43 protein-coding genes, 2 tRNA genes and 1 riboswitch are annotated in these 53,807 nt (G+C 41.7%); of the genes, 12 read left to right on the top strand and 33 right to left on the bottom strand.

Annotated features, from left to right (window positions below; genetic code table 11):
* The first annotated feature begins 229 nt into the window (after positions 1 to 229).
* The 3 genes from I4V44_RS18320 to I4V44_RS13015 all read left to right on the top strand — a co-directional run bounded on the left by I4V44_RS18320 (position 230) and on the right by I4V44_RS13015 (position 956).
* Positions 230 to 475: a type II toxin-antitoxin system RelE family toxin gene (locus I4V44_RS18320; protein WP_008705686.1), complete on the top strand. Its 246-nt coding sequence runs from the start codon at positions 230 to 232 to the stop codon at positions 473 to 475.
* 4 nt (positions 476 to 479) lie between these two features.
* On the top strand, positions 480 to 713 hold the full coding sequence (locus I4V44_RS13020) for a hypothetical protein (RefSeq protein ID WP_118587211.1): 234 nt from the start codon (positions 480 to 482) through the stop codon (positions 711 to 713).
* A 170-nt stretch (positions 714 to 883) separates the two neighbouring features.
* A tRNA-Gly gene (locus I4V44_RS13015) sits at positions 884 to 956 on the top strand.
* Between the two features lie 391 nt (positions 957 to 1,347).
* On the opposite strand, the gene I4V44_RS13010 is transcribed toward I4V44_RS13015, so the two are convergent.
* From I4V44_RS13010 to I4V44_RS12960, 11 genes are all read right to left on the bottom strand, one after another.
* Complete coding sequence (locus I4V44_RS13010; RefSeq protein WP_008705691.1) at positions 1,348 to 2,532, bottom strand: phosphoribosylaminoimidazolecarboxamide formyltransferase; 1,185 nt, start codon at positions 2,530 to 2,532, stop codon at positions 1,348 to 1,350.
* 129 nt (positions 2,533 to 2,661) lie between these two features.
* Positions 2,662 to 3,375, bottom strand: a complete 714-nt coding sequence (locus I4V44_RS13005) for an IMP cyclohydrolase (RefSeq protein ID WP_008705693.1) — start codon at positions 3,373 to 3,375, stop codon at positions 2,662 to 2,664.
* A 71-nt stretch (positions 3,376 to 3,446) separates the two neighbouring features.
* Positions 3,447 to 3,527, bottom strand: a riboswitch (ZMP/ZTP riboswitch).
* Between the two features lie 91 nt (positions 3,528 to 3,618).
* The gene (locus I4V44_RS13000) at positions 3,619 to 4,323 is read right to left on the bottom strand and encodes a peptidoglycan recognition protein family protein (protein ID WP_082809082.1); all 705 of its coding nucleotides are present in this window, start codon (positions 4,321 to 4,323) and stop codon (positions 3,619 to 3,621) included.
* Positions 4,324 to 4,569: 246 nt separating this feature from the next.
* A complete protein-coding gene (gene guaB, locus I4V44_RS12995) occupies positions 4,570 to 6,027 on the bottom strand; it encodes an IMP dehydrogenase (protein ID WP_008705695.1) in 1,458 nt (485 codons plus the stop codon).
* A 109-nt stretch (positions 6,028 to 6,136) separates the two neighbouring features.
* Entirely contained in the window at positions 6,137 to 6,640 is a 504-nt protein-coding gene (locus I4V44_RS12990; RefSeq protein WP_022380754.1) for a DUF6106 family protein, read from the bottom strand.
* A 360-nt stretch (positions 6,641 to 7,000) separates the two neighbouring features.
* Positions 7,001 to 8,620, bottom strand: a complete 1,620-nt coding sequence (gene groL / locus I4V44_RS12985; protein ID WP_025579650.1) for a chaperonin GroEL — start codon at positions 8,618 to 8,620, stop codon at positions 7,001 to 7,003.
* 131 nt (positions 8,621 to 8,751) lie between these two features.
* Positions 8,752 to 9,036, bottom strand: coding sequence for a co-chaperone GroES (gene groES / locus I4V44_RS12980; RefSeq protein WP_008705701.1), 285 nt, complete (start codon positions 9,034 to 9,036; stop codon positions 8,752 to 8,754).
* A 422-nt stretch (positions 9,037 to 9,458) separates the two neighbouring features.
* Complete coding sequence (gene codY, locus I4V44_RS12975; RefSeq protein WP_008705703.1) at positions 9,459 to 10,244, bottom strand: GTP-sensing pleiotropic transcriptional regulator CodY; 786 nt, start codon at positions 10,242 to 10,244, stop codon at positions 9,459 to 9,461.
* 371 nt (positions 10,245 to 10,615) lie between these two features.
* A complete protein-coding gene (gene topA, locus I4V44_RS12970; RefSeq protein ID WP_008705704.1) occupies positions 10,616 to 12,685 on the bottom strand; it encodes a type I DNA topoisomerase in 2,070 nt (689 codons plus the stop codon).
* Positions 12,686 to 12,816: 131 nt separating this feature from the next.
* Positions 12,817 to 13,734, bottom strand: a complete 918-nt coding sequence (gene dprA / locus I4V44_RS12965) for a DNA-processing protein DprA (RefSeq protein WP_118574080.1) — start codon at positions 13,732 to 13,734, stop codon at positions 12,817 to 12,819.
* A gap of 20 nt (positions 13,735 to 13,754) precedes the next feature.
* Positions 13,755 to 15,287, bottom strand: coding sequence for a YifB family Mg chelatase-like AAA ATPase (locus I4V44_RS12960; RefSeq protein ID WP_008705706.1), 1,533 nt, complete (start codon positions 15,285 to 15,287; stop codon positions 13,755 to 13,757).
* A 373-nt stretch (positions 15,288 to 15,660) separates the two neighbouring features.
* On the opposite strand from I4V44_RS12960, the gene I4V44_RS12955 reads away from it, so the two are divergent.
* Complete coding sequence (locus tag I4V44_RS12955; RefSeq protein ID WP_020993399.1) at positions 15,661 to 15,876, top strand: helix-turn-helix domain-containing protein; 216 nt, start codon at positions 15,661 to 15,663, stop codon at positions 15,874 to 15,876.
* Between the two features lie 78 nt (positions 15,877 to 15,954).
* Here the strand turns inward: I4V44_RS12955 and I4V44_RS17430 are convergent, their stop codons facing one another.
* From I4V44_RS17430 to I4V44_RS12920, 7 genes are all read right to left on the bottom strand, one after another.
* Positions 15,955 to 16,557, bottom strand: coding sequence for a hypothetical protein (locus tag I4V44_RS17430; protein WP_055200009.1), 603 nt, complete (start codon positions 16,555 to 16,557; stop codon positions 15,955 to 15,957).
* Between the two features lie 34 nt (positions 16,558 to 16,591).
* Positions 16,592 to 18,007, bottom strand: a complete 1,416-nt coding sequence (locus I4V44_RS12945; RefSeq protein ID WP_008705709.1) for an amidophosphoribosyltransferase — start codon at positions 18,005 to 18,007, stop codon at positions 16,592 to 16,594.
* Between the two features lie 208 nt (positions 18,008 to 18,215).
* On the bottom strand, positions 18,216 to 20,171 hold the full coding sequence (locus I4V44_RS12940) for a fructose-1,6-bisphosphatase (protein WP_118587209.1): 1,956 nt from the start codon (positions 20,169 to 20,171) through the stop codon (positions 18,216 to 18,218).
* A 97-nt stretch (positions 20,172 to 20,268) separates the two neighbouring features.
* Positions 20,269 to 24,759 (bottom strand): PolC-type DNA polymerase III, encoded by a 4,491-nt coding sequence (locus I4V44_RS12935; RefSeq protein WP_118587207.1) that lies wholly within the window; start codon positions 24,757 to 24,759, stop codon positions 20,269 to 20,271.
* A 46-nt stretch (positions 24,760 to 24,805) separates the two neighbouring features.
* Entirely contained in the window at positions 24,806 to 25,858 is a 1,053-nt protein-coding gene (gene ispG, locus I4V44_RS12930) for a flavodoxin-dependent (E)-4-hydroxy-3-methylbut-2-enyl-diphosphate synthase (protein WP_008705719.1), read from the bottom strand.
* Positions 25,859 to 25,909: 51 nt separating this feature from the next.
* Positions 25,910 to 27,049 carry a toxic anion resistance protein gene (locus I4V44_RS12925; RefSeq protein WP_118587203.1) on the bottom strand — a complete coding sequence of 380 codons (1,140 nt, stop codon included), beginning with the start codon at positions 27,047 to 27,049 and terminating at the stop codon, positions 25,910 to 25,912.
* Positions 27,050 to 27,083: 34 nt separating this feature from the next.
* Complete coding sequence (locus I4V44_RS12920) at positions 27,084 to 28,382, bottom strand: 5-bromo-4-chloroindolyl phosphate hydrolysis family protein (protein ID WP_196002817.1); 1,299 nt, start codon at positions 28,380 to 28,382, stop codon at positions 27,084 to 27,086.
* 228 nt (positions 28,383 to 28,610) lie between these two features.
* Between I4V44_RS12920 and I4V44_RS12915 the strand changes: the two genes are divergently transcribed.
* Positions 28,611 to 29,636 carry a branched-chain amino acid aminotransferase gene (locus I4V44_RS12915; protein ID WP_008705724.1) on the top strand — a complete coding sequence of 342 codons (1,026 nt, stop codon included), beginning with the start codon at positions 28,611 to 28,613 and terminating at the stop codon, positions 29,634 to 29,636.
* A gap of 203 nt (positions 29,637 to 29,839) precedes the next feature.
* Here I4V44_RS12915 and I4V44_RS12910 read toward each other — a convergent pair whose 3' ends face one another.
* The 3 genes from I4V44_RS12910 to I4V44_RS12900 form a co-directional block, all read right to left on the bottom strand.
* The gene (locus tag I4V44_RS12910; RefSeq protein WP_008705726.1) at positions 29,840 to 30,331 is read right to left on the bottom strand and encodes a dihydrofolate reductase; all 492 of its coding nucleotides are present in this window, start codon (positions 30,329 to 30,331) and stop codon (positions 29,840 to 29,842) included.
* Between the two features lie 104 nt (positions 30,332 to 30,435).
* On the bottom strand, positions 30,436 to 31,284 hold the full coding sequence (gene thyA / locus I4V44_RS12905; RefSeq protein WP_022381165.1) for a thymidylate synthase: 849 nt from the start codon (positions 31,282 to 31,284) through the stop codon (positions 30,436 to 30,438).
* A 39-nt stretch (positions 31,285 to 31,323) separates the two neighbouring features.
* A complete protein-coding gene (locus I4V44_RS12900) occupies positions 31,324 to 32,301 on the bottom strand; it encodes a diacylglycerol/lipid kinase family protein (protein ID WP_118408796.1) in 978 nt (325 codons plus the stop codon).
* 779 nt (positions 32,302 to 33,080) lie between these two features.
* On the opposite strand from I4V44_RS12900, the gene I4V44_RS12895 reads away from it, so the two are divergent.
* Positions 33,081 to 34,751, top strand: a complete 1,671-nt coding sequence (locus tag I4V44_RS12895; protein WP_118408798.1) for a glycoside hydrolase family 13 protein — start codon at positions 33,081 to 33,083, stop codon at positions 34,749 to 34,751.
* Between the two features lie 207 nt (positions 34,752 to 34,958).
* Entirely contained in the window at positions 34,959 to 36,014 is a 1,056-nt protein-coding gene (locus I4V44_RS12890; protein WP_118408800.1) for a LacI family DNA-binding transcriptional regulator, read from the top strand.
* A 160-nt stretch (positions 36,015 to 36,174) separates the two neighbouring features.
* Here I4V44_RS12890 and I4V44_RS12885 read toward each other — a convergent pair whose 3' ends face one another.
* The 7 genes from I4V44_RS12885 to I4V44_RS12855 form a co-directional block, all read right to left on the bottom strand.
* Positions 36,175 to 37,839: an alpha-glucosidase gene (locus I4V44_RS12885; RefSeq protein ID WP_008705741.1), complete on the bottom strand. Its 1,665-nt coding sequence runs from the start codon at positions 37,837 to 37,839 to the stop codon at positions 36,175 to 36,177.
* 236 nt (positions 37,840 to 38,075) lie between these two features.
* Entirely contained in the window at positions 38,076 to 39,014 is a 939-nt protein-coding gene (locus I4V44_RS12880) for an AraC family transcriptional regulator (RefSeq protein ID WP_196002816.1), read from the bottom strand.
* Between the two features lie 87 nt (positions 39,015 to 39,101).
* Positions 39,102 to 40,223, bottom strand: coding sequence for an ABC transporter substrate-binding protein (locus tag I4V44_RS12875; protein ID WP_227194681.1), 1,122 nt, complete (start codon positions 40,221 to 40,223; stop codon positions 39,102 to 39,104).
* A 144-nt stretch (positions 40,224 to 40,367) separates the two neighbouring features.
* On the bottom strand, positions 40,368 to 41,477 hold the full coding sequence (locus tag I4V44_RS12870; protein WP_008705745.1) for a glycoside hydrolase family 172 protein: 1,110 nt from the start codon (positions 41,475 to 41,477) through the stop codon (positions 40,368 to 40,370).
* A gap of 35 nt (positions 41,478 to 41,512) precedes the next feature.
* Entirely contained in the window at positions 41,513 to 42,370 is an 858-nt protein-coding gene (locus I4V44_RS12865) for a carbohydrate ABC transporter permease (RefSeq protein ID WP_008705746.1), read from the bottom strand.
* 13 nt (positions 42,371 to 42,383) lie between these two features.
* Positions 42,384 to 43,280, bottom strand: a complete 897-nt coding sequence (locus I4V44_RS12860) for a carbohydrate ABC transporter permease (protein WP_008705747.1) — start codon at positions 43,278 to 43,280, stop codon at positions 42,384 to 42,386.
* Between the two features lie 105 nt (positions 43,281 to 43,385).
* Entirely contained in the window at positions 43,386 to 44,621 is a 1,236-nt protein-coding gene (locus tag I4V44_RS12855; RefSeq protein WP_020993404.1) for an ABC transporter substrate-binding protein, read from the bottom strand.
* 273 nt (positions 44,622 to 44,894) lie between these two features.
* Here I4V44_RS12855 and I4V44_RS12850 point away from each other — a divergent pair, with 273 nt between their 5' ends.
* The 3 genes from I4V44_RS12850 (at position 44,895) to I4V44_RS12840 (ending at position 49,305) form a co-directional block, all read left to right on the top strand.
* Positions 44,895 to 46,739: a sensor histidine kinase gene (locus tag I4V44_RS12850; RefSeq protein WP_020993405.1), complete on the top strand. Its 1,845-nt coding sequence runs from the start codon at positions 44,895 to 44,897 to the stop codon at positions 46,737 to 46,739.
* Positions 46,714 to 48,318 (top strand): AraC family transcriptional regulator, encoded by a 1,605-nt coding sequence (locus I4V44_RS12845; RefSeq protein ID WP_025581244.1) that lies wholly within the window; start codon positions 46,714 to 46,716, stop codon positions 48,316 to 48,318. The genes I4V44_RS12850 and I4V44_RS12845 overlap by 26 nt, the downstream gene beginning before the upstream one ends.
* A gap of 180 nt (positions 48,319 to 48,498) precedes the next feature.
* Positions 48,499 to 49,305, top strand: coding sequence for a sirohydrochlorin cobaltochelatase (locus tag I4V44_RS12840; RefSeq protein WP_196002815.1), 807 nt, complete (start codon positions 48,499 to 48,501; stop codon positions 49,303 to 49,305).
* 176 nt (positions 49,306 to 49,481) lie between these two features.
* Here the strand turns inward: I4V44_RS12840 and I4V44_RS12835 are convergent, their stop codons facing one another.
* The 4 genes from I4V44_RS12835 to I4V44_RS12820 all read right to left on the bottom strand — a co-directional run bounded on the left by I4V44_RS12835 (position 49,482) and on the right by I4V44_RS12820 (position 51,763).
* Positions 49,482 to 49,991 (bottom strand): VanZ family protein, encoded by a 510-nt coding sequence (locus tag I4V44_RS12835; RefSeq protein ID WP_118408808.1) that lies wholly within the window; start codon positions 49,989 to 49,991, stop codon positions 49,482 to 49,484.
* Positions 49,988 to 50,470 (bottom strand): hypothetical protein, encoded by a 483-nt coding sequence (locus tag I4V44_RS12830; protein ID WP_118408810.1) that lies wholly within the window; start codon positions 50,468 to 50,470, stop codon positions 49,988 to 49,990. Before I4V44_RS12830 ends, I4V44_RS12835 begins: the two co-directional genes overlap by 4 nt.
* A gap of 97 nt (positions 50,471 to 50,567) precedes the next feature.
* Positions 50,568 to 50,717, bottom strand: coding sequence for a hypothetical protein (locus I4V44_RS12825; RefSeq protein WP_173681902.1), 150 nt, complete (start codon positions 50,715 to 50,717; stop codon positions 50,568 to 50,570).
* Positions 50,718 to 50,839: 122 nt separating this feature from the next.
* Complete coding sequence (locus tag I4V44_RS12820; protein WP_008705758.1) at positions 50,840 to 51,763, bottom strand: alpha/beta fold hydrolase; 924 nt, start codon at positions 51,761 to 51,763, stop codon at positions 50,840 to 50,842.
* Positions 51,764 to 52,233: 470 nt separating this feature from the next.
* Between I4V44_RS12820 and I4V44_RS12815 the strand changes: the two genes are divergently transcribed.
* Together I4V44_RS12815 and I4V44_RS12810 are read left to right on the top strand one after the other, a co-directional pair.
* Positions 52,234 to 53,295, top strand: a complete 1,062-nt coding sequence (locus tag I4V44_RS12815) for a DUF5067 domain-containing protein (protein ID WP_008705759.1) — start codon at positions 52,234 to 52,236, stop codon at positions 53,293 to 53,295.
* 196 nt (positions 53,296 to 53,491) lie between these two features.
* Entirely contained in the window at positions 53,492 to 53,701 is a 210-nt protein-coding gene (locus I4V44_RS12810; RefSeq protein WP_008705760.1) for a DUF378 domain-containing protein, read from the top strand.
* 32 nt (positions 53,702 to 53,733) lie between these two features.
* On the opposite strand, the gene I4V44_RS12805 is transcribed toward I4V44_RS12810, so the two are convergent.
* Positions 53,734 to 53,806, bottom strand: a tRNA-Gly gene (locus tag I4V44_RS12805).
* Position 53,807: the final 1 nt, after the last annotated feature.

The following is a 53,807-nucleotide window of genomic DNA, read 5'->3' as shown; positions in this document are numbered from 1 at the left end:
CCTGCGGCAATGGAATTTTGGCTTGTATGTCTCGGGATTTTGGCATATTCATGCCAAAACACCTCGCGGGATAGTGGTGTGTGAACAGTAACATTTTCCACCCCATCCTTCACGGAATCTTCATAAACTATGTTGCTTCTATGATTTCTATATGCTATAGTAAAATTATCAGAATTCTATTCTGCCTTACGAAAGATAAGATAAAATATAAATATTTTTTCGTAAAGGAGTGAGAAATCTGGAAATTAAATATTCAAAACAAGCCCTTAAATTTTTAAAGAAACAAGATACTATTACTCAAAAGCGGATTCTTAATGCAATATCAGTTCTCCCAAAAGGAGATGTTAAAGCATTGCAAGGCAAAGACGGTTATCGACTACGAATAGGCGATTATCGTGTAATTTTTAATAATATTGACAATATTATTTTTATTAGAATGATTGGCAATCGTGGACAGATTTATAAAGGAGTGTGATTTTATGACTGATGTTAAAGAACGTATTATAGGTGCTGTATCAATTATGAGTGATAAAGATGCTAATATCTTCTGGCATATTATTCAAAAACATTTTAAACTGCCTGATACATTCGCAGATATAGAAAAAGTTGAACCCGATGAAACAGATTTAATAATGTTAAAGGAAATCGAAAACAACCCTGACTGTCACGAATTCATTTCTCAGGAAGAATTAATGAAAGAACTTAATATGTAAGTATTGTTCCCTGAAAAGTGCCAATTTCAGCACTTTTCAGGGAGTCATAATTTTTCAATAAAACCATCATAAAAAATTTCAAAATAAATAAAAAAACATTTGACAAACTCCACTGCATATAGTATCATATATTTTGTCGCTGAGGTAATCACTCAACTGACATCATAAATGCGATAGTGGCGTAGTTGGTAACGCGCGACCTTGCCAAGGTCGAGACCGCGGGTTCGAGCCCCGTCTATCGCTCTTAAAGCATCAGCTAAGGCTGATGCTTTTTTCATCCCCTTCTATTAACTTTCCATGACTATAGCAATTCCATATCTGCGAATAACATCTATAGACAATATCCTTGATTAACATCCCTGAGTCAAGCGTATATTCGCAATCCGCTTCGCTACGCGGCTCTACACCAGCGCAGGACATTATATGTTTTTGCCCGCATTTGCAGGAGTCTTAGAAAAAGTTAGCGCCAGGAAATCTGCGTTATGTAAAAAAATTTCACTGTCTGAGCCGCATTTGCGGCGAGTTTGAAATTTTTTTACATGTTTTTAGCAGATTTCCTGGCGCTTAGTTTTTCTTAGGCTCCGAAACCGCGGACAAAAACATATAATGTCCTGCGCGTCCCCATACCAGCACCTTAGTGATGGAACAATCTGATACCAGTAAAACTCATCACCATTCCATATTTATTGCAAGTCTCGATCACAGCATCATCACGCACAGATCCACCCGGCTGCGCAATATACTTCACGCCACTCTTATGAGCACGCTCAATATTATCACTGAATGGGAAGAATGCATCAGATCCCAGTGTAACATCCGTCATCTGATCCAGCCATGCACGTTTCTCTTCTTTTGTAAATACTTCCGGTTTCTCTGTGAAAGTTTTCTCCCACATACCATCAGCAAGTACATCCATATATTCATCCCCGATATAAACATCAATGGCATTGTCACGTTCCGCACGTGAAATTGTATCTTTAAATGGCAGATTCAGCACTTTCGGGCACTGGCGAAGGAACCAGTTGTCTGCCTTCTGTCCTGCAAGTCTTGTACAATGTACACGTGACTGCTGTCCTGCACCAACACCGATAGCCTGTCCATCTTTTACGAAACATACAGAGTTGGATTGTGTATATTTCAGGATGATCAGAGAAATCTTCATATCACGTTTTGCTTCCTCTGTAAGCTCTTTATTCTCTGTCACAATATTGGAAAGCATTGCATCATCGATCTCAAGCTCCTGACGGCCCTGCTCAAAAGTTACACCAAATACTTCTTTGTGTTCCAGCGGAGCCGGTACAAAGTTCTCATCAATCTGGATCACATTGTAGTTACCTTTTTTCTTCTGCTTCAGGATCTCCAGTGCTTCCTCTGTGTATCCAGGTGCAATAACACCGTCAGATACCTCTCTCTTGATCAGAAGTGCTGTATCTTTATCACACACATCAGAAAGAGAAATAAAATCACCAAAAGAGGACATTCTGTCAGCACCGCGAGCTCTTGCATAAGCGCATGCTAATGGTGAAAAATTCTTCCAGTCCATATCATTTACCCAGTAGATCTTTGCCAGAGTCTCTGTAAGAGGAAGTCCTACAGCAGCACCGGCAGGAGATACATGTTTAAAAGATGTAGCTGCAGGAAGTCCTGTTGCTTTCTTCAGATTGGATACCAGCTGCCAGCCATTAAAAGCATCCAGGAAATTGATATATCCCGGCCTTCCGGAAAGGATCTTTACCGGAAGCTCAGATCCGTCTGCCATATAAATTTTTGCAGGTTTCTGATTCGGGTTACAGCCATATTTTAATTCGAATTCTTTCATTATATAAATCCTCCGTATGAACCAAATAAGTATTTTAAAATTAATTCCTGTAAATAATTTCTTACTGTGAAAGCATCGTCTTATGTTCACAATAATCTATGAGCACTATCTGTACTCAGTAAGTGACTATTATTTATTCTTATTAATGATCTTGCTTTCGTACTTACCTGTCTCAATATCAATATATCTTACAAACAGAGATACTTTGTTATCTTCGTTCAGGCTGTTCCAGAGAAGTTCTGCAAACTCATCCATATCATCCGGAATTGCTACCAGTTTCGGTTCGCCTTCAAAGCTTGGAAGTGGATTTCCGTCACATTTATAAGTATGGATGAAATGTCCCTCTCCTGCAATGGCATTCTCGTATGCAAATGTGTATCTGTTACATGCATCCGGATTTCCGTTGTTGCTCTTGAGAATTGACATTGCATAGTTGAATTTTCCGTTCTCTACGTGCATAACACCGGAGATACGAGGTGTATAGTTCGGACCGTCCGGCTCGAATTCTCTGCTTCTTAAGGACTGCTCAAAAGTAAGCTGATGATCCATTCCCTCATAAATGGTATCTGTCTGATCTCCGTTAGTTACGATTGTTTTGTTTCCCAGTACACGTACAGGTGCATAGATGATCAGACTCGGATCTGTAAGTTTGGACGGATCAAATGCCTGGGTACGGATTCCCTCACCATCCTCTACAAATACTCTGTTTCTGCTGTTCTCGCTTCTGCCCATGATGAAATAAGCTGTCACTGCTTTCTTACCGTCTGCGGAACGTCCAATCACAATTCCTCTGCCAGGATAGGAATTCTCTTTCAGTTCTTTTTCCAGTGATAACATTTCCATAATTTTTCTCCTTTTCGTTAAAAATAAGGTTAAAAAAAGCCTGGGAAACCTATTTATTCATTGAATAATTTCCAGGCTGCCCAGGCGGTCGGCTCATATACTCGCTGCACTCCCTGTAGGTAATCCTACTTCCGCCAGTCATGCAGGCACTGTTGTGAAAAAAAATCACACGTTGTTATTATAGTACAATACTTCTTTGTGGATTTCAAGGCAAATTTTTTTGTACTGTGCTGAATTTTCGTTTTACTGAACATCCTGCAAACCATAATCAACATCAATCTGCACCGCAATATCCGATTTCATCTGTATCCATGCATCCGGATTCTCCACATAATATTTCGGACAGTTTTTTCCGGTAACATCATAATGCCGGATCACGTTCTCTGATGTAAGCCCAAACCGCACGCACAACCACGCAGAAAGCTTCACTGCCGAATCATAAGTTGCCTCATTAAATTTCCCCGTCTCATCCGGATGACAGCACTCGATGGACAAAGTATCTACATTACGTGAGTTCGTCGCATAGGACATCTCTGACGTAGGAATACACTGCACCACTTCCCCATCCAGTCCCACTACAAAATGACTGCTCACCTTTGTGTCATGAGTAGTCGCCAGATTCTCAAAGTAGTTCCTGTTTGCAATGGCTGTTGCCCCCGGATTTGCAGTATAATGAATGGCAATATACTGTACACTCTCAATGGGAATCTGCGGTCTGGAATATTCATTCGGTGTCAGCAGTTCCACATCTATGTACGGCGCCCCTTCTTTCTGCCATTGTTCCGGTCCGCCTGAAGAATCCGCATTATCTGTTCCTGACTGTTCCGCATCAGAAATCATCGTGTCAGAATTATGTAAAAAGTCCCCAATACTCCATCCATTTTCACTGGCCCGATTTATTATGATCCACCCAATCAGAACTATGATCACGAGCAGCATAAGGCTCATAAGAATTCTCTGATTTCTCTGCCTTACTCTGCTGTTCTTTCGTCTTTTCGACCTGCTGTTTTTCTTTTTTACTGCAGTTTTCCCTGTTCTGGTATCTGTTTTTTTCTTTTTGTTTATATGCTTTTGCATTTTTACCTTCTCTTACGGGATTTTACTCCCTGCAAAAAATACCCCGGCCGGCATGCCTGGAAATCTTATTTCTTTCCATCAGCAGCCAGCCGGGGCATATATTACACCTGAAATTTATTATTTGTCATCTACGCTATAGTTCGGAGCTTCTTTTGTGATATGAATATCATGTGGATGAGATTCCTTAAGAGATGCAGCAGAAATCTTGATGAATCTGCCTGTTTCTTTAAGCTTCTCAATAGTTTCTGCTCCACAATATCCCATACCGGAACGGAGACCGCCCATGAGCTGGAATACAGTATCCTCAACATGTCCTTTGTAAGCAACACGTCCTTCTACGCCTTCCGGAACAAGTTTCTTCGCATTCTCCTGGAAGTAACGGTCTTTACTTCCGTTCTCCATAGCTGCGATAGATCCCATACCGCGGTATACTTTATATTTTCTGCCCTGATACAGTTCGAATGTTCCCGGGCTCTCGTCGCATCCTGCAAACATGCTTCCCATCATGCAGACATTCGCACCGGCTGCGATTGCCTTTGTGACATCTCCGGAATACTTGATACCACCGTCTGCAATGATCGGGATTCCGTATTCTTTTGCAGCTTCGTAGCAGTCCATAACAGCAGTGATCTGCGGAACGCCGATACCTGCAACAACTCGTGTGGTACAGATAGATCCAGGTCCGATACCAACCTTAACTGCATCTACACCGGCCTCGATCAGAGCCTTTGTCGCAGCACCTGTTGCTACGTTACCTGCGATCACCTGCAGTTCCGGATATGCTGCCTTAATCTCGCGTACAGCCTTCAGAATGTTCTCTGAATGTCCATGTGCAGAATCAATTACGATCACGTCTACAGATGCCTTTACAAGTGCATCAACACGTGCAAGTACATTAGCAGTGATTCCTACCGCAGCACCGCAGAGAAGACGTCCCTGCTCATCCTTTGCAGCCAGAGGATATTTGATCTGTTTCTCAATATCTTTAATAGTAATTAAGCCTTTTAAGTTAAAGTCATCATCTACAATAGGTAATTTCTCTTTACGTGATTTTGCCAGAATCTTCTTGGCATCTTCCAGTGTAATTCCTTCTTTGGCTGTGATCAGTCCCTCAGAAGTCATGCACTCTTTGATCTTCTTGCTGAAATCTGTCTCAAACTTCAGATCACGATTAGTAATGATTCCGACCAGTTTTCTGCCCTCTGTGATCGGCACACCGGAGATACGGAACTTTGCCATTAACTCATCTGCGTCCTTAAGTGTATGTTCAGGAGATAAATAGAAAGGATCTGTGATAACACCGTTCTCAGAACGTTTTACCTTGTCTACTTCTTCTGCCTGCGCTTCAATGGACATATTCTTATGAATAATACCAATACCACCCTGTCTCGCCATAGCGATTGCCATGCGATGCTCGGTTACTGTATCCATTCCTGCACTCATCATAGGAATGTTCAGTTTAACCTTCTTTGTTAAGTAAGTTGTGACATCTACCTGATTCGGAATTACCTTTGAATATGCCGGAACTAACAGCACGTCATCAAAAGTAATGCCTTCACCAATGATAGTACCCATTGCATTTCCTCCCTTGCGTATATGAAATTAAATTACTATTGTAATGTAAAAAGGAACCAGCAACTGGTCCTTTTATTTTCAACAAGTGTAACAAAAATCAGATTCTATGTCAATCCAAAAAAACTTTGCTCGGTGCTGAATTTTTCATAGCCTGTGCAAGCGCCTCATCCGGTTCCAGGATGATCTTGCATAAATTTCCGTCCAGTCTTGTGATAACACCAAAGCGTTTATGCTCCGGATTTCCTGATGAAAAATCCAGTACTTTCATGTTCTGGTTTCCGTTGTAATAGTCCATTCTGTGGGAATCCAGCGGTGCAGCCAGATCTGCCTCTGATAATTTGAAGCTCTTTACTTTCTTTCTTTTTGTCTTTGACATGATCATGTCGATGTCAAAATCGCCATTGATAAACAGATATTCATATTCTACATCTGTTTTCGGGATTACAAAATAGCATGCAATTCCAAGCGCTACGGCAATGATCAGTGCCAGCGGTGTGATGATAAGTCCGGCAAATACTGCCAACACTGTCAAAACGATCAGACCGTATTTGAGCAGGCTGTCTTTAGCCGTCTTATCTTTCTTTACCAGTAATTCTGAATACAAGTCGCCCATTGTTTCGTCTCCTTTTCATTTGTTCAGCTGTTGAAAGCAGCTTTTTTTGCACAGCATATTTAACAATTATATTTTATTCATCATGCTGTTTTTCTGCATTATATCACAAAACGGAACCATCGTCTATGACGACGGTTCCGTTTCACATATTCCACCTGTACTATTGTTACTGTTCACACACCACTGTTCCGCGAGGTGTTTTGGCATGAATATGCCAAAATCCCGAGACATACAAGCCAAAATTCCATTGCCGCAGGCAATCTGGAATGAATTTTGGCTATGTTACTGTGAACGGAGTGAACAGTAACATACTATTTTTATCTGAGCATACTGCGGTATAATTTTATCGTTTATTAAAAATTACATCATTCCCATTCCAGGATTAGCAGCTGGTGCAGGTGTGTCTTCTTTGATAATTGCAACAGCAGATTCTGTTGTAAGTAATGTAGACGCAACGCTTGTAGCATTCTGAAGAGCACTTCTTGTAACCTTTGCAGGATCAAGGATACCTTCGCTTACCATATCTACATATCTTTCATTCAGAGCATCGAAACCGATTCCCGGTTCAGATTCTCTTACTTTGTTGATGATTACGGAACCTTCAAGTCCTGCATTTGCAGAAATGCGGAACAGAGGAGCTTCCAAAGCTTTCAGGATGATATTTGCACCTGTCTTCTCGTCACCTTCCAGAGTTGCTGCAAGTTTTGCAACTTCTTTGGATGCGTGGATGTAAGCAGAGCCGCCACCTGCAATGATACCTTCTTCTACTGCTGCTCTTGTAGCTGCAAGAGCATCTTCCAGACGAAGCTTAGCTTCTTTCATTTCTGTCTCAGTGGAAGCACCAACACGGATAACAGCTACGCCGCCAGCCAGTTTTGCAAGTCTTTCCTGTAATTTTTCTTTATCAAATTCAGATTTTGTTTCTTCAATCTGTCCACGGATCTGAGCAACACGGTTTGCGATTGCATCTTTGTCACCCATACCGTCAACGATAACTGTGTTCTCTTTTGCAACTTTAACAGATTTTGCACGTCCTAACTGCTCCATAGTTGCGTCTTTCAGTTCCAGACCAACTTCTTCGGAGATTACCTGGCCGCCTGTAAGGATTGCGATATCCTGAAGCATTTCTTTTCTTCTGTCACCATATCCCGGAGCTTTGACAGCTACTACCTGGAAGGTTCCTCTTAATTTGTTTACGATCAGAGTTGTAAGAGCTTCACCCTCTACATCTTCAGCAATGATAAGAAGTTTCGCACCAACTTTTACGATCTGCTCCAGTAATGGAAGGATTTCCTGGATGTTGCTGATCTTCTTGTCTGTGATCAGGATATATGGATCTTCCAGATTTGCTTCCATTTTTTCCATATCTGTTGACATATATGCGGATACATATCCACGATCGAACTGCATACCTTCTACAAGGTCAAGTTCTGTGTGCATTGTCTTGGATTCTTCTACTGTGATAACGCCATCTTTGGAAACTTTTTCCATAGCATCTGCTACTAACTGTCCAACAGTCTCATCGCTTGCGGAAATAGATGCAACGTTTGCGATCTGTTTCTTGCCGCTGATTGTCTGGCTCATGTTCTTGATTGCTTCTACAGCTACATCTGTAGCTTTCTTCATTCCTTTTCTGAGGATGATCGGGTTAGCGCCTGCTGCCAGGTTTCTCATTCCTTCGTGAACCATAGCCTGTGCAAGAACAGTAGCTGTTGTTGTACCATCACCTGCTACATCGTTTGTTTTGGAAGCAACTTCTTTGATCAGCTGTGCGCCCATGTTTTCAAATCCGTCTTCCAGTTCAATTTCTTTTGCGATTGTAACACCGTCGTTTGTGATAAGCGGAGCACCGTATGGTTTGTCAAGAACTACGTTTCTTCCTTTCGGTCCTAATGTTACTCTTACTGTATCAGCTAATTTATTTACACCAGCTTCAAGAGCTGCTCTGGCTTCTGCGCCGAATTTAATTTCTTTTGCCATGATAATATGACCTCCTGATTCAAATTTTGATCTCTATGAATTCTTTCTGATACTTAGCCGGTATTTCATGTTACATCCTGTAAATATTATCTTATAAGTATCTTCATTTATGTTTTCTATTTTGATATTGCTTATTTAACAATTGCAAGAATATCATTCTGTTTTACGATAATGTATTCTGTGCCATCCATTTTTACTTCTGTTCCTGAATATTTGGAGTAGATAACTTTATCACCTACAGCTACTTCCATTTTTACTTCTTTGCCGTCAACAACTCCGCCAGGTCCTACAGCTACAACTTCTGCCTGCTGTGGTTTCTCCTGTGCCTGTCCCGGAAGAACGATTCCGGATTTTGTTGTTTCTTCTGCTTCAACCTGTTTTAATACAACTCTGTCACCTAAAGGTACTAATGTCATGATCTATATCCTCCTTTATTCTCCAACTAAAGCTTTCCTGTTACCGTACTCTTTCCGTTATTGCAAAATATCCGGTAACTGTTTCGGCACTCTGTCTAATTCTGCCGATTTTTGCTAGCACTCATTTACTTCGAGTGCTAATCACTGTCCTTATATTATTGAAAATGAGTCGATTTCGCAAGTGCTTTTATCATTATGAAATAATCTATATTCTCTTTTTTACTTATATATTCTCTTTTTTTCTTTTGTTTTCTTAATTTACAAATAATTTTGTCATATCTTCCTTGTCTTTCACACTCAGTTGAATTGTCTTCAAATACATTAATTAAGAGGCTTGCTATAATTCCTGTAACATAATAAAAAGACCGTCCACCATACAGCAGACAGCCTTCTTGCATTCATTATTTATGGAAGCTTCTATATCAGGATTTCTTATTTCTCTGAGCTTTAATCTCTTCCAGTTCATCAAAAATGACTTCATTCAGCACTTTAATGTAGGTTCCTTTCATACCGGAAGATCTGGATTCGATCACACCGGCACTTTCAAACTTCCTCAAAGCGTTTACGATAACAGATCTGGTGATTCCCACGCGGTCTGCGATCTTACTTGCAACCAGGATTCCCTCATCTCCGTCAAGTTCATCAAAAATATGGATGATCGCCTCCAGTTCGGAGAAAGATAAAGTATTAAACGCAGATTTCACTACCTGCTGCTTTCTGTCCTCCTCAGCATTCTCTTCATGAACCGCTCTCATCATCTCAAGCCCTACAACGGTTGTTCCATATTCACTGACAATAATATCTTCAATGTCATATGGTTTCTCATAACGATACATAAATACAGTACCCAGTCGTTCCCCTGCAATATCTATCGGATTAATGATTCCCTGATAACTGCTTGATACATGTTCAAATCCCAGTGTCTGAAGATTTACATTCTCTTTTGTTGACAGGACACCCAGAAATCTCTCGTTTAACAGGGAATCTACATATCCGCCAACCTTGTCCTCGATCAGTTCAGTGATCTCCTCTACTCCCGGGCATAAACTGACACCCAGAACCTTTCCTTTTTTACTGAGAACCAGAATGTTGGAACTCAGTGTCTCCATCAGAACCTGACAGATGTCATTAAATACCACTTTGCTGGAACTGCTGTTATGCAGAAGTTTATTAATTTTTCTTGTTCTATCCAGCAGCTGAACACTCATATTGTCCTCCTTTCACCCTGTACATATCCGAAATCTTTCTGTCATTATTTCATAAATGAGCAGTCACTTTCTTTTGCTCGCAAGAAAGATTCAGACACACATGGTCATTAACATTACTGATACTTTGATTTTACACGTTTTAAAGTCAAATTACAAGACAAATTTTACTATTTTTTTATTTATTTTTGCTTTTCTGAAAATAGATTCCTTTTATAATATTATTCAATAAATATCATCATCAAAAATTCAAAGGATTGAAGACAAAAAGTCAGAAAGTCACTGACTGTAAGACAAAAAACGGAACTGTTGCATTAATGAAATTCATTTTCAACTGCTGCAACAGTCCCATTTATAACATTTACAATCCGTTATTATTCTTTCTCGTCCTTTGCCTCTACATATCCACATGTCTCCTGGCTGCAGACAAGCTTATTCCCCTTTTCCACCATATAGCTTCCACATTTCGGGCATTTCTTTGCTGATGGTTTCTGCCAGGACATGAAATCACAATCCGGATTATCCTCACATCCGTAGTACTTACGTCCTTTTTTGGTTTTCTTAAGCACAATCTCTTTTCCACATTTCGGACATGCCACCCCGATCTTCTCAAAATATGGTTTGGTATTTTTGCATTCCGGAAATCCCGGACATGCAAGGAATCGTCCATGAGGACCATATTTGATCACCATATGTCTGCCACAGTTTTCGCAGATCACATCTGTCACTTCATCCTGAATATCAACCTTTTCAAGTTCTTCCTCTGCAGCATCTACATCCTTCTTCAGATCCGGATAGAAGTTGCTTACTACTGTCTTCCACTTTACAGTTCCTGCTGCCACACAGTCCAGAAGCCCTTCCATAGTCGCAGTGAAGTTTACATCTACAATACTCGGGAAAGCCTGTTTCATAATATTATTGACAACTTCCCCCAACTCTGTAACATACAGGTTCTTCTGTTCTTTTGCAACATAACGGCGGCTGATGATCGTTGTGATCGTCGGCGCATAGGTACTTGGACGTCCGATCCCCAGTTCTTCCATAGTCTTGACCAGAGATGCCTCTGTATAATGTGCAGGCGGCTGCGTGAAATGCTGTTCTGGTTTCAGTTCCTTAAGACTAAGCTTCATTCCTCTTTCAAGACTCTGATTCAGAACATTTCCTTTTTTCTGGTCCTCTTCATCTGTGTATACAGACATAAATCCGTCAAATATGATCTTGGAGGCAGAGACTGTAAAAATATACTGGTCTGCACCAATCTTGACAGATGTTGTTTCGTATTTTGCAGGAGCCATTCTGCTGGCCGCAAAACGTCTCCAGATAAGCTGATACAGTCTGAACTGATCTCTTGAAAGAGATTCCTTCAGTACAGCCGGTGTACGGCTGATGTCTGTAGGACGGATCGCTTCGTGAGCATCCTGGATCTTCTGTCCCTTTTTCACAGCTTTCTCAGACTTTGAAACATAATCCTCTCCGTACTGAGCAGTGATATATTCTCTTGCAGCAGCATCTGCTTCCTCCGAGATTCGGGTGGAATCTGTACGCAGATAAGAGATCACACCTACCGTTCCATTTCCTTTGATATCAATTCCTTCATACAGCTGCTGTGCCAGACGCATTGTCTTCTGTGTGGAAAAGTTTAAGGTCTTGGCTGCTTCCTGCTGTAAGGTACTTGTAGTAAAGGGAAGCGGTGCATTCTTGATCCTCTCGCCTTTCTTTACTTCATTGATCTCATATTCTTTATCTTTCAGAGAGGCCAGAAGTTTATCCATTTCCTCTTTGCTGTGGATATCCATCTTTTTATCTGTTCCATAGAACTTCGCCTGCAGCGGTTTCTTCTCACCCTTCACCTGAAAATCTCCCTCCAGGCTCCAGTATTCTTCCGGAATAAACGCATTGATCTCATCTTCTCTGTCACAGATGATACGAAGCGCAACAGACTGTACGCGCCCCGCACTTAAGCCTCTCTTGACTTTTGCCCAGAGAAGCGGGCTGATGGTATAACCTACCATACGGTCAAGCATACGTCTTGCCTGCTGTGCATCTACCAGATCCATATCCAGGTCTCTGGCCTGTTTGATCGATGATTTTACTGCTGTCTTGGTAATCTCGTTAAAGGTAATCCTGTGCATCTTCTTCGGATCTTCTTTTAATGCCTGCATCAGATGCCAGGAAATTGCCTCTCCCTCGCGGTCAGGGTCAGTTGCAAGATAAATCTTGTCTGCTTTCTTTGCAGCCTTGCGAAGCTTTGCAAGCAGTTCTCCCTTTCCTCTGATCGTTATATATTTGGGTTCAAAATCATGCTCAACATCAATTCCGAACTGACTCTTCGGGAAATCACGGACATGTCCGTTAGAAGCTTCCACATCGTAATTCGCACCGAGAAATTTCTTTATTGTTTTCACTTTTGCAGGTGATTCTACTATCACCAGATATTTCGCCATGCTACCTCTCCTAGTCGTAATCTGTTATTCTTCACAGTGTCCCTGAACGGGCACATTGCCTGACAGCGATATTGTTACATATGAAAATCGCCCTGCGCCGCAGAAACGTGAAGCACAATAATCATAAATCGTCAACTGTCTTTTACATAATAATGTCTCCCGCTCTCTCTTATGAGCCCCCGCAGTGTCAGTTCCACAAGACAGTTGCTTACCTGTGCCGGGGAAAAGCCTGTTTTTCTCACAATGTAGTCGGGATTTTTTGGTCGTAAATCGAGACAACTATACACCATATTCAAATCTCTTGCAAGTCCCAAGTTGTTTTTTTCACCGTTTTGTGTTACTTTTTCCATCGAAATTCCAAGTTCTTCCAGCATAATTTCCGGACAGTATGCAATCCCTGCACCGTCGTAGATCAGCTTATGACAGCCTCTGCTGAGTTCATCTGTCACTGCCCCCGGAATCGCATAGACCATCTTTCCCTGTTCCAGTGCAAATCCCGCAGTGATCAGCGAACCGCTGTTTTCTTTTGCTTCCACTACCAGAACCGCGTCTGACAAAGCACTGATGATCCGGTTTCGCGCCGGGAAATGCCAGGAAACAGGTCCTGAACCCAGTGGACATTCACTGATGATCCCACCATTTTCCCATAAGATCCTCTCATAGAGTTTTCTGTTAGATTTCGGATAGCATACATCAACACCACTTCCAAGCACCGCAAATGTAGGCATCTTTCCTTCCAGTGCGCCTTTATGTCCTTCTGAATCAATGCCAAGTGCCATACCGCTGATAATCTGGACTCCAGCTACACTTAACGCTTTCGCATACCGGAATGCCTGCATCCTTCCATAAGGACTGCACATTCTGGCACCGATCACTGCCACCGTTCTTCTCTTAGGATCAGGAAGTCTGCCTTTTACATAAAGCTTTGCCGGCATAGAGGGATACTGCTTCATTATCTGCGGATATTCCGAATCTGACTTCTCAATACATCGTATCTGATCTGTACTGTATCCTTCTGTGTGATTTCTTTTTACATCAGTTCTTTCCATATAAAATACCTCACTGACCTTTATTTTATGACAGAATCTTTGTCAAATGCCCTGTACGAAAGTGCTTCTCCGATATGATGACCGGCGATCATCTCTTCCCCTTCCATATCCGCAATTGTTCTGGCTACCTTCAGGATTCTGTGATAGGATCTGGCACTGAACGCAATTTTCTCAAAGGCTCTTGCCAGAAGTCGGGATGCGCTGTCTGTAAGAGGGCAGAATTTATCGATCAGACTGCTCTTCAGCTGCCCGTTAAAATTTATTTTCTCATCTTTATACCGTTCTTCCTGGATCTTCTGTACTTTTTCCACTCTTTTTCTGATAGCAGCGGAATTTTCTCCCTTTCTTCCACAGTGAAGCTGTGAAAAAGAAACCGGCGGTACCTCAGTGCTGATATCAATTCTGTCCAGAAGAGGGCGACTGATCTTTCCCATATAATGTGTGATCTCACCTGCTGTACAGGTGCATCTGTTTAAATCCGGATAATAACCGCAGGGACAGGGATTCATCGCTGCACATAACATAAAATCCGCCGGAAAGTTATAAGTTCCGCTTGCTCTGGCTATCTGGATCACTTTATCCTCCATGGGCTGTCGCAGAAGTTCCAGACTTGCTCTGGAAAATTCCGGCATTTCATCCAGAAAGAGTACACCTTTATGCGCAAGAGTGATTTCGCCAGGTCTGGGATTACGCCCGCCTCCTGCAATTGCCTGAGGAGTACTTGTATGATGAGGGCTGCGAAATGGTCGCTCATCGATCAGCGGATGTTCTCTTGAAAGAAGTCCTGCAATACTGTAAATTCTGGTAAGCTCTAGCTTTTCTTCAAAACCAAGCCCAGGCATGATCGTCGGCAGTCTTCTGGCAAGCATGGTTTTGCCCGTTCCCGGAGGTCCGATAAGGAGAAGATTGTGAAATCCGCTTACTGCAATTTCCGCCGCTCTTTTTGCCCCTTCCTGTCCTTCAATGTCTGAAAAATCCATTCCCATATCTGTATTTATAATAGAAGGAATTTCTTCCTGTATTTCCCTCTTCAGATAGGGTTCCGGATTCTTAAGACACTCGACCAGTTCCCGTAAATTTTTTACTCCTGCTACCGGCACATCCCTGATCAGTCTTCCTTCTTTCAGATTCTCATAGGGAACTACGCAAAAACGACTGCCCAAACTTCTTGCACACAACACAATCGGCAGGATTCCGGATATCCCATGGATTTCTCCGTCCAGACCGATCTCCCCTGCCATCATAACTCTGCTGACAACCTGAGGGCTGATCATCTCAAAAGCAGCCAACACTGCTGCTGCCACCGGTACATCAAAACCGGCGCCCTCTTTCTTCATGTCTGCAGGAGCAAAATTGACGGTAATTCTCTTTGGTGGAAACTGATAACCATTATTCTTGAGTGCTGTGCGTACCCGTTCCTGCGCTTCCTTTACCTGCGCAGAAGGAAATCCTACCATGATAAAGGAAGGAAGTCCGTTACTTACATCAGCTTCTACCTGCACAGGGCATACTTCCACCCCAAAAATTGCAGCTGATAATACACTTGCAAACAAATATAAACTCCTTTCTTCCGGCATAAATCTCCCCCGATATTTATGCTCACCAAAAAATATATAACAATTCGTTACTGTTCACTCCGTTCACAGTAACGTAGCCAAAATTCATTCCAGATTGCCTGCGGCAATGGAATTTTGGCTTGTATGTCTCGCCAAACAGCGGACGACTGAATAGTTACATCACTTAAATTGTATTGGAAATTATTTCAGAAATCAGATTAGAAAAAAGATTATTTTTATAATAGACCATTTTGCTCTGTTTTGCAACCGTTCATTTTGTTCTGTTTTATACTTTTTTCAGTACATAATCTGCGAAGGCTTTTCACAGATCATGTTTGGGAGTACACTACAAAACAGAGAGGTGAACTATATGAAATTTCAGCGTATTCAGGATTTACGTACAGATGCTGACATGTCACAGAAACAGCTCAGCGAAATTCTTCACATCAGCCAGCGTTCCTACTCTCACTATGAGACAGGTTCACGCAATATCCCGGTTGAAATGCTTATCAGACTGGCAAATTATTACGATATAAGTGTTGATTATCTGGTAGGACGCACTGATAAAAAAGAGATGAATAAATAAGTAAAATCACTTTTTTTAATATAAAAGGATTCCTGTAACTGTTTATGTTACTGAATCCTTTTATATTTTTTGTATCTTTTATTCTTTTATCATAACAGTATCCACAGAAGGATGGACTTTTGCACCCTCCGCTTTTGTTTTTGTCTTAATATTCACATAAAGACGACCATTATCAAAGGTAAGATAACCCTTTGCTACATTTCCCAGCGAGTCTGTAAACGAGAATCTGGTTGCATTTCCTGCGACGGATTTCTTTACTTTTGCCTTGCAGGTGGCTGTCTTTTTCTTATTTGTCTGTGAATAAGTAAAGGTAACCGACTTCTGACTGAGTTTCTTAATTTTGATCTTAACCCTGCCGTTCTTACTGCGCCAGGTTCCCAGATAATCCTCCGGGTTAAAAACATAAGCCCGTTCCAGAACCGGTGTTGGCGTTGCCGTAGGAATCGGTGTTGGGGTAGGTGTGGGCGTAGCTGCAGGTGTCGGTGTTACAGTGGGAACTCTTTCCAGTGCCGCGATCGCTTCTGCTTTTCTCTGCTCTCTGTCCACATTCTTTCTGTGTTGAAGCAGCAGAGTGCCTGCCAGCATAAGCAGGATAAACAGGATAATTACAATTATCAGAAGTTTTATAAGTCTTTTTTTCTTTTTATTCCGTTTCTGTTTCCCGTTGTTTGTTACCGACAAATCTGCATCTCCTCTTCTGTTTCTTGTTCGTTACTTATTCTTTTCCATCCCAGCAATAGGTACAGAGTTTACATGGTGAAATTCCAATGGAAGCTTTCAGATCATCAAGTCTGTGGAATTTCAGTGATGTGAAATTCAGCTCCTTACGGATTTCTTCCAGCATTTCTTTATAATTTGTTGAATTTGGATCTGCATAGTCTGCCAGGACTTTATCACTGACATTCTCTCCCTCACGTTTGGCGATCACACGTCTTGTGATCAGATCCATCTCTGATTTTGAACGTGAGAAATTCAGATATTTGCATCCATAAAGTAAAGGCGGACACGCAGGACGGATATGTACTTCTTTCGCACCATTTCTGTAAAGAAATTCCGTCGTTTCTCTTAACTGTGTTCCACGTACAATAGAATCATCAATCATCAGAAGACTCTTATCCTTGATCAGGCGATGTACAGGAATCAGCTTCATTCTTGCGATAAGATTTCTCTGGCTCTGCTGTGTAGGCATAAATGATCTTGGCCAGGTTGGTGTATATTTGATAAACGGACGGGCAAAAGGCACACCGGACTGGTTCGCATATCCGATCGCATGGGCAATACCGGAATCCGGAACACCGGCTACAATATCGGGATTTACTTCTCCCCTGTCTCTCCTGGCCAGCATATCACCGCAATGATAACGCATTTCTTCTACATTTACACCCTCGTATGCCGAAGTAGGATATCCGTAATATACCCAGAGGAAAGAACAGATTCGCATCTCTTCCCCTGGTTTCTGCAGGGTTTCCACACCGTCCGGAGTCACTGCAACAATTTCTCCGGGGCCCAGTTCTTTCAGGTCTTCATATCCAAGATTCAGGTATGCAAAGCTTTCAAAAGATACACAACAGGCATCTTCTTTCTTTCCCACGATCAGTGGAGTCCTTCCCAGACGGTCACGTGCTGCCAGAATCCCCTTTGGTGTCAGGATCAGCATGGTCATGGAACCTTCTATCACTTCCTGCGCATAACGGATTCCCTCAATCATGTTGTCTTTCTGATTGATCAGTGCAGCTACCATTTCTGTGGGATTTACGCTTCCTCCACTCATTTCCAGAAAATGAGTGCATCCGTTTTTAAAACAGTTGGCAATCAGTTCATCCATGTTATTGATCTTTCCAACTGTGGTAATTGCAAAGTTACCAAGATGAGAGCGCACCAGAAGAGGCTGAGGTTCATTATCTGAAATACATCCGATTCCCAGATTTCCCTCCATCTCACCAATGTCACCATCAAATTTGGTCCTGAACGGCGCATTTTCAATGTTATGAATCACGCGGTCAAAACCACGTTTCTTATCATACACTGCCATTCCGCCTCTGCGTGTTCCCAGATGGGAATGATAATCAATTCCGAAGAAAAGGTCCAGAATGCAACTGGACTTTGATGCTACTCCAAAAATTCCACCCATTATCGTATTCTCCTTTTGTTCATCATCTTCAGGCAACTTTTATCATAATCCTCTTCGATAATCCATTTAAAAAGATTACTATAGCCCGTTTCATAACGTTTTCCTTCACTATAACAGTTCTTATCCTGCCAAATTGCTGTAAAAACAGTTATATCACACAACACTCCCATTATATAGAATGAAAATTTAGAAGTAAAGAGTTTTAATCTTATTTCTTTTCCTTGATGATACCTGTTCTGTATGCATCCAGCAGCTGGATCAATTCCTGTATTCTCTCTTTCAGCGCATGACCTGTATCTGTATCACCCACAAGCTGGCGTCTGGACATGTAGCTGACTGCCACGCGGTTCGATACAATATCAGTCTCTCTTGCCACAGCATCTGCTTTGGACGTAAACGGTTCATGAGCAGTAAGATTCAGTCCATAGGAATTATAGATCAGCGTATATCCGGCAATTCCCGTTACTTTCTGATATGGCTTGGAAAAACCACCGTCAATCACGATAACCTTTCCATCACATTTTACAGGACTTTCTCCTTCACTCTGGTGTACCGGAACATGGCCATTGATGATATGCCCTTTTTCCGGATCCAGACCAAATTCACGAAGCATATTATCTACCACTTCTTCATTCTCCCAGAGGCGGTAATAAGCATTCTTCTTCTCTTCATGTGTAGAAGAATCCTCTATGAAATATCTTTCAAAAGTACTCATCTTGCTCTTGCCAAACAATGGTGAATTCGGAGCTGCCCAGATATACCACATAATATCTCTGCCCTTCTTCTGTTCTTCTTTTCCTACAGAATAGAATGCTCTGCGCACATAGGTTTCCAGTACATCATACAGTTCTTTTCCCTTGTAGCTTTTTCCATAAATCTGTACTTCCCGGAATGTTCCGTCTTCATTCAGAGGAATGCTTCCATGAAACAGAAGATTTCCGTTATATACTGTATAAAGCCCGCCTTTGTCAAGTAGGAGACGGATGTGGTTTTGCAGTTTTTCACAGTTTCTGAATGCAGAGGACAGTTTGTCCATAACTTCTTTTTCTCCGGCTGTAAGTTCGTATGGATGTTTCCAGTCAATAGTCGGAAAATTATTGTCGCGAAGCGGATATTCTTTTCCGTCAGGCAGTGTGATCGTCCCTTTTTCCGGATTGATCCGATGAAGAAGTGCTCTGTCTTCCATCTGGAATTCTTTATGTCTGCGCACCAGTTTACCTTCTAATTTAAACTGGATCACAGCAATAGCCTTGTGCATTTTTTTGCCCAGTTCTTCCTCAAGAACATTATAATTGGAAGCACCTTTCATGGCAAAAATCTCGCAGGAATCATCCTTATACGCCTCCATCACAAAGGTCGCCAGAGGAAGCATATTGATTCCGTATCCATCCTCAAGAATATCCAGATTTCCGTAACGGATACTGTTTCTTACCACTGTTGCAATACAGGCTTTCTGTCCTGCTGCCGCACCCATCCAGACAACATCATGGTTTCCCCACTGAATATCCAGGGAGTGATACTGCATCAGGCGATCCATAATGAAATGTGGAGCAGGACCTCTGTCATAAATATCCCCCAGAATATGTAAATGATCCACGACCAGACGCTGGATCAGTTCTGCAAGCGCAATGATAAAATTCTCCGCACTGCCGATCTCAATGATCGTATTTACAATGGAATCATAATATGCCTCTTTGTCAAGAACCTCCGCTTTCTCTGTGATCAGTTCTTCAATCACATAGGCATAATCTGCGGGAAGAGCTTTTCGTACTTTGGATCTGGTATATTTGGAGGCTGTTGTCTTACAGATTTCAATAAGACGGTAGAGAGTGATCTTATACCAGTTTTCCATATCTTCTTCTGTATCTTTGACAAAATCCATCTTCTCTTTCGGATAATAGATCAGAGTTGCCAGAGAACGCTTATCATTGTTACTTAATGTATGTCCAAACACATCATCAATCTTCTTCCTCACTGCACCGGAACCATTTCTGAGCACATGTGAAAACGCCTGATACTCCCCATGAAGGTCTGACATAAAGTGTTCCGTTCCCTTCGGCAGATTCAGGATTGACTGAAGATTGATAATCTCCGTAGATGCCTTTCCGATTGTAGGATAAATTTCTGCAAGTCTCTGTAAATATCTAAGTTCGTCTTTCTTCATATCCATCTCCTGTTATCATATATTATGATGTCAGGGCATTTTATGTTGCTGTCTGCACCATGCCCTGCAACACACTTTGCGGTCACAGAATTTATGCTCATCCTGTAAAGTCAAATAATGACATCTGGTTCGACTGCGGGATATCTCCGAATAATTTCAGATCATCCATCAGATCAATAACCGTTTTGCTGACCTTTGTTCTGTCGCGGAAGTCGTCTTTTGACAAGAATTTTCCCTGTTTTGCAGCATCAACCACTGCATCTGCCGCCTTATCTCCCAGTCCGTCAATAGTTGCAAGTGACGGCATCAGTTTCCCATCCACGATCTGAAATCTCTGTGCCTTGGCAGTATAAAGATCAATCGGTACAAATTCAAATCCACGTGCGTACATTTCCTGTACAATACGCATATCCTTCAGGGTATCCAGTTCTTTTTTAGATGCTGAATCACCTTTTTTGCGAATTTCTGCCATATAATACTCCAGGCGTTCCTTTCCCATACACATCATCTCATAGGAGAACGCTGTGGCGCGGATACTGAAATATGCCGCATAGTATGCCAGTGGCTGAAACACCTTATACCACGCAATTCTGTACGCCATCATAACGTATGCTGCTGCATGAGCCTTCGGGAACATATACTTGATCAGCTTACAGGACCAGATATACCAGTCCGGAACTCCATGCTCTTTCATGGTCTCGATCCACTCATCACGAAGACCTTTTCCCTTACGGACGCTCTCCATGATCGTAAACGCAAGGCCACTTTCCACTCCTTTTCCGATAAGGTAGATCATAATATCGTCTCGGGTACAGATAGCTGTGGAAATGGTTGCCTTACCCTCCTGGATCAGCACCTGGGCATTACCCAGCCATACATCCGTACCATGAGAAAGCCCTGCAATACGGATCAGGTCAGAGAAGTATTTCGGCTTGGTGTCAATAAGCATCTGCATGGCGAAATCTGTACCAAATTCCGGGATTCCCAGACATCCGAGCTTACATCCGCCAATATCTTCCGGTTCAATTTTCAAAGCCTTTGTACTTGCAAACAATGACATGACATCCCTCTGATCCAGGGGGACATCCCTGGCACTGATTCCCGTTAAATCCTCCAGCATTCGGATCATAGTGGGATCATCGTGTCCAAGTATATCAAGCTTCAGCAGGTTTCCGTCAATAGAATGATAATCAAAATGTGTGGTGATAATGTCACTGTTCACATCATTCGCAGGGTGCTGGACAGGAGTAAATTTCTCAATCTCCTCACCTACAGGAAGTACGATAATGCCTCCCGGATGCTGTCCTGTTGTACGCCGCACGCCTGTACATCCCTGTACGATGCGGTTGATCTCACAGTAACGTTTATGCACACCACGCTCTTCAAAATAATTCTTCACATAACCAAATGCAGTTTTCTCCGCAAGCGTACCGATAGTCCCTGCCTTGAATGTCTGCCCCTTACCAAAAATAACCTCTGTATATCTGTGTGCATTAGCCTGATACTCTCCTGAAAAGTTAAGGTCAATATCCGGTTCCTTATCTCCCTTGAATCCAAGGAATGTCTCAAAAGGAATGTCAAACCCTTCTTTTTTCATCCTGGTTCCACATTTCGGACAGATCTTATCCGGCATATCACACCCCGCCATACCTGCATACTGCTTTACTTCCGGTGAATCAAAATCACTGTATTTGCAGTCCGGATTAGGACAGAGATAATGCGGCGGCAGAGGATTTACCTCTGTGATACCGGACATGGTAGCTGCCAAAGAAGATCCTACAGAACCTCGCGAACCTACCAGGTAACCATCTTCATTTGACTTCCATACAAGCTTCTGTGCAATGATATACATTACGGCATACCCATTGGAAATGATTGAATTCAGTTCCCTGTCAAGCCTGCTTTCCACAATCTCCGGCAATGGATCTCCATACATTTCATGCGCTTTTGTAAAACAGATATTCTTCAGATCCTGGTCGGAATTCTCAATGACCGGCGGGAATTTGTCCGGATGAATAGGTGATATCTTCTCAATCATATCTGCGATCTTATTTGTATTTGTAATGACAACTTCTTCTGCTTTCTCGCTTCCCAGATAGGCAAATTCTTCCAGCATTTCCTCTGTGGTACGTAAATACAGCGGTGCCTGCTCATCTGCATCTGAGAATCCGTTTCCGGCCATAATGATCCTTCTGTAAATCTCATCCTGTGGATCCATGAAATGCACATCACAGGTTGCAACTACCGGTTTCTTAAACTGCTCTCCAAGCTTAACGATCTTCCTGTTTATCTCCTTCAGGTCTTCTTCGGAACTGATCATATCATGCTTATCATCTGCGATCATAAATCTGTTATTTCCAACAGGCTGGATCTCCAGATAATCATAGAAATTTACCAGTCTGGCTATCTCAGTATCCGGTGCATTTCTCAGAATTGCCTGATACAGTTCCCCTGCTTCACAGGCACTTCCCACCAGAAGTCCGTCTCTGTACTGCTCCAGCACACTTTTGGGAACACGTGGACGTCTGTGATAATACTTCAGGTGAGACTGACTCACTAATTTATACAGATTAATGCGCCCTGTCTCATTTCTGGCAAAAATGATCACATGGTAGGTCGGCAGTTTCCTGATAGTATTTACAGAAACAGCTCCCTGCTCATTCAGCATATCCACATCCCGGATATCACGCTCTTCCAGCATCTTTACAAACTTCACAAAAATCTCTGCAGTACATGCGGCATCATCTACTGCCCGGTGATGATTTTTCAGTGAAACCCCAACTGCTTTTGCTACCGTATCCAGCTTAAATCTGTTCAATGCAGGAAGCAGGAAACGGGCCATACCGACCGTATCTACATAAGTAAAATCATGTGCGATTCCCAGTCTGTCACAGTTTTTCATAATAAATCCCATATCAAAGTCCGCATTGTGTGCAACCATAACCGCATCCTTGCTGAATTCAAGGAATTTCGGAAGCACTTCTTCGATAGTCGGGGCATCCATGACCATACTGTCATTGATACTGGTCAGCTGTTCAATGCGAAAAGGAATCGGTACCTTTGGATTTACAAATGTGGAAAAACGGTCCGTAATCTCACCATTTTCTACCAGTACGGCGCCAATCTCTATGATCTGACAGGTCAGCGAAGAAAAACCTGTTGTCTCAATATCAAAGACCACAAATCTACCGTTCAGCTTCTGACCTTTTCCATTGGTCACCATACCTTTTAAATCATCTACCAGATAGCCTTCCATTCCATAAAGAACCTTAAAATCAGAATCCTTCGGCACACATCCACCCCAGGCATCGAAACAGTGATTTGCCTCCGGAAACGCCTGTACAACCCCATGGTCTGTAATGGCAATGGCCGGATGTCCCCACTCATAAGCACGTTTCACCAGAGATTTGGCATCCGTAACCCCATCCATATCGCTCATCTTTGTATGACAGTGAAGCTCTACTCTTTTCTGTGGGCTGGTATCTACTCTGGCAGTTGTAAAATTGGCAATTTTCTTAATCCCGGCTATGGATGCAATAGTCAGTTCACTGTCAAAACGGTCTACTGTTGTCACACCGCGAAACTTCAGAAAAGCCCCCTTCTTTACATGTTCTGTCACTTCCGGCACCTGTTCATTGCGCAAAAACATCTTCACAACAATACTGTCCGTAAAGTCTGTGATCGGGAAGATAAGAATTGTTTTTTCATTACGGATTTCTCTGGCTTCAACCTCCATAACCTGTCCGCGGACGATCACCTCACCCATCTCACCGGTAATCGTCTCAAGTGCAACAGGCTCTCCTTCGAAATCTCTTCCATAGATAACATCCGGATTGCTGTCCCTTCTGAATCCACCCCGGAAATCTCCCTTCCTGTTGTCTTTGCGGTCTGCAAATGCAGCTTTTTTGTCCTTCTTTTCCTGCTGTCCCTTATCAGTCTTTTTCTCTGCTTTCTTCTCTGCTGTTCCTGCTTCTTCAGACTGAGCCGGCTCTTCATTCTTACTGTTTAATTTCGCATGACGGATTACATTTTCCACTTCCTGAGCGATCTGCACTGCTGCATTCTTACGATACTTACTTTCCTGTGTCTCCCTGAACTCAAGTTCCACCTTTAAGTCCATTCCGCATCTTTCGCAGAAAACCTTCTGCAGATATTCGATCAGGATCCCGCTCTTTTCTCTGGCTATTACAGAATCAGGAAGGATCATATGAAGATCATTTTCTCCGGGAAAAGAAATCTGCGCCTGTCTGAACATATTGTATTCCAGCATATTGTAGCTGCGCAGTTCCAGTTCCATGCTGGATCTGTAAGTTTCCAGAAAGTTCTGAGGATTGTACTGACCGGAAAGGCGGAATTTCTCAATAACTGTAACTGTTACATTCAGTCCTGCAAAAATCTGTCTCTCTATCTGTTCTTCCAGTTCAAAGATATGCTTCTTATGAATCCAGCGTTCACTTTTTATATACACCCATATATGAGTTCTGGAAGGATTGCAGGACACTCTGGTCACAAAAACCATGTCCAGCAGTTCTTCCAGTTCTTTCTTCACTTTTAAGCTGGGAAATACGTCAAAAAAGTCTTTTTCCAAAATAAAATCTCCTCGTTGATCTGACAGGAAGTCTTCGTTCCAAATGTTACTTCCAGTTCAGAAGTTCTTCCCGCAACGTATCCAAAAGCTGATCTTCCGGAACTTTCTTTATGATCTCACCATGTTTGATCAGAAGTCCCACACCAACTCCGCCTGCAATTCCGATATCTGCCTCTTTTGCTTCTCCGGGTCCGTTTACCACACAGCCCATAACTGCTACTTTAATATCAAGCGGGATATCCTGCACCATGGTTTCTACCTTATTTGCAAGACCAATCAGATCGATCTGTGTGCGTCCACAGGTTGGACATGACACAACTTCTATGCCACCTTTGCGAAGCCCCAGAGTTTTCAGGATACGTTTTGCGGATTTAATCTCTTCTAAAGGTGCTCCTGTAAGAGAGACACGAATGGTATCACCGATTCCCTGATTCAGGATGATCCCCAGTCCGATAGCAGATTTAATGTTTCCGGAATAAAGAGTTCCGGCTTCTGTGATTCCTACATGAAGTGGATAATTCGTCTTCTCCGCGATCAGTTCATGAGCCTTTGCACACATAAGGACATCCGAAGATTTGATGCTGATCACCAGATTGTCATATCCCAGGTCTTCGATGATATGAACTTTATCCAGCGCACTCTCCACCAGTCCCTCTGCAGTGACCCCATGATATTTCTCCACAAGTTCTTTCTCAAGAGAACCGCTGTTTACACCAACACGAATGGGTATTCCTCGCTCCTTTGCCACATCAACCACTGCTTTGATTCGCTCTGTACTGCCGATATTTCCGGGATTGATCCGGATCTTATCTGCACCGTTTTCCATGGCTGCAATAGCAAGACGATAATCAAAATGGATATCTGCCACAAGTGGTATATGGATCTGTTTTTTGATTTCCTTCAGTGCTTTTGCAGCTTCCATAGTCGGTACTGCACAACGAATAATATCACAGCCAGCCTGCTCCAGTGCCAGGATCTGAGCTACTGTCTGTTCTACATCTTCAGTTTTTGTATTTGTCATGGACTGGATTAAAATCGGGTTGCCGCCGCCAATCTTTCTGTCTCCGATCTGAATCACTTTTGTATGATCTCTGTACATAATTTTCCTCTTCTCTCATTTATAGCAATTCCATAAATTACTGCTGAACAGTTATCTGATTTCCAGAAGTTTTCTCTTCAGTTCTTCTTCCATGCGGTGCATTTCCATCTCTGCTGCCTGTCTCTTCTGACGGCCTTCCATCTGGATCCGCATCACATCATCCAGAGTCTGGATCAAATCTGCATTTGTCTTCTGCAGTGTTTCAAGGTCAACTATTCCACGCTCTGATTCTTTCGCTGTCTCAACCGTTACCATATGAAGTGTCTCTGCATTCTTTCTGAGAAGTTCATTGGTAATATCTGTTACCTGTCTCTGTGCCTGTGCCGCTTCTGCAGAGTGAGCAATTCCCAGAGCAAGCACCATCTGACTTTTCCATAATGGAATTGTGTTTACGATCGTTGTCTGTATTTTCTCAACCATTACCGTATCATTATTCTGGATCAGCCGGATCTGAGGCGCTGTCTGCATGGCAATCGTACGGGTAAGTTCCAGATCATGCAGTTTCTTTTCAAATCTGCTGCATTTCTCATCCAGGTCTCTGGCTGCCTGCGCGTCTTCGGGAAGCCCGCTCAGAGCTGCCTTATTTTTCATTTCTGCAAGCTTTCCGTTTCTGGTTTCTTCCAGTTTCTTTTTTCCGGCAAGGATATACATGGTAAGTTCTTTAAAATAATTCAGGTTCTGTTCATACATCTTGTCCAGCATAGCAGAATCTTTCATAAGGCGCACCTGATGTTGCTGAAGAGAATCTGTGATCTTCTCCACATTGGCTTGTGCTTTGTCATATTTGTTTTTCAGATTTTCAATCTTAGAAGTCTGCTTTCTGAAAAATCCAAAGAATTTTCCCTCCTCCTGTACATCGAAATCTTTCAGTTCTCCCACAACATTACTGATCAGTTCTCCAATCTCACCGAGATCCTGTGTCTTTACATTCTCAAGAGCTGTATCAGAAAAGTCTGCCATTTTTTTCTGGGTTCCTGCACCATACTGAAGAATCTGATTAGTATTCTCAATATCAATCTTTGCAGCAAAATCATTTACCATTTTCTGTTCTTCCGGTGTCAGTACAGGCACTTCTTCCTTCTGTAGCTGCTTTTTGGGGATCACTTCTTCTTTCTTTTCAAGCTCTCCAAGATCCGGCTCCAGTGTTAATGATGGTGTTTCCATTTCAAAATCTTTAAATTCGTTTCCCATGTCCTCTGCCGCTCCTTTTTATCCTTTTTTATTTTCAGTTCTTTTTCATTTTTGCAAAGTCATCATCTGTCAGACCTTCCTGTGCAAGCAGCGTATGAAGCACTGAAATATCACTTGAAACATCCCACGCAGTATCCTGAAAGACAGAATCCAGAAGTTTTTCAAATGCCTGATTCAGTGTATCCAGTGTATCCTCTATCTCCTTTTTGGATGCCTGGATATTCTCTCCCTGCACAGGCTGCTGATCCATTTCTTCATATGCATCCAGCAGCTTTACTGTCATGGGCAGATAATAATTCATCAGTTTCTTCAGATCCGGAATAATCTCCGGATGCTTCTGCGCCCGTTCAAAAATCTTCTCCACGATCAGTTCCATTCTGGATATTTTTGCAGAAATCTCCATTCCAGGAATCGCATCGTTGCTCCTGTGGATCTTATCCAGAAATTCATTTCCTTTATCCAGCACTTCCTGCACTTCAGGCGGTGTGTTCTTTCTGTTTCTCTCCTGTTCAGCCTGATATTTCTCTTCTTCCTGTTTCTTCTGCTCAAGTGCCTTCTGCGTCTGCGTATATTGCAGATAAGTCTCATTACTGGTGATCAGACAGGTTTCCTGTTCATCAATATGTCCCTGACGGAACCATCTGTCATCAATCATCTTTTTAATATCTTTTTTAACGAATTTCACCGGCTTATTTACTGCTGCAGATAATTGTTCAAAATTACAGTATGTGTGATTTCCCAGTGTATCAATATACTTCTGAAAACGTTCCAGTTTACCCAGTTTTTTAATGCCGCCTGCGAGAAGTCCCACTCCTGTCAAAGCTCCGACTGCCATAAAACAGGTTCCACCGGTCACAAGGGAACTCATATGCCCCACCGCTCCAAAGATGCTGAGGACCAGAGTTCCCAGTCCCATTCCACTGGCAAGGATTCCACCTGAAACAGCAATCATCATACCTTTCATTCTTCCCCCGGTGTTCCTTTCATAAAGAGTCAGCATCTTCTCTTTTACTTTCTCCTTCTCAATCCTCTGACGTTCCTGCTCCTGTTCACGCTCCCGCCTGCGCTTTTCTTCAAATTCTTTTGTTTTATTGCGGTATACCCCGGAATCACCGGACTGACTGTTTCCGGTTCCAAATACATTATTCAGACCATTTTTGATTGCCTCGCTTCCGGAATCTACAGCAGAATTTACTGCGCTGTTAACAGTCTGTCCCACCGTCTGCTTAATATCCTCGGTCATCTGGCGGTAATCTTTAGTAGAAACTGCTGTGTCTATGATCTTTTTTATTTTGTCTCCAAGTTCTCCTAATTCATCAAAATTCTCGCTCATATTTTCCTCCATTTTCTATTCCATATTATAGCGAAATCCTCTATAAAAAACAAGACTGGCGGATTTTTTGTTACTGTATGTGAACAGTAACACGATTTTTCAATTTTTCATTAAAATTGGAAATTTCCCATTGAACTTAGCAGACAAAAGTTTTACAATGGTAAAGAGATAAACAGTAATCACACTTGTAAATACTGTAAATATGTGTGAACGGAGGAAAGATTCATTATGGAAAAAAAGAATATCGACTGGAGCAGCTTAGGCTTCGGTTACGTACAGACCGATTATCGTTATGTATCTAAATTCAAAGACGGCGCATGGGATGCCGGAGAACTGACAACAGATCCTAATGTAACACTGAACGAATGTGCAGGTGTTTTCCAGTATGCGCAGACAGTTTTCGAAGGAATGAAGGCTTACACTACAGAAGACGGACATATCGTTACTTTCCGTCCTGACTTAAATGCAGAACGTATGGCAAACTCAGCAAAGAGACTTGAGATGCCTGTATTCCCGGAAGACCGTTTTGTTGATGCAATTGTTCAGACTGTAAAAGCTAACGCAGCATATGTTCCGCCATACGGTTCAGGCGCAACTTTATATGTTCGTCCATATATGATGGGTACTAACCCGGTTATCGGTGTAAAACCTGCTGATGAGTATATGTTCCGTGTATTCACTACACCTGTAGGACCATACTTCAAAGGCGGTGCTAAACCGATCACAATCCGCGTCAGTGATTTCGACCGCGCTGCACCTCATGGAACAGGCCATATCAAAGCAGGTCTTAACTATGCAATGAGCTTACATGCAATCGTAGATGCTCACAAGAACGGATTCGATGAGAACATGTATCTTGATGCAGCTACACGTACCAAGGTAGAAGAAACAGGCGGTGCTAACTTCATCTTCGTTACAAAAGACGGCAAAGTTGTCACACCGAAGTCCAACAGTATCCTTCCTTCTATCACACGTCGTTCCTTAATCTATGTTGCCAAGGAATACCTGGGATTAGAAGCTGAGGAAAGAGAAATATACTTCGATGAAGTGAAAGATTTCGCTGAATGTGGTCTCTGCGGTACTGCTGCAGTTATCTCTCCTGTCGGAAAGATTGTTGACCATGGTAAAGAAATCTGTTTCCCAAGCGGAATGGAGAAAATGGGTCCGGTTATCCAGAAACTCTATGACACATTAACAGGTATCCAGATGGGACGTATCCAGGCTCCGGAAGGATGGCTGAAAGTTATTGAATAAATAACATCTGACTGCAGACAGTTAACGTCTTTCAACATCAGAAGAATTGTTGCTGTTCATACACTGCTATCCCGCTGAGAACGTAATGAACAGTAACGTAGATTTTCACTATACAAAAACATCCCTCAGAATCAGTTTAAACACATTCTGAGGGATATTTTTTCTTTTATATCACTGGCTTTTCCGGATCTGCTTTGTTCCTTCTATTTCTTTCTCTCATACTTCACAAACTGATACTCCAGATCAAAGTACGTCTGCTCATCGCTCTCTCCCGTAATTTCCCATTCATCATCTTCGTCCAGATTTGGGAAATGACTGTCTGCTTCATATGCAAAGTCAATCTTTGTCACATGAGCTACATCACAGTACGGAAGCATCTGCGCATAAATGCTGTCACCACCTATACAGTAAACATCTTCTGCCGGATATTTCTTTATCTCTTCCAGCGCTTCTTCAATACTGTGTACTATGATCGCACCCTTTACCTCATATTCTTTATTGGATGTGATCACAATATTGATCCTGTTTTTAAGCGGAAGTCCGTTTGGAAAACTTTCCAGAGTTTTTCTTCCCATCACTACTACTTTTCCACTTGTTTCCTCACGAAACATCTTCATATCTGCCGGAATACTTACCAGAAGCTGGTTGTTCTTGCCGATTCCCCAGTTTTTATCTGCTGCTACGATAACATTCATTTGAATTTTCCTCTCTTGATTTTATATTGTCAATTTAAGTCAGGCGAACAAAATCATCCGCATTCGCTACTTGCTCATAACCAGATAATTGCTCCACAGTTTGGTTAAACGGCAATCGGAATATTCTTAATCTGCGGCCATGTCTCATAATTCTCCACGATCAGGTCATCTGTTGTAAACTGATAGAAATCTTTTACTTCCGGATTCAGTTTCACAACAGGTGCAGGATATGGTTTTCTCTGGATCAGTTCCTTTATCAGCGGGATATGACGGTCATAGATATGGCAGTCTGCCACTACATGAAGCAATTCCCCTGCTTCCATATCACATACCTGAGCCATCATCATAAGCAGAAGTGCATACTGACATACATTCCAGTTATTCGCTGCAAGGATATCCTGTGAACGCTGATTGAGGATTGCATTCAGAGTCAGCTTATCGTTCCCCGGTGTCTGTGTCACATTAAATGTCATGGAATATGCACAGGGATACAGATTCATCTCATGGAGATCCTGATGCACATAAATATTGGTCATAATTCTTCGGCTGAACGGATTATTCTTCAGATCATAGATCACTCTGTCTACCTGATCCATCATTCCTTCTTTGTACTGATGTTTCACGCCAAGCTGATACCCATATGCCTTACCGATAGAACCACTCTCATCTGCCCAGCTGTCCCAGATATGGCTGTGAAGATCATGGATATTGTTGGATTTCTTCTGCCAGATCCAGAGAATCTCATCCATGGCACTCTTTAACGCTGTACGTCTGAGTGTCATAGCCGGAAATTCCTTTCTCAGATCATATCTGTTTACCACTCCGAATTTCTTGATCGTATATGCCGGAGTTCCATCCTCCCACACAGGGCGGACTTTTTCTCCTTCCGTACTTGTCCCGTTTTCCAGGATATCCTGACACATTTTTATAAATACATCATCTGCGTAACTCATTTTTCTTTACACTCCTGTTTTTCTGTTTTTTATATTGTTTCAGGTCTTACTTGAATCCCCTTTCTGCTCATGCAGCAGCCACAGTTTCTTCTCCAGACACCGAAATTCCACTCTCGTCACATCTGCACAGTACTCTCCGTCTGCATGGAGCACCATTGGCTTATCCAGAATCAGGCGAAATCCTTTTTCATTTCTGATAGTAAAACCATTAATATGCTCCTGCTTTGCAGCAACCAGAAACGGAAGCAGGAAAAAAGTCTGCCATTTGGCGATTCCGGATGCACTGCCAAGCGAGAGCAGACCGTCCTGCACCGATGCATGAGGTGCCATAGGAACCCCTCCGCCTTCTGCCGGCAGATTCATAGCTGCCGCAAAGATCATCTTCGGAAGAATATAGCCTCCATGTTCTGTCACCACCTTTGCATTGGCTGTCTCCATGGTAAAAAGAGACTGCACCGTCAATGCAAGATATGTAAGCTTACCCAGATGGAAACGGTTTAAAACCTGTTTCAGTCTGGAATGAAGTGCTTTTTTACACACAAGTGCATCCAGTCCCAGGCCGGAACTGATTCCAAAAATCCGCGGCTTCTCACAGCCTTCCCAGCTTACCTGCCCCAGATCTATCCTGTAAAGTGCTTCACCTCTCTGATCCTTTCGGATACAGGCACAGATTTCCCTCAGGCTCTCCTTCGGTGTTCTCGGCAGTTTCAGATTTCTGCCAAAATCATTCCCTGAACCAGTGGGTATCACGCCAAAACGTACCTTATCAAAGTCAGTAATACCATTCAGGACTTCATTGATCGTACCGTCTCCCCCAACCACCAGCAGATAGACAGGCTCTTCACCCTTCACCCGGGAAATCTGCTCAGCCAGTTTCGCGGCATGCCCTTCATATCTGGTCATATGGGCTTCATATTTTATTTTGTATCCCCGAAGCAGACACTGTGTCTCATTCCATACCCTGTGCGCCCGCCCTGTACCCGCTCCATTATTTACAATAATCTGTATCCTTCTCATTCTTCCTCACTTATACATTATATTTATTTTCTGCCGTTTCTTCTATCTCATTATAAATGCCAATACCTATACTATACAATATTTACCCATCACATACAAGACTTCGAAACTGCGAAATCGTTACTGTTCACTCCGGTTACTGTTCACTAGTAATATCCCGCGAGGTGTTTTTTGTGAGCGAAGGTCACAGAAAACCCGAGATATACCACGCGAATTTATGCGATTAGCATAAATTCTGTGCATCGCGAAGCGTGTTACTGAGAACGGAGTGAACAGTAACTCACTCCGTTCTCAGCAATACGCTTCACGATATGTCTTACAGGATTGTCAATCGGATATTCGCAATTGAAGCATGGGATTTACTTACAGCAATTCTATATTTTGTCAAAAAGTCAAAATAATACATAAATCCGTCAAAATATCGAAAGCATTTTTTCCATAAAGTATTTATTATATATTTATACAATACAACTATACACAAATTCTAAAGTAATTCCATAAAATAATGCAATCAAGACAGTTCAGCAGAGTGTGAAGGACAAGGAGGATACCTGCAGGCGTGCTGACGCACGGCAAAGATATCTGACGCAGGACTTCACACTATGATGGGCTGGATTGTTTGCAGTAATTTATGGAATTGCTATAAATTATCAGGGGCAAAAGATATTTACAGCAATCCTTGTAAATAACGCATATTGAGAGGATTGCTATAGTCAGCTCACATAATTCTTATTCAAATCAAACGTACTAAAATATAATATTATCAGGAGGTCTTTACAATGGAAAAAAGATGGTGGAAAGAAAGCGTCGTATATCAGATCTATCCTCGCAGTTTCTGCGACAGCAACGGAGACGGAATCGGTGATCTTAACGGTATCACCGGCAAACTTGACTATTTAAAAGAGCTTGGAATTGACGTAATCTGGCTCTCTCCGGTTTACAAATCACCAAATGATGACAACGGATATGATATCAGTGATTATCAGGCGATCATGGACGAATTCGGAACCATGGAAGACTTCGACCGTATGCTTGCCATAGCTCACGAAAAAGGCATCAAAATCATGATGGACCTGGTTGTAAACCATACCTCTGATGAACACAAATGGTTCATCGAGAGCCGCAAATCCACAGACAATCCTTACAGAGATTACTACATCTGGCGTCCTGCAAAAGAAGACGGAAACCTTCCAAACAACTGGGGCTCCTGCTTCTCCGGTCCTGCATGGGAATACGACAAGACAACAGATATGTATTTCCTGCACCTGTTTTCCAAGAAACAGCCTGATCTGAACTGGGACAATCCTGCTGTACGTCAGGATGTTTTCGATATGATGAACTGGTGGCTGAAAAAGGGCGTTGACGGATTCCGTATGGATGTTATCAGCCTTATCTCCAAAGAGCCGGGGCTTCCTGACAAAGAACCTGGAATTAACGGCTATGCAACCTTCAATGTATCCGCAAATGGTCCTCATGTACATGAATACCTTCAGGAAATGCGTCAGAAAGCACTGAATAATGCTGACACGATCACTGTAGGCGAATGCTCAGGTGTTACTCTGGAAGAGGCAAAGAAATATGCAAGAAGCGATGAAAAAGAGCTGAACATGGTATTCCAGTTTGAGCATATGGATGTTGACAGTGATGAAAAAGCCGGCAAATGGACAACCAAAAAGATGGACCTGCGCAACCTGAAAAAAATCCTTACACGCTGGCAGAAAGGTCTTCAGGATATTGCATGGAACAGTCTCTACTGGGAAAATCATGACCAACCAAGAAGCGTTTCCCGTTTCGGCAATGACAGTGACGAATACAGAGAAATCTCTGCAAAAATGCTTGCAACATGTATCCATATGATGCAGGGTACACCTTATGTATATCAGGGTGAGGAACTGGGTATGACAAACTGCCCGTTTAACACTCTTGACAACTTCCGCGACCTTGAAAGTATCAATGCTTTCCACGAATTAACCGAACAGGGTAAGATGACCGAAGAGGACATGATGGCAGCAATCGGTTATAAGGGACGTGACAATGCAAGAACCCCTATGCAGTGGGACGACAGTGCTTACGCAGGTTTCTCCACAGCTACCCCCTGGATTATGGTAAACCCGAACTACACTAAGATCAATGCCAAAGATCAGATTAACCGCGAAGATTCCGTATTCAAATATTATCAGAAACTGATCAAGCTCCGCCATGAAAGTGAACTGATCGTATACGGTACCTATGATCTGATCCTTGATGATGACAAGGATATCTACGCTTATATCCGTACACTTGGCGATGAAAAACTGATCGTATACTGCAATTTCAGCGAGAATACACGTGAAGTAGAGCTTCCTGAAGAATTTACAAACGGAAAAGTTCTTATCTCCAATTACATTGATGCAAAAGTAAACCATAAAATCACTCTCAGACCTTACGAAGCAATCGTAATCCAGAAATAATATTCCGTGCAGGGCTGTTATCAGATATTTTTTGACGACAGCCTTATATTTTGCATTTTTTAATTATTATTGCTCTCTCCCAAACGACTTATGAGCAACAGTTACAATTTTCTTTTATTTTATTCAAACTTTTTTGTGCAACACTTGCATTTTCATATCCCAATGTGATAATATATTTATATATTTTTGTATTGAGGTGAATCTCACATGATAACAATTAAAGAAATGGCAGAGATGCTTGGAATCAGTACCACCACAGTATCAAATGTCATTAATGGAAAAACCAGCGAAGTTTCTCAGAAAACTGCTGAGAAAGTTCAGAAACTTCTGGACGAATATGATTACGTCCCAAATATGAATGCAAAAAATCTCGCACAGAATCATTCCAGACTCATCGGAATTGTATTAAAAAGGAAAAAAGATAAATACGATAATATCTTCACAGATCCATTTCATGGCGAATTACTTGGATCTCTGGAAGCTGCTATTCGTGAACGTGGATATTATATGATGCTTTATACTTCTGAAGATATTGACGAAATCGTGCGCAATGTGGTGAGCTGGAACACCGAAGGACTGATCCTCATCGGTATGCTCCACGACGATTATCTCAAAATCAGAAGCAAATACAAAAAGCCTGCTGTCCTTATCGACAGTTACACTCCAAAAAATATTGCCAGATACGTTAATATCGGTCTTGACGATGAAGAGGGCGGATACCTGATGACAAAATATCTTCTTAACTGCGGTCACAGAAAAATTGCCTTTCTTGCCGACAATATGGAAGGTGTAGACTATATCCGATACACCGGACATCAGCGGGCACTTCAGGAATACGGACTGGATATTGATCTGGATAATCTGATTGTGATCCGCCCTTCCAAATATGAACGTCAGGGAAGTATGGAGGAGATTTATGCAGTCGCACACAAGTTCACTGCCTTTATGTGTTGTTCCGATTATTACGCAGTTACCCTGATGAAATATCTCAAAGCCAAAGGGATCCGCTTTCCGGAAGATCTCTCCATCACCGGATTTGATGATAATCTGTATGCGCAGCTTGCTTGTCCTTCACTCACCACTATTCATCAGGATATCTTTTCGCGCGGAACCATTGCCGCAGAATATCTGTTCAAAATGATCGATGGCTGGAATCCAAAAACAACGAATCTTTCTCTTCCGGTCAGACTTGTAGTACGCGACAGCGTAAAGATTCTGAATCCCCCTGAAGATGATTCCTCCGATGACAGTTCAGCTTTATAAGGCACTCAGGGATATCTGTCGCGGGATTTCACGCTCTGATGAGCCGGGAGCAATACGCATTATTTATGAGGATTGCTATAGAAGATTGCTATAATTCATGGATACAAAAAGAACGAAAATCCAAGTACTCATACCTGGATTTCCGTTCTTTTTTCTTCTGCTACATCTCAATAACAAGGAACTGATAACCCTGCAGTTCAATCTTATTTCCATCCATAGCTACATTGTCATAGTTATTGATCAGAACCTTCCTGCACTCTCCTGCAAGTTCAATGGTCTGTGGCTCTTTCTGGTAATTACCAACTACAAGAAGAGTCTTATCCCCTTTACGATAGTATGCCATCAGATTATGTACATCTTCCCATACAGGTTCCAGTTCTCCGTAAACAACAGTCTCTTTGTATTCCGGATTCTTACGCAGTGCGATAAGTTTCTTATAGAAACTTCTCACAGATTCCGGATCATTCATCTGGCTCTCTGCATTGATCTTTGTATAATTCGCATTAACCTTCAGCCATGGTTTACCTGTTGTAAATCCTGCATTCTCACCATCTGTCCACTGCATCGGTGTTCTGGCATTATCGCGGCTGAATCTGGAAACAGCTTTCAGTGCTTCCTCAGGTGTACATCCTGCTTCCAGAGCTACCTTGTACTCATCCAGACTGGAAATATCATCTACCTGATCAATAGATTCAAACTTCACATTCTCCATACCAAGTTCCTGTCCCTGGTAGATAAACGGAAGTCCGCGAAGCATAAAGTTCAGACCGCCAAGCATCTTCTTACTTGCGTCACAGCAGTCACCTTCCGGGATATATCTGCTGACACCACGAGGCTCGTCATGATTTTCAATAATATTGGAAACAAATCCGATATCGCCAATTTTTCTCTGTGTTGTAAAGCAACATTTCTTGTAGGCATCCGGAGTAATCTGTTTGCAGTCATACCATCCCTTGTCAGATGCCCCCCAGATAGTCTCTTCGAAGTCAAACATACTGGAGAAATATCCATTATCGCCGATGAAATCCGGAATCTCTTCATCCTTCTCATCGAAAACTTCACCGACAGAGAATGCATCGTATTTCTTAAAGGTGCGGTCTCTCATCTCGCCAAGGAAGTCACCGATTCCCTTTGCTTCTTTCAGCATCTTCCTGATACTGCAAAGACCGTCTTCACGATCCGGCTCATAGTCATGCATCGGAAGTGCTTTCTTGATATTGATAATCGCATCAATACGGAATCCACCAAGACCTTTATCCAGCCACCAGTTGATATTCTTATAAACTTCTTCCCTTACTTCCGGGTTCTCCCAGTTCAGATCGGGCTGTTTCTTATGGAAAACATGCAGATACTGTTTATTTGTTCCGGGAAGATCTTCCCATACAGGTCCGCCGAAATAAGAACGCCAGTTAGTTGGAAGTTCTCCTTCTTTCTTGTCACGCAGATAGAAGAAATTACCATATTTACCATCCGGATCCTCACATGCTTTTTTAAACCATTCATGTTCATCAGAACAATGGTTTACAACAAGATCCATCAGAATGTACATATCTCTCTTCTTAGCCTCAGCAATCAGTTCATCCATATCTGCCATGGTTCCGAAGCGAGGATCAATATCATAATAATCTGAAATATCATATCCCTGATCAGCTAACGGAGAGCGGTAGCAGGGGGAAAGCCAGATAATATCAACTCCCAGATCTTTCAGATAATCAAGCTTCTCAATAACACCTCTCAGATCTCCAATTCCGTCTCCATTGGTATCATAAAAACTCTTCGGGTAAATCTGATAAGCAACTTTTTCATTCCACCATTTCTTTACCATTGTAAAAATCCTCCTGTGTTTTTATAGAATTCTTATAAATCCTGTTTTTCATTTTCTCATCCCTGCCTGTTGCTTTTCACACCTCCACAGGGAACTTATCTGATTCGGTTAAACACGATTATAGCTGTTTTCTCTGTGTCTGTCTTATCCTATTTTGATATAAAAATACGATATTTTGACTTTTAGCGTTAATGTTCACTCCGTTCTCAGTAACGTGGTGTATGAACAGTAACCTTTTAGTTCTGTATTTCCTGCAATGAATGTCTGCGGTACTGCAACGGCGTTGTTGACGTATATTTTCTGAACTCTCTCAGAAAATTTCCCAGATTATTATATCCGCATTCCAGACAGATTTCCGTAACTGTAAGGTCAGACTCCTTCAGATAATGAATAGCCTTTTTTATCCTGTACTCATTCACATATTCCATAGGCGAACGCCCGATCACCTTCTTGAAAAATCTGCAGAAATATTGCTCATTCATCCCGATCAGTCCTGCAAGGTCACGTATATAAATTTTCTCTTTATAGTTCTCCTGTATGTAAGTCAGTGTTGTCTTGATCGTCTCAATTCTGTGGTCATGATTCTTCTCCGTTATCTCAAACAGATTATTCGCAGACAGAACTGCCAGAATCCGAAGCAGCGCTGATTTGATAAACAACTGTCGGGTGATATCATCCGTAACCGCCTCGCCGTCATAATAATTCTCCCGAAAAGAATCTCCGCCAAATACATTACGGATTTCTTCATAAGATTTTCTTACCAGTTCAAATGCCGGTTCATTCTTTCGCAGACATCTCGGAAACTGGATACTGCCATTTTGTACCGGCTGGATCAGATTGGTCTGAATCTGATTCAAAGCATATGCAGAGCTTAGCATATCCATATGAAAAACCACCGCATTTTCCACACAGCCGCCGTTTTTTTCAACAGAAATACTGTGAAGTTCCCCGGGATTAATAAAATAAAAACATTCCTCTGAAATGTTGAAACGTTCCATATTTACTTCCAGACAGAACTCTCCACCCGAAAAATAAAGCAGTTCTACTTCTTCATGCCAGTGGTGTTTCACCATATTCCCTTTTATCCTTGTTCCTGTCTGATAGAACGCACAGGGAAAGTCCTGTGTACCATGGACGCGTATTTCCTTTAAAGTTGATGGCTGTTGATTCTGCATGAAGCTGCCTCCTGTTGTCATTGTTATTGTTATTATAAATCCGGCATCAAAAATCCGCAACTAAAAAGGACATCCGAAGATGCCTTTTTAATAGTAAGTATTTATACAATTTTGTGCCTGCTCAAAGAAACTGTCCTCTTCACATTGCCCAAGAACATATCCCTGAAACAGTTTTCCCATATCTGAGACAGCACCCATGGAATTTTCACATAACGGACGTGCATTCAATGTATATTCCCGGAGATATTTCCGTATCATATCTATTCCTTCCAGATCAATATCCTCATTTTCGATCACATCCACTCTGGCAGGATAACTTTTCATTATTTTTGCATATTCAGTACTGCCTTCATAACCGGCTGCATACTGAAGAAATCTGACAGCTGCATCTTTATTTTCTGAAGCATTGTTCAAAACATACTGCCAGGTTGCAATATTAGTGGCTTTTTTCTTATGAAGCACGGGAAGCGGTGCCATATGTATTTTATTTTTCCCATATACATCAGCATCAAGAAATGTACCCAGAGCACTCGTATACATAAAAACACATCCATATTTTCCCCTGATAAATTTCTCTTCCATCTGCTCATACTGATCTACAAACTGTGCAGGCGATGTATTTTTCTCATCCAGCATACTTTTCATATATCTGGCTGCATCTTTGGTTTTCGGATCAGTCCAGTCGAAATAATCGCCACCCCAGAAATTCACAAATTGCGAAAGACTGTTATAAACATGTGTATTTTCCCATGCATCTCCATAAGCGTACTGATCCGGATTTTTCAAACTCTTCTGCAGAATATCAAAATCACCGGTATTCTTTATCTCATCGAGTCCTGCCTGTTTCAGCAACTCCTGATTTACCCAGAACATCATAATATCCATCTGAAAAGGGACAGAATATATATGTCCATTCTCTTCACAAATGCTTTCCAGATACTTCTGCGGAAAGCTGTCTCTTACTTCTTCTGTCATAACGTTTTTTTCCAGTGGTTCCAGATATCCCTTATGCTTAAACTCAGAAATCATCTCATCATTCACGGAAATCAAATCAATATTTTTGTCCCCCGAAGCCAGGATCGTGGATATTTTTGCCTGCCGATTATCCGCATTGGACGGACATTTTTCCACAGTGATTTCCATATCAAGTTTTTTTTCTGTTTCCTCGATAAAATCCTGAAATCTTTTATTATCTGCATCAATATGCATGATTGTCAGCTTTTGTTTGTCTTCGTGAAACGACGATGAGGGGAGCTTAGATAAGCTCCCCGTATCTCCACATCCTGTAATAAGCAAACATACTGCAGTTATGAAAATTACAACACTTTTTTTCAAGCATTTCACCTCTGTTTTTTATCTTGGCCATCTGTCCTCTTTTGACATCAATGGTGCAAACGGTGCATGTGGGTGTGTCTGATACCAGTAAGCCACGCTTGCCACATCATCCTGACGTTCAAATAATCCTCTGTAACCTACTCCAATCTGCTGAATGGTCACACGCAGATCCTCATCAAAACAAATCGGATCCTGAATATGCCAGCGATAGAAACCTCTCATCGGCGGACAGTCATCATTATGATAGAAATTATGGATCAGCTCATCATGAGCAGAATAGTATGGGTAGCCCAGATATGGTGTATTATAATTTTGTTCCACAGTCTTTCCGTCCACCTGCTTTGCAAAACTCCAGGAGCCTCCAAAATAATCTTCTGTTCCGGTTCCGCAGATTGTGGGATATTCATCATCACCGTCAATATAGAATTTCATTTCACCTTCGCCCCACCAGTAACGTTCCAGTGTGGTAAGTGCAATATAAGTTCCTACATAATGACCTTTTCCTTTTACTCCGTCAAGGATTGTATAATCTTTCTGCTTCTCTGTCAGTCGCTCTCGCCTCCACTGTGCATGGAAATAAGTAATATCATCCGGAAGCTCATCATACAGACAGTAATCTACCTGATAGAAAAATGCCGGAATTTTATTTGCATGCTGATTTTCCAGAGTAATTTTTGCTTTTTTCTTAAACGGCATCGGGAAGTAACAGTTAAATCCTCTGCTTGGCACCACTGCCATTGGGACAGAATTTACAATACACTCTCTTCCAAAACCACAGCAAAAGAAATCTCCGAGAGGACTTTCCACAGATGGTGTTTCCTCATCATCCCAGTACATACGGATGACCAGATCTCTCAATACAAAACAATCTGCATCGGTTGTCTTATTATCCACTGTGATCCAGATATGATTGATCTCACCAGGACCTTCCATCTCTGCAAGAGTTACAGTTGCACCTGGCTCAATATCATTCAGGCAGGGACTTCCTTTTCTGGACGGTCCCAGATGGCTCGCTGCCATTCCACCTTTACCTTTTTCTCCATGTGGATTCTCTGCATTGATTGCACGGCTTCTTCCATGTTTTGCCAGAGCAATTCCACCAAGTCCACCTTTAAATGACTGATACATAATGTTTTCCTCCAATATTCTTAGCATTCAGATAATCAGGCTTTTACTCCTCCTGCCATTATACCATCCATGATCTGTTTTTCAAAGACTGCAACAAAAATAATAATCGGTAAAAGAATAATCCATCCCATTGCACTTACCAGATCCCACGGAACTCCATACATGTTGTCACGCAGTGGAAGCTGTACAATGGAAACGGAAAGAACCTGAATACCATTTGAATAAAACAACGGTGTGAAGAAGTTATTCAGGCAGGTAATAAAGTTGATAATACATACAGTTGCGATTGCAGGTTTCATAAGAGGCAATACGATTGTAAAAAGTCTCTGTGAAAAAGTTGCACCGTCAATCGCTGCTGCCTCTTCCAGTGAAATAGGGATTTCCCCCACAAAGTTTCTCAGAATCAGAACCGTAAATGGGATAACAGTACTGATATAAAGCAAAATCAGTCCGGGATATGTATCATATAATTTTACTTTCTGCATGAACTCATATAATGGTCTTGCTGTAACAACTTCAGGAATTAACATAGTTGCAATAATAAATGCAAAAGCAATATTGATTCCTTTTGTAGTGAAACGTGAGAATCCGTATGCAGCCATTGCACAGAGTACAGTACTGATAACCAGTGTAAGACCTACGATCAATACTGTATTTCCCACTTTTGATAAAAGTCCTACGTTCTCGATCAGAAACTTATAGCTTTCCAGTGTCGGATGATCCGGCAGATAATCAATCGGTGTTTTGAATAATTCTCCGGAAGGTGTAATAGAGGAAATAAAAATCCAGTATACCGGAAACAGGATAATAAATGAGACAATTGCAAACAGTACCCATCTTCCACCTGCCATTACACCATGATATATGTTATATTTTCTTGAATCTTTTTTCATGGTATTTCCTCCTTTAGTTATCAATCTTGTTCATAACACGTATATTCAGCCAGCTGAATACTGCCATTACAACAAACAGTAACATTGCCAGTGCAGATGCATAACCGACATTCAGATTTGTAAACGCCTCTGTCGTGATTCTGTATGCGATCAGTGCCGTATCTTCTCCAGGACCACCTGAAGTCATAGAATATACAATATCAAAGGTTGTCAGTCTCCATAAAGTAAATGGAATAGATAAAGTCAGTACATTTTTCAGTATCAACGGTAATGTAATTCTGAAGAAACACTGGATTCCATTTGCACCGTCTACTTTTGCGGCTTCATAGATATCACCCGAAATAAACTGCAGACCGGATAATACAAGAATCGCAAAGAACGGAAGATCTTTCCACAGATCCACGGCAATTACAGCAGCTCTTGCAGATCCTGTATTGATCAGCCAGCTATTCTGGTATCCATGGACAAACAATCTGATAAAGTCATTGATCAGACCATAATCATTATTAAATGCCCATTTTGCAGCCATACCTACAACAACTGCCGGCATTGCCCAGGGAATCAGTACAATCGTACGAAGAAAACGACGTCCCTTAAATTTCATATTTAATATCAGAGCAAGACCTACGCCTAATATTACATGGAATATCATTGATACTACTACAAAAATCACTGTAAAACGTATAGATGTAAGCACTTTGGGATCTGAAAAAATTTTCAGGTAATTCTGAATTCCACAGAATTCATTAATTCCGGACAGAATTTTAATATCAAAAAAACTATTTCTAACTGTCATTAAAATCGGATACAAAGTCGTAAATCCACGAATAATAACCACAGGTAACACCAACAGCCACGGAATCCATTTCATTGATTTTTTACTGATTGTCACAGGTACTCCCTCCTTCATATCTTTAAGCACAGGTATAAAGCAGATTTTTCTGCTTTATACCTTCATTTATTATGTCAGTTTTTATGTGTCAGTATTTCAAAAGACTTTAAACGAATACCGTTTTTACTGATATGTATCAACGACTTCCTGTGCTTTTTTACAGAACTCATCTACTGTGATCTCATCTTTCATGCAGGACTGGAAGATAGTTCCCATATCACTGATGAACTCCATTGTCTGTGCTACCAGCGGACGTCCCTGTACGTTGCACTCTTCTGCATACTGGCTGTACATTTCTTTTGCAGGATCAGTATCCGGAACAACTTTTTCTGCAACATCCTTTCTTGCAGGATATCTGTCAAATGCTTTATAGGATGCTTCCATTCCACCTTCATCTGCCATATACTGCAGGAATTTAATGGCTGCATCTTTGTTTTTGGATGCACTGTTCAGCACATAGTTCCAGGAATCTGTAAAGATTGCTCGCTCTCCATTGCCGCTGAAATCAGGTACCATTGCCATGTGGATCTTGTCAGCTCCCAGCATATCTGCCTTTGCATAATCCGTACCTAAGCCCCACATAAACCAGCATCCGTATTTGCCATCATTGATTTTTGGATTCATCTGATCATATTTATCTGCGATCTGATCAACAGGTGTTTCTTTGTTGGCAACCAGATCATGAAGGAACTGAATTGCTTCTTTATTTTCTTCTTTTGTCCAGTCGAAGTAGTCACCGCCAAACATATTTACAAACTGTGCAATTTCATTAGATGCATATGTCTTTTCCCAGGAACCGCCGTATCCGAAACGTCCATCTTTTGAAACTGCTTCCATGTATTTCATGAAATCTTCTTTTGTATCAATGGATTCGATTCCCACCTCATCCATAATTTCCTGATTTACCCAAAATGCAAGATATCCTGTATATCCCGGAACTCCTACAATATTTCCATCCTTATCTGTGATCATATCCTGAATATACCCCTGCGCAAACTGATCAATGATATCATCTGTCATAACCGTGTCATTCAGACCTTCCAGCCATCCGGAATTCTTGAATGCAGCACTCATTTCATCGTTGATTTCGACAATGTCTACGGAAGAATCTCCTGTAGAAAGAATCGTTGTAATCTTCTGCTGACGTGTGTCTGTATCTGTCGGAGCTGCAATAACATTGATATTTAAACCCGTTGCCTCCTCTACATTTGCAAGCCAGTCATCAAAATCCGGGTCAGTAGTGTTAACGCTGTATAAAGTAAGATCATATTTCTCCTCTGCTGATACACTTACAACATTCCCCATCATTCCTGCCACCATTGTTGCAGCTAAAACTGCACTTAACACTTTTTTCCTCATATTCTCTCCTTTTCCGAACAGTTCTCTCGCATCAACTGTTCTGTGTTATTTGGTAATTAAAGAATAACAAAAACACTCTTTTTACTAAATACAATTTCTTTTGATTGATTTATATTATTTTTCGTTCTATTGTTTTTTTCATTCTGATTTTTTATAATACAGATAGCAGATGAACACTGTGTTGCATCTTTACAGAATTGCTGTATAATATGGCAATCTTCAAAAAGATACCTGATAAAATCAAACCTATTCATATAAGGAGTATTATGTGTAATGAAACTCAACTTGAAAAAAATAAATTATCATAAATGGATTCCTTCCAGATTTTCCTCATTTCAGGCAAAACTCCTGATTGCCTTTCTGGTTGCAACCCTGCTTCCTCTGACACTTGTTGCACTGGTCAGTTACCATGTTTCCTATAATCTTGCCAGAGACCGAATCACAAACTCTGCATTGATGTCTGATGAACAGCTTATTTTTCAGCTTAACAGCCGTCTGAACCAGACCGAAAACGTTGCTGACACCATCCAGTATCAGATGTACGCTTTTGAACACTCTTCCCCAGATCAGGTTGGCACCATGCAGGCATTAACATCCATGAGAAGCAATATTTCATTATATAAATCTACATTTGATTTCTTTCATATATATGTTTTTTTAAAACCGGAACAAACCGGAGCTGATGAGGGTATATATTTCTTTTCCACAGATAAACTTTTCAATTATGGAATCAGCGAATCTGAATTACATTCCATAGGTTCTTCTTCCCTGTGGCTGTTAAAGAAAAATACCACCTTACCCAGAGTTATATCTGCTTCCAAAAGAAGCGCAAATACACTGCTGTGTTTTCGTGCTCTTCAGGACAAATCCAGCAATGTTCTCGAATATGCTTATTGTATTGCACTTGACTGCGATGAATTTTCCCGGTATCTTCAGACTTCTGCTTCTGATACCGCAATTTCCAGTTACATTCTGACACCACAGGGACAAATTGCAGCTCACAGTGATTCTTCCCGTAATCAGACCTGGATTTCAGATTCAATAAAACAGATGTTTCTGGAAAATACCAATTCCTTCTTTAAAGACAATGACATCTACTATAACTGCCGCACTCTGGATAACGGTTGGCTGCATATTACGGAAATCCCGGAAAACTATATCAAAAGCAATACACAGGTACTGATCAAAACACTGTTGATCACTGTAATTATTTCTCTGCCGCTGACTATTTTTATTGTAATCCTTTTTTCCAGGAAACTGACAAGCAGAATTGCCGCACTGTCCTATGCCATGGAATCCTTTCATCTCGGACATGATCCGGAGCACCTTTCCATCATCACACTCCCGCATCCGGCCGATGCTTCCAATTATGATGAAATAGACAATCTGGGGATTACCTTTGAAGATATGCAGCACACAATTGCCCAGAATCTGAAATCAATTGTCAGTCTCTCCATTAATGAAGAACGGCTGAAATATCAGTTATTACAATCACAGATCAATCCACATTTTCTCTACAATATCCTTGGAACCATCCGAACCTGCCAGGCACTTGGCAAATTGGATATTGCAGATCAGATGCTGACAAATCTGACTGCCTTTTACCGACTGACGCTGAGAAAATCAAAAGAACTGATACCGATCAAAGACGAACTGGAAATTGCCCGCCTGTATCTGGAAATGGAGAAACTCTGCCATAAAGATAATCTTAACTGGGAGATCAATGCCGAAGACGGAATAGAAAATTTCACGATCTGCAAATTTACATTACAGCCATTCCTGGAGAATTCTATCCTGCACGGTCTTTCAGCCGATACACCTGAAGTTTTTATTTCCATTCAGGTACTCTACGGTGATGATACCGTAGTGATATCCATTGAAGACAATGGAGCCGGAATGTCTCCGGAGACACTGGAACAGCTCCGATATGCCATAGACAACAAAGTCATAAATTACGAAAAACATTTTGGAATTTCAAATGTAAGCGCCCGCATTTCCAATCCTTTGTACGGTAACGGCTCTGTGCGTATTGACAGCCATCCCGGAAACGGTACCTATGTCACAATTGAATTTCAACAAATGGAGGATACAGATGAGGAAAATAATGATTGTAGATGACAATTATCTGTCAGCAGAAGGAATTGAAAAGAACATAGACTGGGAAGTTCTGAACGCAGAAATCGTACATATCTGCTACAACGGAACCTCTGCGATAGACGCTATGAAAAAAGAACCTGTAGATTTGATCATCTCAGATATTGAAATGCCGGATCTGGACGGAATTTCAATGAGCAGGCAAGCACTGGATATTAATCCAATGGTAAAAATCATACTGATCAGTGCCTATGATAAATTTGAATATGCAAGACGCGCTCTGCTTCTTGGTGCATTGGATTATATTGAAAAACCTCTGGATTACGCATATCTGATCCAGAAAGTAAAAAATGCTTTTGCCCTGATGGAACGTGAGCAGAAAAATCTGCAGTTGCTTAAACAGAGCAGGCCTTTGCTTATCGAAAAATTTTTCCGTGATATCACTCACCGTTCCAGGCAGGAGGCTTCCTATCGTCTCAAACCTTATCTGAACTACCTGAACCTTAAACTGGATTATGATTTTTATAACGTAGTGATTCTTGAACTGGAAAATGCACAGTCTCTCAGGGATTCCTATGGCATTGAGAAATTTCAGATGGAACTGCTGAATCTTCGTGATCTGATCACAGAACAAACCTCAGAATTAAATTATATTTATCCCCTGCAGGATATTGATGGTTATCTGTGTGTGATCGGACAAAGCGGCTGCCAGTCCGGAAATTTTCGCCAGCTTACCTATAAAATCATTTCTGCACTTGTAGATAACTGCAATTCACAGGGACTGGTTCTGAATGCCGGAATCGGTGCCATTGTACAGGATCTGTGGGATCTGAACCGTTCTTATGAAAGTGCAGTTCATGCACTGGATTATCGTTTCTTTTTCCCACACCAGAACGTATTTGACGGACGTGAGGCTCTTGGACATGACTTATCTGCCACTGATTTCTCCGATTCCAGAGAGGAGGAATTAATCCGCCTTCTGTGTAAAAAGGATGTTTCTGCAATTGACTCCTGGTTTCAGGATTTCTCCAGATGGCTTACTGAGAACTTCCGCACCAAAAGTTTCGCATTTATCCAGATCTACTCTCTGCTTGGAAGGATTCTGAAGTTTTTCTATGAACTAAACCTGGATACCCATGATCTGGAAGCAAAGATCCTGTATGTATACAATCATCTGGAAGAATTTCATACCACAGAAGAACTCTGCGGCTGGCTCAACGAACTCTGCCGCCTTCTCTGCCGGAAACTGGATTCTTCTCTGAATGATTATCACCAGAAATTATGCGAATCTGTAACTTCATATATTGACGAAAACTATGCCAGCAATACTCTGTGCCTGAACGATATCGCCAGCGAAGCCAATGTCAGCCCGGCTTATCTGAGTGCCCTCTTTAAAAAGAAACAGGGCGTGAGTATTAGTGACTATATCACTACTCAGCGAATCAACGCCGCCTGCCGTTATCTTACAGCCACAAACATGACTCTGAAGGAAATCAGTATGAAATGCGGTTACGCCAATCAATATTATTTCAGCACAAGCTTCAAGAAAAAAATGAATGTCACTCCATCTGCATACAGAGATACTCAGACGTCAAAATCTTAGCTTTTACTTGTGTTTCCCTATAACTCCCTGTATAATAAAAAACAATGTCTATTATCATGACATCTTTTTTATATGAGTGCGCAGTCAATTACCTTTTACCGCCACTACATCTGTTTTGCGGAAAACCTGTCAGTGGCAGTTGTGGTAAATGCCAATATACTTATTATAAGGAGATTTAAAATGGGGGTAACTGAAAAAACAGCAATTCTTGTTATCAGCTTCGGTACAAGTTATGAAGAAACACGAAAAAAAACAATTGAACAGATTGAATCTGACCTGCATCATGCATTTGGGGAATATCCGTTATACCGTGCATGGACAAGTCCCCGTATACGCGCCAAACTCTGGAAGCGGGACGGAATACACATCATGGATATTGATGAGGCAATGACACAGTTGAAAGCGGACGGAATTCGAAATGTAATTGTACAGCCAACCTATGTGATCACCGGATTTGAGAGTGACGCTATGAAAAAAAAGGTTCTTGCACATAAAAAGGATTTTGATTCTGTCATTATCTGTGATTCTCTGATGGTTACAAAGCAGGACAAAGAAGAGGTCTGTCAGGCTATGGCACAGGAATATCACCCTGATTCTGATGAAATTCTCTTATTTATGGGACATGGAACAGAGCATGTTGCCAATGAACTTTATCCTGAGATGGACGAACTGTTTAAGCATTTCGGCTATTCCAATATGCATATGGGAACGGTTGAAGGGGATTTCTCCATTGAAAGCTTTCTGGATAAATTAAAAAATCTGCATCCGGCTCATGTTCATCTGGCACCTTTTATGATCGTCGCAGGTGATCATGCTACCAATGATATGTCCGGAGAGGACGATGATTCCTGGAAAAGCATTCTGGAAAAAGAGGGATATTCTGTCAAATGTACTCTGAAAGGTCTTGGCGAGATCCAGGCGGTCAGAGATATTTTTATCCGCCATACCAAAGCCGGACTGGACAGACTTTCAGAAATCCAGGCTTAAACGCAGCAGGAAATCAAGTGTACATTCAAGTCAAAAATTACTGTTCACAACAACACACTTCGCAGGATATTACCAGTGAACCAATGTCAAAAGGAGCATACCACATTAAGTTCTTATTAATGTGGCAGCTCCTTTTTGTCTTTCCGTTTTTTTGAATATGTATTTTTCCTGATTATTTAATGACTTCTTTTTTTCTTCTTTTTATTAGGATTATTCAGTACAGACCAGCAGAATGCCTGAACAAGAAGTATTCCGATAAACGCCCCTATACTGTCGATTCCCACATCCTTTACCGCCGGTGTACGAGCATCCACAAAAGACTGATGATACTCATCCAGCCCTGCAAATCCCACACAGACAATTCCCGCAAGAAGCATCAGCCAGATTCCTCTCACACCATAGACATATAAAGGAAAAGAAATAGCGATAGCCAGCAGAAAATACTCTGTCATATGTGCCGCTTTTCTCACATAGTAGTGAATTCCATCTGCCTTATAGGCAATCTCTTCACTGCTCAGATTCTCTGACAAAAGCTCGCTCTTCGTTTCTATGATCTCATAACTTATTTTATAGCTCAGATTACCTGAAATTTCACCCGGCTGGGCTGAAAATGAAAAGATGATATACATCATCAGCAGTGCCGGTAAAAAAGACAACGGTTTCAGCAATGTGATCAATATTTTCATTCTTTCTCGTTTTCCCCGTCTTCCTCTTCGTCTTCCAGATTCTTAACCATATTAGCCCTTTCAGCAATGCTCATTGATCTGTTCTGCCCGGATGCATCCTCTTTCTTCAGTTCTCCGCCTGCGGCAGCTTCCATTGCCGCATTCTTCGCTGCTTTTGCTTTCTTGATCTTCTCTTCTGAGAGCATATTTTTAATGCCGAAAAACAGCAGACCAGCACCAATAGCTGCAAATGCAATTCCGGCAAGCATAAATCCCATACTTGTTCCTTCTTCGCCTGTCACATATCCCTTACAGAGACTGTAACTTGTATACAACAGATACACTCCCGCCAGACTCCAGAGTATAAATCTTCCATTAGAGACTTTCTGTTCTTCTGTATCCGGCTCTTCTTCCCCGCTCTTTGCAATTTCCGGCGTATCTTCCTGCTGAATCGCTGCCGGGCTTTGTTCCAGCAGTTCTTCGTTTTCGTTTTTCTCCATAAAAACCTCCTCATATTTATAACTTTTATAACTGTTCAACACCTTAACAGATGAAACTATCTTATCATTTTTTCTTTCAAACGTAAAGTCTTATACCTTAACAGCGAGAAAGACTGCCGAATTGCTCCGACAGTCTCTCATTTTTTACAAGTTCTCCCTGTTCTGCCGCCGGATTTTTCTCCGTACAGCCTGCACAGCCAAGGCTGAAAACAAGTATCAGCAACAATATCATTTTGTTTTTTCCCAATATCCGGTTCCCCTCTCTTAAAATGGATTTTAATGGTTCTATAGCAATTCGCAGCCATCAAACAACAAATGGTTACAGATCGTTATAGTTTAACCGGATATCTCTCCATTTTATACATCCACTCAGAAACCTTTTTTTCTCATATAGACAGCAATATCATGATAAACCTGCTCCCTGCCGATCTCGTTGAGGATTTCATGACGCATTCCCGGATACAGTTTCCCCTTTACATCTTTATAACCGGCCCGTCGCATAGCCCGCACTGTCTTTGCAAAATGGCGCACATTGATCAGACAGGGATCCTCAGCCCCACTTACAAACAGTACCGGCATATCTGGATTTGTACAGGAAAAATGCTCCACATCATAGGCACGCTTCATCAGTTCAAATAATGCCAGATACGCATCGTCCGTAAAAGTGAAACCACACAATTCGGATTCCTCATATTCTTTCGCCACATCAGGATCAGAACAGATCCAAGCTGTACACCTCTTATCCTTTCGGAATTTCATTGCCCCTGCACCAAATGACATTGTTTCGATAAGTTTACTTCTGTGTCTCGGTCCAAAGACTGCTTTCTCTGTCTTTGCAATGGCAACTCCCAGAGGCATGGCAGTATTGTAGCTTGGAGAACCACACACGATCAGCATATCTACGCAGCTGTCATGTTCTGCCACAAATGCCCTCACTGCCAGCGAGCCCATACTGTGCCCCATCAGGATCAGCGGAAGTTCCGGATAGTATGCATGGATTTTCCTGTTCACTGTTCGGATATCCTGAAGCATCGCCTGTGCTCCCCCACCGTATGTAAAGCCGAGATCATCCTGATGTTTTACACTTTTTCCATGTCCTCTGTGATCATGAATCACCACCACATATCCAAGTTTTGCCAGATACTGCATAAACGGAATATATCTCTCTTTATGCTCACTCATTCCATGAACCAGCTGTACAACTGCACGATAAGGTTTCTTATCCGGTATCAGTGCCATGACCGAAATCTCAAGCCCGTCTGCTTCTGATTTAAAAGAACTCTCATACTTCATAGATCCACGCCTTCTTTCTGTATTTTCGCATATTATTCTTTATTTTATCCGCTCCGATGTTACTGTTCACTCCGTTCACAGTAACGTAGCCAAAATTCATTCCAGATTGCCTGCGGCAATGGAATTTTGGCTTGTATGTCTCGGGATTTTGGCATATTCATGCCAAAACACCTCACGGGACAGTGGTGTGTGAACAGTAACCACTCTGATTACTATAATTTTGATTATAAGTAAGACAATTGCCATTGTCAACGCATTCTGATATAATCAATTATATCGTTACTGTTACTCTGTTCTCAGTAACATCACATCTGCATGAATGTTATTGCAGATACAAAACCGAAACTTTTTAACATAATACGTTTCAGAGCAGTTATGCTCTAGAGTGTGTCTGAAAAAGGCTTTCTGCAAGATGTGACGCACATCTTGCGTAAAGCATTTTTCAAGCATACTCTAAGACAGGAGGCAATATGACAAAAGGTAATAAAAAAGGACATGCCGGGCTGATCATTTTCATTCTGATCCTGATTCTCGCCATTGGAGGAGGTACCGGCTTCTATTTCTATCAGCGACAGCAGCCACGAAAAGCAGTGGAACATTTTCTTGACAGCATGAAGAAAATGGACTTCGACACGATGGAATCCCTGATTCAGAGCAGTGATCTCACCGCACTGGACAATGCAGATATCCGAGATGCCGCATACACAGATTTCTTCTCAGAGATCAACAAAAAAATGACTTATAAAATCACGAAAAACAGATTTGATATTCAGAATGGTACAGCTTCTGTCACAGCACATATCACTTACATTGACGGAACTAATATTTATAAAGCAACTATCACTGAATTTCTCCGTCAGATCGTTTCCAACGCTTATGCCGGAAACAAGCTTACAGAAGAAGAGACACAGGCAAAACTTGCTTCTATTCTGAGTGAAAAGGCAAAAAAAGTGGAAAAAGATGTATTCTCCGAAACAGATATCACCTATCCGGTGATCAAAACAGATTCCGGATGGAAAATTGTTTCTCTGGATGATGAGACAGTAAAAATCATGTCAGCAAACTTCAAGAGTGTTGAAGAGGAAATAAACAACTCCCTCAACAATATGGATAACGAAGATTCCTCAGGTTCTTCTTCCAATGCACCGGAGGCATCTGCAGATGATACGCTTAATCTCACAACAGAAAAATTTACGATCAAATATACCAAACATACGATCACCAAAGACTTTGCCGGAAATCCATGTATTATGGTTTATTACGATTACACCAATAATTCTTCCTCTGCATCCAGTGCAATGGTTGATGTCAGCCTAAAAGCTTACCAGCATGGAGAATCCTGCGAGGCAGCGATTCCCGAGAATAATGACGATGCGATCGATCATTTTACAGCTGAGATTCAGCCCGGACAGACCGTTAATGTATGCCAGGCATTTACACTGACAGATGAGAGTGATGTAACGGTTCAGGCACAGGAGGCATTTTCCTTTGATGAGGATGCAACTGCCAGACAGATACTTAAAGTAAAATAATCCGATTGTCAGACAGAGTTCCTCAATTGAGGCAGAGAACTTATTTGATTCTGTTAAAATATGCACAGCGATTTAAAATTAATTTGAACCTGCTGTGCATATTTTTTGTCTTCCATGGAACAATATGAAATGTAATAGCTTTATGATTCCTGTCAGAGCTGTCTGCAGCCACAGGGAGACGAAAGGATGGTGACTTATGGGAAGTAAATGTTTAAGATATACGGCACTGACGATTTCCATCATCGGAGCTGTTAACTGGGGACTGATCGGTTTTTTCAATCTGAATCTGGTTGCTCTCCTTTTCGGAAGCATGAGCTGGATTTCCAGAATCATATATGGTCTGGTAGGAATCTGTGGACTCTGTCTTCTGACCTTCTACGGCGATTCAGACACTGAATCAGAATAAAAAAAGGACTTCGGATTCTCCGAAGTCCCAAGAGCGATAGACGGGGCTCGAACCCGCGGTCTCGACCTTGGCAAGGTCGCGCGTTACCAACTACGCCACTATCGCA

The organism is Blautia sp. 1001283B150304_161114_C9, from assembly GCF_015668165.1.
Classification (GTDB): Bacteria; Bacillota; Clostridia; order Lachnospirales; family Lachnospiraceae; genus Blautia_A; species Blautia_A wexlerae.
This window is presented reverse-complemented; position numbering and strand designations above follow the sequence as displayed.

Bases quoted from the DNA above. Each gene is read 5' to 3' on its own strand.
- codY (WP_008705703.1), bottom strand. From the start codon at position 10,244: ATGAGTGTTCAGCTGCTGGATAGAACAAGAAAAATTAATAAACTTCTG.
- I4V44_RS12835 (WP_118408808.1), bottom strand. From the start codon at position 49,991: ATGAAAATATTGATCACATTGCTGAAACCGTTGTCTTTTTTACCGGCA.
- I4V44_RS12865 (WP_008705746.1), bottom strand. From the start codon at position 42,370: ATGAAAAAAGATTCAAGAAAATATAACATATATCATGGTGTAATGGCA.
- I4V44_RS12915 (WP_008705724.1), top strand. From the start codon at position 28,611: ATGGAAAAAAAGAATATCGACTGGAGCAGCTTAGGCTTCGGTTACGTA.
- I4V44_RS12940 (WP_118587209.1), bottom strand. From the start codon at position 20,171: ATGAAGAAAGACGAACTTAGATATTTACAGAGACTTGCAGAAATTTAT.
- I4V44_RS13005 (WP_008705693.1), bottom strand. From the start codon at position 3,375: ATGGAAATGTTATCACTGGAAAAAGAACTGAAAGAGAATTCCTATCCT.
- guaB (WP_008705695.1), bottom strand. From the start codon at position 6,027: ATGGGTACTATCATTGGTGAAGGCATTACTTTTGATGACGTGCTGTTA.
- I4V44_RS12890 (WP_118408800.1), top strand. From the start codon at position 34,959: ATGATAACAATTAAAGAAATGGCAGAGATGCTTGGAATCAGTACCACC.
- I4V44_RS12895 (WP_118408798.1), top strand. From the start codon at position 33,081: ATGGAAAAAAGATGGTGGAAAGAAAGCGTCGTATATCAGATCTATCCT.
- I4V44_RS13010 (WP_008705691.1), bottom strand. From the start codon at position 2,532: ATGAAAGAATTCGAATTAAAATATGGCTGTAACCCGAATCAGAAACCT.
- I4V44_RS12860 (WP_008705747.1), bottom strand. From the start codon at position 43,280: ATGAAGGAGGGAGTACCTGTGACAATCAGTAAAAAATCAATGAAATGG.
- I4V44_RS12845 (WP_025581244.1), top strand. From the start codon at position 46,714: ATGAGGAAAATAATGATTGTAGATGACAATTATCTGTCAGCAGAAGGA.
- I4V44_RS13020 (WP_118587211.1), top strand. From the start codon at position 480: ATGACTGATGTTAAAGAACGTATTATAGGTGCTGTATCAATTATGAGT.
- I4V44_RS12945 (WP_008705709.1), bottom strand. From the start codon at position 18,007: ATGGGTGGAATTTTTGGAGTAGCATCAAAGTCCAGTTGCATTCTGGAC.
- topA (WP_008705704.1), bottom strand. From the start codon at position 12,685: ATGGCGAAATATCTGGTGATAGTAGAATCACCTGCAAAAGTGAAAACA.
- I4V44_RS12815 (WP_008705759.1), top strand. From the start codon at position 52,234: ATGACAAAAGGTAATAAAAAAGGACATGCCGGGCTGATCATTTTCATT.
- ispG (WP_008705719.1), bottom strand. From the start codon at position 25,858: ATGTACAGAGATCATACAAAAGTGATTCAGATCGGAGACAGAAAGATT.
- I4V44_RS12820 (WP_008705758.1), bottom strand. From the start codon at position 51,763: ATGAAGTATGAGAGTTCTTTTAAATCAGAAGCAGACGGGCTTGAGATT.
- I4V44_RS12840 (WP_196002815.1), top strand. From the start codon at position 48,499: ATGGGGGTAACTGAAAAAACAGCAATTCTTGTTATCAGCTTCGGTACA.
- I4V44_RS12855 (WP_020993404.1), bottom strand. From the start codon at position 44,621: ATGAGGAAAAAAGTGTTAAGTGCAGTTTTAGCTGCAACAATGGTGGCA.
- I4V44_RS12880 (WP_196002816.1), bottom strand. From the start codon at position 39,014: ATGCAGAATCAACAGCCATCAACTTTAAAGGAAATACGCGTCCATGGT.
- I4V44_RS12810 (WP_008705760.1), top strand. From the start codon at position 53,492: ATGGGAAGTAAATGTTTAAGATATACGGCACTGACGATTTCCATCATC.
- I4V44_RS12955 (WP_020993399.1), top strand. From the start codon at position 15,661: ATGAAATTTCAGCGTATTCAGGATTTACGTACAGATGCTGACATGTCA.
- I4V44_RS12875 (WP_227194681.1), bottom strand. From the start codon at position 40,223: ATGCATATTGATGCAGATAATAAAAGATTTCAGGATTTTATCGAGGAA.
- groL (WP_025579650.1), bottom strand. From the start codon at position 8,620: ATGGCAAAAGAAATTAAATTCGGCGCAGAAGCCAGAGCAGCTCTTGAA.
- dprA (WP_118574080.1), bottom strand. From the start codon at position 13,734: ATGGAAAGAACTGATGTAAAAAGAAATCACACAGAAGGATACAGTACA.
- I4V44_RS12900 (WP_118408796.1), bottom strand. From the start codon at position 32,301: ATGAGAAGGATACAGATTATTGTAAATAATGGAGCGGGTACAGGGCGG.
- I4V44_RS12885 (WP_008705741.1), bottom strand. From the start codon at position 37,839: ATGGTAAAGAAATGGTGGAATGAAAAAGTTGCTTATCAGATTTACCCG.
- I4V44_RS12920 (WP_196002817.1), bottom strand. From the start codon at position 28,382: ATGAGCGAGAATTTTGATGAATTAGGAGAACTTGGAGACAAAATAAAA.
- I4V44_RS12925 (WP_118587203.1), bottom strand. From the start codon at position 27,049: ATGGGAAACGAATTTAAAGATTTTGAAATGGAAACACCATCATTAACA.
- I4V44_RS12990 (WP_022380754.1), bottom strand. From the start codon at position 6,640: ATGGGCGACTTGTATTCAGAATTACTGGTAAAGAAAGATAAGACGGCT.
- I4V44_RS12850 (WP_020993405.1), top strand. From the start codon at position 44,895: ATGAAACTCAACTTGAAAAAAATAAATTATCATAAATGGATTCCTTCC.
- I4V44_RS12910 (WP_008705726.1), bottom strand. From the start codon at position 30,331: ATGAATGTTATCGTAGCAGCAGATAAAAACTGGGGAATCGGCAAGAAC.
- thyA (WP_022381165.1), bottom strand. From the start codon at position 31,284: ATGAGTTACGCAGATGATGTATTTATAAAAATGTGTCAGGATATCCTG.
- I4V44_RS13000 (WP_082809082.1), bottom strand. From the start codon at position 4,323: ATGAGCCTTATGCTGCTCGTGATCATAGTTCTGATTGGGTGGATCATA.
- groES (WP_008705701.1), bottom strand. From the start codon at position 9,036: ATGACATTAGTACCTTTAGGTGACAGAGTTGTATTAAAACAGGTTGAA.
- I4V44_RS12870 (WP_008705745.1), bottom strand. From the start codon at position 41,477: ATGTATCAGTCATTTAAAGGTGGACTTGGTGGAATTGCTCTGGCAAAA.
- I4V44_RS12830 (WP_118408810.1), bottom strand. From the start codon at position 50,470: ATGGAGAAAAACGAAAACGAAGAACTGCTGGAACAAAGCCCGGCAGCG.